We start from the raw sequence: 57671 nt of genomic DNA, 5'->3' as shown, positions 1-57671 counted from the left end.
AAACGCTCATGGTCAGTTGCTTCCTTATGGACATTCAATAGTTGAAACGTCAAATGCGTATATAGAGTGATCAATGACAAGATATCCAGCTCATTATGAGTCATAACCTTGAATATACCTTCCGGATCCTTACGTTCGATATAATCAAAATAAATCATAGGGGCTAAATATCCCGGAACATCGTCTACTCTATTAAATCCAAGGATTTTTCGCTCTACGTTTATTAACTTTACAGATTCTAACTTGTGCTTGAAGAGTCTTCTGGATCCATGATAAAGGTCAAAATGCCCAAATGCAGGCAATTTTGGAACATGATCTTTAATGAGGGTATGCCTTGTCTTTACTTGTGGCCAATCAAACGCTTTTCCGTTATATGTCACGAGTGTGTTATAATCCACATGGCTTAAAAAACTGTGATAAAGAGGTATTTCACTTCCCGGTTGAGGTAAAAAATGCTGGGTCACAATCACCTCTGTTTCTGTCACCCTCCCATGCCCTAGTAAGAAGATAGTATTTCCAACCCCCCCACCTAAACCGGTCGTTTCCGTATCAAAGAAAAACAATTGCTCATGAGTATGCCCTTTAGAAGACAAGGGATGAACACCTGAAAAGTCTTGCCAGGCATCCACCGCACTAATAAAATCTTTAAACGTGTAGTCTCCATGACGATGATCGATTGGATATCGCTTCTCTCTCACCAGACAAAAATCACCGTCAATTTTGTACACAGTGGCACCATTTTGTTTCCATAAATCAAGAAATGGCAAGTCTACCGATTCCTGATCTAAAATGGGAGGCTGACTTTTCTTCTCTTCATCGTCCTTTTCTCTAATTATATGTTTTTTCATTCTGGATAATTTATTTTTTAGTGACATATTGATTCCCTCCTTCTTTTATTGAAGGAAAAGATGAAGAAGCTTTAATGTATCCACCTTGGCTGTGTCCAGTGAATGATCCGTTCCAATACAAGATGGACAACCAGCTTTACACGGACATCTCTCTATCATTGCAGATGTCTCAAGGAGTATTTTCTCCATCTGTTCATACACCTTTTCACTTAACCCGATTCCCCCAGGGTACCGATCGTAGATAAAGATCGTAGGCTGTTCATTGTGTGCAGCTTTTATTTGTGGTACCACAAAAATATCACTGGGGTCGCACATCACAAATAAAGGAATAATCGATTTCAAGCTCTGTGCCGCTCCAATGAGTCCTTCCTCCAAACGCTCCTGACTAAATGAAGAAGCGTCCCTTAAAGAAATCCAGCTGGAGCTCGTATGCAGCTCTTCTTCAGGAAGGTGGATGGGACCTGATCCAATGTTTTCATGGGTATCAAATTTAATTTTTTTGAAAATCGTTGCCATTGCTTGAACGGTCACATCCCCATAAGCTACGTCATATCTTTCCCCTGTGCGAAACTTGTCTGTTTCGAGTACTCTTAATTGTACAGCCAGATTGGCATCGGTGAAATAATCCACATCCACTTCCCTTACATACGCTTTCTTTTCTTCCCAATCCAGTTCCTCTACTTGGAATTGAACTCCTTGATGTAAATAAATCGCTTCATCATGCAATAAGGTCATAGCTGAGAAACGATCCATCTCCCCTATCACTTTCACGGCTGAAATGTCTGTTTGATCAATGATTATGACATTCTCCTGGGAAGCTGAGCGAAGGCTGATATTATGTGCAGGAAACACATCATTCATCCAATACCATTTTTCACCGTTCTTATGAACCACACGCTCTTCCACTAAAAATTCTAAAATATCATCAATATCGTGCCTGCCAAATTGTTCCCCTTCCTTAAAGGGGAGCTCATAAGCGGCGCACTTAATATGATCAATGAGAATAATTAAATTATCAGGGTTGATTCTCGCCGTTTCAGGCGTTTGCTCGAAGAAATAATCCGGATGCTCAATAATGAACTGATCTAGTGGGCTTGAGCTTGCTACCATGATGACAAGAGATTCCCCATGTCTTCTGCCGGCTCTTCCAGCTTGCTGCCAGGCACTTGCGATCGTCCCGGGATAGCCCGTCATGATGCACACTTGTAATTGTCCGATATCCACCCCTAATTCGAGGGCATTCGTACTGACAACTCCATAGATTTCACCAGATCGCAAGCCTTTTTCAATCTCACGGCGTTGAGTCGGCAGATATCCTCCCCTGTACCCCCTGATTGATTTCATTCCTAATTGACTCTTCACTAATTCTTGTAAGTAGGTAAGGATAATTTCCACCCTTACTCTGCTTCTGGCAAATATGATCGTTTGCACCTTATTCTTCAATAACTCACCAGCAATTCTCCTTACCTCCAGAGTCGCACTCCTGCGTATGTTCAATGGTTTATTGACAATGGGGGGGTTATAGAATACGAAATGTTTTTTGGCACTTGGTGCTCCGTTATTATCTATCAGATTCATTTCATTGCCTGTTAAATGCTCTGCCAGCTCTTTTGGGTTTGCAATCGTTGCCGATGTACAGATGAAAATGGGAGAAGCTCCATAAAACTCGCAAATTCGTTTCAATCTCCTGATCACATTGCTTACATGGGAACCAAAAACTCCCCTATATATATGAAGCTCATCGATTATTACGTATTTAAGATTCTCAAAAAGAGACACCCACTTTGTATGATGAGGAAGGATGGCTGAGTGGAGCATATCAGGATTCGTTATGACGATATGCCCGGCTTTCCTTACTTTTTGCCGGATATTGGCGGAGGTATCTCCATCATATGTATAGCTATTAATAGAAGCTTCTGCTTCTGAGATGATTTCGTTCAGCTCACTTTTCTGATCTTGTGCGAGAGCTTTAGTTGGAAAAATATATAATGCCCGTGCATCGGGGTTGTCCATGATCGTTTGTAATACGGGTAGATTATAACAAAGAGTCTTGCCAGAGGCTGTAGGAGTTACCGCGGTAAAGCTCTTTCCTTTCATTGCCAGCTGAAAAGCAGAGTGTTGATGGGTATAAAGCTTTTCAATGCCCCTTTTTTGCAGCGCACTTTTTATTTTTTCATTTATCTCCAGTGGCAGATCTACCAATTGTGCGGGCTTTTCATCTATGGTATGCCAGTGAACAATCTGTTCATTAAAATCATCATCTTTTTTAAAATGTTCAATCAACTGTTGAAGATTGTTTTTCTTAAACACAGGTATCACCTCTTCTATTCATTTTACCGAATCTATGTTCGAAACTAAAGGAAAAAAACCAGGATATCTTTTCCTCAATAATCTAACTAGAATGTAAAGGAACATAAATGGGGAATACTTTGATTCTTTGCGCTTATACATGAACCGGTTTATATGGAGGAATGGGACAAATGCACATATTCAGCAAGCATTCATACACTAGTATGGATACTTTTGCGTGAAAGGAGCATACCCATGTCGAACGAGAAAAAAGGTTTTGGTGACTTGATGCATTCCATGAACGAGTTTTTTCATGAAAGACCTATGAAAGGAATGCTTCAAAGCATTGATGAATTTTTCACATCATCATCTAACCCATTTGGTTCTTTCCCGGTCGAATTAACTGAAACAGACAATCATTATATCGTGTCTGCACAACTTCCAGGTATTAAGAAAGAGCAGATTCAACTTGATGTGTTCCCTCAATACATTACGATTTCTGTAACCAATAAAGAAGAGTTTTCCGAGGAAAATGATCAAAATCAAATGATCAGAAGAAAGCAATCCATGAAAAAAAGCAGCAGGACCATTCCGTTTCCAAGGGTGGTTAATGAAAAGAATGTGAAGGCTTCCCATAAAGATGGATTGCTGACTGTCAAGGTAGATAAAGAATCCGGGAAACGAATACCTATAGAATAAATTTCCTATACAAAGGGGCTGCCGAGTCGGCAGCCCCTTTTTGTTATTCTATAGTTTTAGAAATATCCCACCCAAGCCTTTTACCAAAGAGGATACTTGATTAATTGCCCCCATCATTTGCCCTGTTGTATTCATCATTTTATTAAAATCTAAAGATCCATCCTGTGACTTGAATGAATTCATGATTGAACTTACTCCTCCAGACTGAGGTTTAGCCATGAACGAGGCCTTCGGATATGGATTAGCATAAGCCTGTTGCTCCATTGCTTTCATTTGGTAAGGATTATATTCTTTCTGCTGTAAAGGATTTTCAAAATATGGATTCATTTGCTGCTGGTTCATCTGTTGATATTGGTTCATTTGAAACCCCGGTGCAGGATATTGGGCTTCTGGTTGAGGATAATAATTGGGTTGGAAAGCTCCATATTCTGGAGGTCGCATACCCTGTCCTTGATAGTTCATCCCTGTTCCCATATACGTTGATTGCGAATGATAACTTGGATAATAGTTACGCATCTGTCTCGAATGAAGTAAAGAATTCATACTTAGCCCCCTTACTTTATAATGGTTACTATACTTTATGTGTTAACTGGATAAATGGTGAAAGAACCCATAAAGATATTTCGACAAACACAAGAAGAATGTCGGAAGTTACACTATTCTTACAACTTAAAGAAAGGGTTTTCCATGATAGGATAAATGTAGATGCAACGCAATGAAATATGAGTATTGGGAGGAATTAAGGTGAACCTGAGTGAACTGCTGAAGAGATACGAAAGTAGTAAACATTATCAAGCAACGGATCAACAAGAACTTCTTACAATGGCCAAAAAACTTTATATTTCTAATGAGATTTCACTGCATCATTATAAAGAGCTAGCGAAGCAAATCAATACAGTAGATGAAAAAGCAATTTCAACTCCATAATGTAAAGAGGCTGCCGGTCGGCAGCCTCTTATTTTTCATTCAATTCATCCAACTGGGTCTGCAGTACATATGAGACAGATTGATAATGACTGATAAACCGGTTGTAACTGGACTCCGGAAAGAAACAGTTAACCGATAGCATCTCAATATTGTCGAACGTGTTTAAAATTTGAGGGAAATGAACGTGTTTTGGCCTTTGTTCCTTGATCCAAATCAAGGACAATTCTTTCCACGAATCATTCGCCGCTTTTACTTTATCGGCAAAAGGTTTCACTTCTGTGTAAAAGTCTCCTTTTTCACTTGACTCACGTCTGCCTTTATATTCTTTCATCATCTGCTCAACAAGGATGAGCAGTTCCCCCGTAACTTGCTTTAACTCTTTCAAAAAAAGCCCTCCGTAAAAATGTAGACAAAAATAAAAAGTAGCAAAACGCTACTTTCTTATAAATTCAGTTTAAGACGTCTTATAGGATAATTCAAGTTTTTGTAAGACAAAGGACTTTTCTCTATTTTTCATTAGAACGGTTTTAGATTCCGTTTTTCTCTCCACAGAGCTCAATTTACTGTCGATTTTCTGTATCTGGTTCGTTAACGAATTCATTCCTTCTTGCTCTTCAACTGAGATCCGATCATGCAGACTTTGTTCTAATTGATTCAAACTTTCTTCAATTTCAGCTAATTTCAACATAATATCTTGTTTTGGAAGCATTGTGAATCCTCCCACCTTTTTTTTGGATTAATACTGTAATTCTCTCTTTATGACCCGTTCCCTTCCCCCATGACAAAACTAGAAGCGTTTCGCCAAAGAAAGTGTTAAAAGGACATTCCGTTAATTGTGTTTCGACACTTACTGAATAAAAGAAGTGGAAACTAGAAAATAATATAGGTGGAGGTGTTACCCTATGAAAGATCAGAAAAACAAAAAAAACAAACAGCAAACAACAAATTCAGCCCAAACCAAAGCCTCAAAAGGCAACCCTAAACTTGAAGGGGAAAACCGTCCTTCGACATAAGAAAGCGGAGGCGGCTCGTTCAGACCCGACAAGCATGATAAAGAAGAGACCAACACTACTTTAGAGTGTTGGTCTCTTCTTCTTTCTATCCCTCTTCCAGATCTTTTTTAACGTATCTTTTACATTCGCCATCTTCTCTAGCTGCCTTTGCTTATGGAAAAACCACTTTGTTAATTCGATTCCATGAGGGACTTCCTCGTCTTTGTACCAATCCTTATTAATTTTCTCTTTAATCGACCAGTCCCTATGTGACTTCCAATGATGTGGAACCTCGTCAAAAGCAGTTTGGAGCATGGGCGTATTCGTTTTGGGGACTCCCTTACAATACTGTTCGTAGTCTCTTCTGGATCCTGTATGATCTACTTGTAAAGCAAAGTTCAAAAAGGAGGAATGATAATCAGGATGAAATAAAATCGTCATTAATCGATTTCCTAAAAGAATTCTGTTTTCTATTTTTCTGAAGCCATGGACACTCGCACCGAAAAGCTCACCCACTATTGTCGGAAATAGGACAGAACTGAAATGAAGATGATCTTCAATTAAGAATAGAGATGAACCAAACACCCTCTTCTTATATACCTCATGTTCAATGACAGGTTCTTGAATGAGGTGCTGTTCATTTATTATAAGAGAATGGACTAATCTGCGATCCTCTCTCTCCACCCAATAACGACTCCACTCTTCTTCCATGAAGCTTGAAATATGAAATTCTTTAAACAAATGAAACATTTTCTTCTTATACCTCGTCGAATAATGATAGAGAAGGAGTTGAGGAAAGGCATCCTGAAAAATGCTCCAGTTCGCTCTTTCATACGTCATGAATAGATCATCACGGGTAGCCGGGTGTAAAAGGCGCGTGAAGATATCACCTTTTAGGTCGGTCATATTCCAGCCGGCATTTCTTGATACCATCGAAGCCAGGAAAGACCATTTAATTTCAGGATGAAGAAGGTAAAATTTTTGATAAGCCATCGTTCTTGATATATTATCTTGATTATGCAAATTCACTAAATGGTTGATTTCATGAATCCACTCATTTGTACGTTTAGGTTCAGGTATATAGGGTAAAAAGCGATAAGTATTGCTCATTTCATCCATCCTTATTGTCCCCCTCTTTCCTATAGCCATAGATTGAGGAGATTTGTAAACAATTATTCACACAAAATGGAGTGGTTTCTGTTATGATATAGATTAGTCTGCGAGGTGAATTACCATGAAATTCCATTATCCTAATGGGAAGAAATATGTGGAAGCGTCATTACCCTCAAAAAAAGCGAAGGCAAAACCGAAACAACTATCTTATAGCAACAGAGGTATGACCCTTGAAGAAGACATTAATGAAACGAACCAATATTATTTAACGTTTCATAAAGCAGTCATTCATAAAAAACCGACTCCCGTTCAAATAGTGGATGTCCATTATCCATCAAGAAGTGCTGCCGTCATTAAGGAAGCATACTTTAAGCAGCCCTCCACAACGGATTATAATGGTGTGTACAACGGAAGGTATATTGACTTTGAAGCGAAAGAAACAAAGAATAAAACGTCCTTTCCACTTCAAAATTTTCACGAGCATCAGATTCAGCATATGGAAAACGTCCATAATCAAGACGGCATTACCTTTGTACTAGTAAGGTTTTCTGCTTCCGAAGAAGTGTTCTTACTTCCCTACCAGGCTCTAAGGATATATTGGGACCGCATGATAAATGGGGGAAGAAAATCAATCAAACGGGAAGAGCTAGAGGAAAAAGGAGTCATCATTCCTATAGGACTGCATCCCAGGGTCGATTATTTAAAAATAGTCCATCAGTTATATTTTTAGTTTATGAAAAATGAGTTAATCTATAATTTATCTCAATATCAGTAGTATATTTTAAATCTTAGACAATACTAAAAACACTGAAGATTGAAAGTGAGGAAACAATATGGCTGGTCAATATAAGTCAAGGGAAGAAAAGCGTCTGGCCCAACAAAAGTCAAAATCCACAAAGAGCAAGAAAAAAGGCTCTATGGTTAAACGCGTCATTATATCATTATTTATCATTGGTATTATCGGGATGCTTGCAGGTGCTGGATTATTTGCTTATTACGCTTCCAGTGCACCTAAGCTTGATGAAAAATTACTCAAAGATCCGATTGCATCAGAAATTTATGACATGAACGGGGAATTGATCACGACCGTTGGTAAAGAAAAACGGGAATACGCAAACTTCGATGACATCCCTAAGATCATGCAGGACGCGGTCCTTGCCACAGAGGACAATCGATTCTATAAGCATAACGGTATCGACTTGATTCGATTAGGGGGCGCTGTCATTGCCAATGTGACAGGCGGTTTCGGTTCAGAAGGTGCCTCGACGATTACCCAGCAAGTGATCAAGGGATCTTTTTTAAGCCCTGAGAAAACATTAAAAAGAAAAGCACAAGAAGCATGGCTGGCTCTTAAGCTTGAGCAGGAATATACAAAAGAAGAAATCTTTGAAATGTATTTCAATAAAGTGTATATGTCCGCGGGGATTAACGGTATGGCTACTGCTGCAGACTATTATTACGGTAAAGACATTAAAGACATTGAGCTTCATGAAGCAGCACTGATTGCCGGACTGCCTCAAAGCCCAAACAATTACAACCCTTTTAAATACCCTGAAAAAGCGGAAAAACGACGAAATATCGTTCTTTCTTTAATGGAACAGCACGGTAAAATCACTGAAGAAAAAAAGAAGGAAGCACAGGCCATCCCGATCACTGAAGGATTGGTTTCAGCTGAAGAAGTCGAAAAGAAAAACGGAAACAAATATCCAGCGTTCGTGGATGCAGTTATTGATGAAGTACAAAAAATGGGTGACTATAATCTGTTTTCGGATGGTTTAAAGGTTTATACAACTGTTGATCCGGATGCTCAAAAACGTTTGGAAGAAATTTTAGCAGGTGAAAATACCAGCTTCAGTTATCCAGAGAATCCTGATGAGCCAATGCAGGCCGGGGTAACCCTTATGGATACGAAAACTGGAGAAATCAGGGCGATTGGTGGCGGAAGAGAACAGGATCCAAACGTTCAGCGTGGATTTAACTTTGCGATCGATACAAAACGTCAGCCTGGATCTACAATTAAGCCATTAATTGACTACGCACCTGCCATTGAGCATTTAAAATGGTCGACGTATCATATTTTAAAAGATGAGCCTTATAAATATTCAGACGGAACGGAACTCAATAACTATGACGGTCAATTCAAGGGACCCATCACGATACGCGAAGGTCTCTGGGATTCCCGAAATATTACTGCCCTAAAAGCGTTTCAGGAAGTCGGTCCGGAGAAAGCAGAGGAATTTGTGAATGGTCTCGGATTAAAGTTCGATCATTATTATGAATCTGCTTCAATCGGGGGTGTGTCTCCTGGAGTAAATTCCGTACAAATGGCAGGAGCTTATGCTGCATTTGGTAATGAAGGTATTTACAACAAGCCTCATACGGTTACAAAAGTGGTATTGCGCGATGGTGAAACAGAGATTAAGAATGATAATAAACCAAAGCCTGCCATGAAGGAATATACAGCTTATATGATTTCTGATATGCTCCAAAGCGTCATTGATCATCCAAGAGGAACAGGTCTTTATGCCAAGGTTCCTGGATTACCGATGGCCGGGAAATCAGGTACCACGAACTATACACAAGAAGAACGCGAGAAATACGGAATTGCAAAAACAGGCGCACCTGATTCATGGTTTGTAGGCTATACCACAAACTACACTGCAGCGGTTTGGACTGGATATAAGACTCGTTCCATACCACTATCCCCTACGGATAGAAGGGTGTCCCAGTACATTGTCAGTGACCTGATGAGCTATGTACATGATGGCGTTGACACATCTGATTTTAATAAACCGGACAGCGTGGTTGAATCCAAGGTTGAATTAGGAAGCAATCCGGCTAGACTGCCAAGTGAATACACTCCTGATGACAGAGTAATCACTGAATTATTCGTCCGTGGAACGGAACCTTCCAAGGTTTCAAAAGAATTCGACAAGATTGATGCACCTTCAAATCTGAAAGGTAAATTCAATAAGAAGGACCAAACCATCACTCTTGCCTGGGACTATGGTAAAGATAAGGACGTTCAGTTTGAAGTGGCGGTTTCGATAAACGGTGAAGCGAAACAAGTATTAACGACAACGGATAAAAAAGGATTAAATGTCGAAAACATTCAATCCCAAGGAACGTTCACCTTCGAGGTTGTAGCAATATCCGGAGATCAGCGCAGTAATCCCGCAACGGTCAATGTTGATGTAAAGGCTGCTGAAGGTGAAGATGAAGAGAACCAAGATGAAAATAACGATGAAAATCAAGATAACGAAGGCAATGGAAACAATAATGGAAATAACAATGGTAACGGTCAAGGAAATGGGAATGAAGATGATTCAGGTGATGATGGTGAAGACACAGGTGGCGATGATGGCACTACTCCTCCATCTGAAGGAGATGGGACTGGTGAAGGAGGTACAGATGACGGTACTGGGGATGGCACTGGAACCGGAGATGGAACTGGTGACGGCACTGGCGACGGCTCAGGAACCGGAGATGGCGCCACGAATGGTGCACCTGCTACCCAATCTGACTCCCGAAGAGAACAAGAATAAGGTAAAAAGGCAACGAGAACATGTTCTCGTTGCCTTTTTAATTTTCTCCAGCTCGTTTTAATGCCAGAGATTTAGCATATTGTTTATGTTGTTCGTTGAATAGCTGAGATAACTGTATGAATGAATGGAAAAGGGTTGGATTGTTCCTGATAAATGACATTCTCTCCACTGCATTGACTGGTTTAATGGAAAGGTTATTAATGTGAGCAATGTCAGAATTTAATATTACCGGCATTGAATTACTCCAATACAAAAGCATATAAACTTGCGCAATACTCTTTTTCATTAGGGGCAATGTATCCTTAGAACGTTTTTTAAATAACGTTTTAAGACATTCCTCCCCCTCTCTCCAGCTGTTAAGTATGAAACCTATGAAAAATTCATGATCCTCCCAGGGAAGCGAACCTGCAACCTCGTCATTATAATAGAGAATTTCATAAGCGAAAAATGGGTCATCGGGTATGATATAAGAATCATCTACACTAACTTTTGACTCAGGAAAGAAAAAAGGATCATTTAGTTGTAATGGAATACTCAAAGTCAGTTCTTTCATATGTTACCTTTTTTCTTTAGTCTCTTCTGACCTTCTCTGCATAAATCGACCAGCGGACATACATCACATTGGGGTGATTGGGCTTTACAATGGTACCTTCCAAAGAAAATCAACCGGTGATGGGTTTCAGACCATTCCTCTTTAGGGATTTTTTTCATTAACGTTTTCTCTACCTCTAGTACGTTATCTTTCCATCGGCAAATCCCTAACCTCTTGCTTACACGTTCGACATGGGTATCTACTGCAAGAGCCGGCACTCCAAATGCAACCGATACTACTACATTTGCGGTTTTCCTTCCTACGCCAGGCAGCTTCACTAATTCTTCATGACTTTCCGGAACATTCCCTCCATGCTCAGTCAGAATGATCTCACACATTTTACGAATGTTCTTTGCTTTGTTTCGGTACAACCCGATGGAGCGTATATCCTGTTGAAGTTCTTCCAATGGGACATTAAGATAATCTTCAGGTTGCTTATATTTTTCAAACAAGCCTTTAGTGACTTTATTCACTAGGACGTCAGTACATTGAGCCGATAGAAGGACGGCAATGACAAGCTCAAAAGGATTTTCATGACGCAGTTCACAGTGAGCGTCTGGAAACATTTCTCTCATTTCATCTAAGCAAATTTGTATTTGTTTTTTATTTAGCATGTATCCTAATACCTCCATCTTGTCTTAAAAATCAACAAAGATTATCTAAAATAAAAACAGACCAACCCTCAAGCATTTGAGAGTCAGCCCCTTTTATCGTCCTATTGCTCAAGCCAATTATAAAATGGTACTGATTTTCGTTTAGGAGAAGCAGCAGAATCACTTGAAGCTTTGGGGGTTTGATGAGAACGGAAGCGCTGGCTTTGGTTACGCGCATCTTCAATGGTCTTCACACCGTTTTTCTTCCATTCAAATAGAATTCGATCAATATATCTAAAATTCAGCTTGCCGGAAATGACCGCTTCTCTTAATGCTGCTTTAATAATAATAGCATTATGATCATCTTGATCCAACCACATGGCCAGGGTTTCACATTCTAACGGAGATAGCGGCCGACCAAATTCCTGTTCGAAAGTCGTGTATATGTCCGCTTCTTCTTCCATGGATTTCTCCATCTGCTTCATTTTTGAGTCCTGTATGACGAACTCAGCCATCTTTTCCCATAAAGGATTGAGTGAATACTTTTCAAACAGGATTCCATCAGGTGAAGATCCCTCTTCGATCGATAGAAATTGTTGTTGCATTAACTTTCTTAAAATAGATGAACAGTATTCAGTAGAAATACTCATAGGGTCCGAGAGCTCTTCTGGTGTCGGAAAATAATTTCCCTTTTCCAGATGACCGTAAATTTGCAATAACAGCACAAACTCTGACTCATTCAAACCCAGGGTATTGTAATTTGATAATAATAATTGCGGAATGTTAAGTGTCCCCTCTTCGATCCAGGACACCATTAAACGTTTATAATCCATATTCGGCACACCTCACTCACTAGTATATCATGGTTCAGTATATGTGGACATGGTTATGAATTAGAAGAAAGATGGAAATAAAAAAACTTCATTGGTCCTTTTTTTGAATCAATGGTAGTGGAAAAACAGGGACCGTTCCTTTCCGCCAGTTCCCCTCACCATCTAGCACTCACTGTCTGACAGAGCCCGGGCAGTGCTAATCTTAAATACAACATCTTAGAGAAGGAAAAGAAAAGAACCGGCCCGGATTGCTTTTTAAGCAAACCAGCCGGTTCCTTGTACGATGTTTGTATTATGGATATAAACGGTTTAGCAGACGTGGGAATGGGATGGTTTCCCTTACGTGTTCCACTCCGCTGATCCAAGCCACTGTTCTTTCAAGTCCAAGACCGAATCCTGAATGAGGAACAGATCCATATTCTCTTAGTTCCAAGTACCACTTGTACGCATCTGTAGCAAGTTCGTGCTCTTCGATGCGACGTTTCATAAGTTCCGCATCGTGGATACGCTCTGAGCCACCGATAATCTCTCCATACCCTTCTGGTGCGATCAGGTCTGCACATAGCACGACATCATCACGGTCTGGATCAGGTTGCATATAGAATGGTTTCAACGAAGTCGGGTAATGCGTGATAAATACCGGCTTGTCGTAACTTTCAGCTATGGCTGTTTCATGAGGAGCTCCGAAATCGTCTCCCCACTCGATATCATCGAACCCTTTTTCATGCAATAACTTAAGTGCATCATCATAAGTGATGCGTGGGAAAGGAGCTTTGATCTGCTCTAATTTAGATGTATCTCTTCCTAATCGGTCTAATTCAAGCTTGCAGTTTTCCAGAACCGATTGAACGATATAAGAAACATATTGCTCCTGCACTTCCAGATTATCTTTAAAATCATAGAATGCCATTTCAGGCTCGATCATCCAGAATTCGATTAAATGACGGCGGGTTTTCGATTTCTCCGCTCTGAAAGTCGGTCCGAAAGAGAATACTTTCCCTAACGCCATGGCTGCTGCTTCCATGTACAGCTGACCACTCTGGGAAAGATAGGCATCTTCTTCAAAATATTTAGTGGCAAATAGCTCGGTCGTTCCTTCCGGAGCACTGCCAGTCAGGATTGGGGGATCTACCTTTACAAATCCTTCTTGATTAAAGAACTCATATGTTGCACGAATGATTTCGTTACGTACTTTCATCACGGCATGCTGTTTACGGGAACGAAGCCAAAGGTGACGATGATCCATCAGGAATTCTGTGCCGTGTTCCTTCGGTGTAATTGGATAATCCACTGCTTCATGAATCACTTCTACGCTTTTCACTTGCAGTTCGTATCCAAACGGTGAACGGGAGTCTTCTGAAACGGTTCCTGTAACATATAGAGATGTTTCTTGAGTTAATGATTTTGCTTTTTGAAAGATTTCTTCTTCAACTTCACTTTTTACGACAACCCCTTGAATGAATCCAGTTCCGTCACGAAGCTGAAGAAAGGCGATTTTTCCACTTGAACGTTTGTTGGCAAGCCAAGCACCAATGGTTACTTCTTCTCCAACAAACTTACTTACTTGAGATATTGTAGTTTTCACGATTTTTTCCCTCCAAAAAAACTTAAGACGCTTATGTATCGTTATTTATTATACATTTACCGTTATCCCGCCGCAACAGATACAGCAAAACGGGATGATTTTAAGGAAAAAGCAGACCGGAACGAACACGGTCTGCAAACCTTGTATTATTTACTTTTTCTAACAACAAATTCATGCATTCTCTCAATTGCTTTTTCGAGTGCATCAAGACTTGTAGCATAAGAAAGACGGATATTATTGTCCGATCCGAAACCTGATCCAGGGATAACCGCTACCTTTGCCTCTTCCAGCAGAGCTTTTGTAAATTCGTCGACATTGTTGTAGCCTGTTTTCTTGGCCGCTTCTGACACATTCGGGAACAGATAGAAAGCACCTTGAGGCTTCAAACAATGAAACCCTGGAATACTGTTCAATTTATCAAATACAATGTTTAAGCGCTCTTCAAAAGCCTGTCTCATTTCCTCTACAGGTTGTTGGTCTCCTAAATAGGCAGCAACCGTCCCATATTGTGAAGTTGTCGTCGGGTTAGAGGTAGAATGACTGGCAAGGTTGGTCATTGCTTTAATGATTGTCTCGTTCCCTGCCGCATACCCAATTCTCCATCCCGTCATGGAATGCGACTTTGACACCCCGTTAATCACGATGGTTTGCTCTTTAAGTTCAGGAGACAATTCAGCAATAGACGTGTGGGAATTCCCGTCATATACAAGCTTTTCATAGATTTCGTCTGAAACGATGAGAATATCGTTCTCTAAGCATACTTCTCCAATCGCTTGTAACTCTTCGTGAGAGTATAGCATCCCTGTAGGGTTACTAGGTGTATTAAGAATGACTGCTTTCGTTTTGGGGGTTATCGTCTCTTTTAACTGCTGTGGAGTAACTTTATACTCGTTCTCTTCTTTCCCTTCAACGATAACGGGAGTTCCTCCGGCAAGCTTCACTTGTTCAGGATAGCTGACCCAGTATGGCGTAGGGATGATGACTTCATCACTTTCGTTTAAGAGAACTTGAAACAATGTATAAAGGGCATGCTTTGCACCACTTGTCACGATGATCTCAGATGGTTTATACGTAAGTTTCTGATCTGCTTCAAACTTATGGATGATTGCTTCTTTTAAATTGGCCATACCACCAGATGGAGTATATTTTGTGTGACCCTCAGTCATGGACGCATATGCAGCATTGATGATATGTTCAGGAGTATTAAAGTCAGGTTCACCTGCACCTAAACCGATAACATCAATACCTTGTGACTTCATTTCCTTTGCTTTTGCAGTAATCGCTAAAGTTGTTGATGGTGTTAAAGCACTTACTCTGTCAGCTAACGTAAATTTCATGGACGTATTCCCCCTAGAGTTGATTATAAATTTTCAATTTTCCTCCACCATTCGCCAGTAGAAAACAGCAGATAAAAATAATTTAAATTGTCCTGTTGATCTAAATAGGTAATTTCCCATACAGGCCCTACAGATTCATATCCTAAACGAACTGATAATAATTCTTTCGGTTGCTTTTCATCATTTAGTTTATTGATTGCCTGTTCTTTTGAAATACCATCTGCCCATTTTTTCTCAATTATTTTTCCCTTTTTATTGGGTACCCAAGCTACGAGCTTCTCGTTCTGATCATCCTTACCTGTCACCACAACATATGACTTTGAGCCGTTGTAGAAGCTTGTGTTTTCAACTTCCACGATAGCCGTTTCAGATTTCACTCTATTTAGCGCCTTCTCTGCCTGATTATCCAATGGGTTCCGGGAAACTTGATAAAGTACGACCGAAGCCGTTATCCCAAGGACGATGAACAATAGTGCGATAATCGATATCCATTTTTTCATAACAATCACTCTTTATGTACGATATATTGTTAATACTGCTTGATTCTGATCTTCCGGATCTAAGGCTAAACCAAACATATAATCATCTTTTTTTAAGGTCCTATTTAATGTATCAACCACTTTATATAAGTTATCCGTATATTCAATACGAACGGTGGAAAGAATTTCAATTCTGCTCTCCATGGTGTTCCTCCTTTTACCCGCTTACTTAAGATAATCCCCTATAAAAACATTTTTTCTACTCATGACGTCACTGCTATTTATCACACTATGAGTAAGAAACGCTACACACATTATAACAACATTAATGGCTATTATGGTAGAGCCTATCACAAAACTATATTCTAATCCACATTCGGTCAGGCTGACAACGTTGTCAGCCTGACTTAAATTTCTCTTTCGGCATTAGTGTTTTACGCCCTCTTCTTTAAACACTCCATCTTCTTGATCAAAGGTAAGCACTTCGTAATTTCGCTTATTAAATTTGATGGCAATCAATCCATGTTGTCCAGTTAAATACAGATCAATCCACGCCTCGTTGATGGCTTCGAGCATTTCACCATTAAGAAGCCTTTCCTTAGAACGGTATAGTAAAGCCGTTTGAGGATCGATATGTCTCAATAGACTATGGGACATACTTTCCGATTTAGAGTGAAGAGGTATTTTTACAATATTGACGTTCTTTAGGGCTTTTGTAAGTAAAACCTCTTCAGAATGTGCTGATTGTGAGCTCAGCCACAAAAAGCGATGATGGAAGAAGGTAATGGAAAAGTCCAATCCTTCTCCTTTCTCATTGCCTTCATGCATCACATTTAACGCCAACTCTTTGGAGAGCGAGTATGACTGATCTTCTGTAATTGTGTTAATCGTTAAGGAACCTTTTTTCTGTATTGTTTCAGCCAGGGATTTACCCGTTATTATTTCTTTTATGGAGTACTTCTTACCAAGTTCAGTAATCATATCCTCATGCACTTCTCTTTTTTCCGTGAGGATGATTCCCTTTATGTTGTCAATGTGCATTTGATTCAAATAATAATATAATTGTTTACTTCCCTGAAGGGGTCCTGTATTAATTAAATAATTTTGCCCGGAAGCTAAATGAAGAACTGCTACCTCCCCTTTTAAAACAGGAAGAAAACTAATCGCATATTCCTCATGTGATACATGTAAATCCACCTGAGGCACTTTCATTCCATAGGCATTTGAAATGACAAGGAAAAAAGTCAGCATTACAGAAAAGATCACTCTCATTTTCAATCCTCCAGTTTCACATCTACTCTTTAGGTTGTGTTAAAGAGTAGAATTTATCACTGAAGTTTAGTCTAGAGCCAATCTTCAATCCATGAAACCAAATCAAATAAATCCCCTTCTTTTACTTCCATTGAAGGAATAGACTGCAAGAAAGCCTTACCATACCTAGTCGTCATCACTCTGCGGTCATATACAATCACGATTCCCCGATCACTGCTTCTTCTAATCAACCTCCCTACCCCTTGCTTGAACCGAATAATCGCTTCGGGTAAAGAGTGAGAAGAAAACGGATTCTTCCCTTGAGATTTAAGGATATCTGATTTTGCCTGATTGACAGGCTCGTCGGGTGGAGAGAATGGGAGTCTGACCATGGCAAGACAAGACAGGTCTTCTCCGGGAATATCTACACCCTCCCAGAAACTACTCGTGCCAAATAAAATCGCCTTGTCAAATCGCTGGAAGTTCTTTGTCAGACGTGTACGACTTCCTGAGGTGATTCCTTGTGCCATCAATACATATTCCTCTAATAAACCACTTTCTTTCATCAGCTCATACGTTTTCCTTAACATATCGTAGGACGTAAACAGGATGAGCATTCGCCCTTTCGTCGCTTGAGCCACTCCTATTAAATGGGAGCTTATTGCTTCAATATATTCTTCACTTTGGACTTGCTGAATTTCAGGAACGTCTGTTGGGACGAATAATCTGGAAACTTCATTATAGTCAAAAGGAGAGGTTAGCTGTAACTGTTTTACCCCCTGACCTATGAGTCCAATCTCGTTTAAGAAGTAATTGAAAGACCCGCTGACGGTCAGGGTAGCTGAAGTAAGGACGACACTTTTCTTTCTGGCAAAGATCTCATCTTGAAGATTGCGACTGACGGTAACTGGTTGAGCTTGGATAGAAAGACTATTCGGTAATGATCTTGTATCTCCATCCAACCAGAGAACATGGTTGTTCATTTCTCTTAAAAAGACGGTTTGAAAATTCATTCTCAACTCTGCCCAATCCACTAAAAAGCTGTAGAATTCTTCAATCAAGGCTTTTTCTTTATCCTCAATCTTGATCTTCTTATCCTTGATTGTCCCCAGAATCTGCTGAAACTCCCTTTCCACAAACTTCATTCCTGAAATAACCCGTTCCATGGACATGAGTACAGGTTGAAAGTAGCTGCTCCTCTTCATTTCGTCCGTAATTCTAAGCTGTATTTTTTGAACTCCGATCCTCTTTTTGGCTTTCTTATAGAAAACGCTCGTTAACACTCCGATGGCCTCTTCTAAATCAATGTAGAACTGACTAATACAAGAATCCAATTCAAATGAGTGGGTATTCATTTGAACTGAGTGATTGGAGATAAGCTGATCGAGTCGATAGAACAACTGTTTTTGATCCAGGGTTCCTAACTGGGAAGTACCAAACTTAATCGATAGATAATCCATTACAACCCCAAGATGCTGTCTTGCTGACTTCTCCAGATGATGAGCCTCATCTATCACTAAGTAATCGTAAGGAGGGAGCATGCTGCTTTCCTTCACGATATCAGTCAGAAGCATTGAGTGATTTGTAATGATGATATCTGCTTCTTGAGCACTCTTTCTTGCGAAAAGATAGAAGTCTTTCCCGACCCAGGGATCTTTCGTATGAGGCAAGTGCCAGCCGTCATGTTTTAGACGATTCCAGAACAACTGCCCCCCGGATGTAAGGTTAAGTTCATCCATATCACCGGACTCTGTTCGGGTAAGCCATACCAGAATTTGCATCTTTGTCAGAACTACGTCATATTGAGACTCATCTTCCCTGAGGGACTGTTCAAACTTAAACAGGTTTATGTAATGATTTTTCCCTTTTAGCAGTACGGTTCTGAATGGTGTAGGGCTTATTTTTTCCAATAGTTTTATTTCTTTATGAAGTAATTGCTCTTGCAATTGGATGGTGTATGTACTGATGACCACCTTTTCATGCGATCCCTTGGCAAACATGACTGCAGGCCATAAGTAGCCCAGTGACTTTCCAACACCCGTTCCCGCTTCTATGACCACATGGCGGGACTCATGGAAAGCATGTTGAATCTCATCCATCATCTCCATTTGCTGCACTCTCTTCTCATAGAAGGGAACATATTGTGCCAGGTATTCTTCTATATCAGGTTCATCAGCATGGAGCTCTTCAATAGGTGGATCTTCTCTCTTTGAAGCATCTTTCTTCCGAAGAGCCAGTCCTCGATACACCTCTAACTGTGGTGAAAGATCCTCTACGTGTTTTTGTTTCTCACCCACAATACTGTCAAACAATAAGGAAAGATCACTTTTCAAATGATGTGAAAGCTTGTGAAGATTTTCGAGTGTGACTAGAGGCAGCTTTGACAATTCTTCAATAAAATAAAGAAGAATTTCGGCTGTCACATAGGCATCACTGTCTGCCTGGTGAGGCCTTACGTGGCTTAATTCCAAAGAATTGGATAATTCCGTCAGTTTAAAACTATCTGCTGATGGTAAGGCCACTTTAGCTAATTCTACTGTATCGAAGGCAGGACCCGTAAATGGATTATAGCCTGCATTTTCCAGTTCTGCTTGAAGGAATGATAGATCGAATTGGACGTTATGTGCAACAAAAACGCCATGATCCAGAAGCTCAAGTATTTTCGGTGCAATTTCATGAAAAGCTGGAGCGTCCTTGACCATTTCATCATTGATCCCCGTCAATTCCTCAATAAACGCAGGAATCGGTTTTCCAGGTGACACAAATGAAGTGTATTGGTCAATGATCTTTCCGTTTTCTATAATAACCGCTGATAGTTGGATGATTTTTTCTCCCTTTTTAGGAGAATTTCCTGTTGTTTCAAGATCGATAACAACGAGTTTAAATGGGTACATGTTCTTCACTGCCTTTATATAGATCCTACTTCATACTCTTATGATTTCTAAATAAGTGTACCATAAACAAAAAAGCAAGTCTCCTATTCACAAATTAGGAGACTTGCTGATTTCTTTTATAGTATTGTCGCTTCAGGTTCTGTTCCGATCATGTCAATGATACGGTTGTTTTCTCCCATGATAGCTACTTTCGGGATATGATCATGGACCATTTCTTCAGCTACCAGTTTATACGAAATGATGATGACAATATCATTTTTTTGCACAAGTCTTGCAGCAGCTCCGTTCAAACATATGACACCGCTTCCTCTTTCACCAGGTATAATATAAGTCTCCAGGCGGGCTCCATTGTTGTTGTTTACAATCTGAACCTTTTCATTCGCCATCATCCCGACTGCATCTAAAATATCCTGATCGATGGTAATGCTTCCTACATAATCCAAGTTCGCTTCTGTTACAGTCGCTCTGTGGATTTTACCACTCATCATCGTTCTAAACATTTAAATCCTCCTCTGGTTCTACACTGATGATTATATTATCAATTAATCTGGCCTGTTGAAATTGAACTGCCAGAGCGACAATGATCTCACCCTGTAATCTGGACAGTTCCTTAAGCTCAGGATAGGAGTACACTTCCACATAATCGATTTTTCCCGAGGTATTTTCTTGAAGGTTCATTGAAATCATGGAAATAATCGAATCGGGGTCTCTCTCCCCGGCATCAATACGATTTTTTGCTTTTATCAGACTTTGGTACAGTGAAGGAGCTTCCCTTCTTTCTTCTTTTGATAGATAGACATTTCTTGAGCTTTTAGCTAATCCATCCTCTTCCCTGACGGTAGGCACCCTAACGATTTCCACCGGAAAGAAATAATCGCTAACTAACCCTTCCACTACTGCAATCTGCTGGGCATCCTTCAGCCCAAAATACGCTCTGGTCGGCTGAATAAGGTGAAACAATTTAGTCAATACGGTTACAACTCCGTCAAAATGACCTTCACGTTTTCGTCCGCACAGTACTTCTACCCGCTCTATCACACTCAAGGTTACAGACTGTTTCCCATCATACATTTCTATTACTTCAGGAATAAAGAGTATATCAACCCCAATATTCTTTGCTAACACTGTATCTCTTTCAACATCACGAGGATAGCGATCGAAGTCTTCATTCGGACCGAACTGCAGGGGGTTTACAAAGATGCTCATCACGACAGCATCGTTGTTTTTCCTCGCTTCCTCCGCTAAAGTCATGTGCCCCTCATGAAGGTACCCCATTGTAGGGACAAACCCGATAGTGGCCCCTGAATTCTTAACTTGTTGTATCGAAGCTTGAAGATCTTGAATATTCGTTATCACTTTCATTTTTTCATTCCACCATAGAGAGCATCCAATTCTTCATCCCGCATCGTAAAGGAATGGTCATCTGATGGGAAGCTCCCCTCTTTAACTTCATCTATATAGTTTTTTATGCTGCTATGAATGGCTTCTGATACGTTGCTGTATTGTTTAACAAACTTAGGCACACGATTCACCCCATATGTTACAAGGTCGTGGAACACTAGCACCTGGCCATCTGCCTCACTGCCTGCACCAATTCCAATCGTCGGAATCGTTAATGCTGCTGAAATTTCTTTGGCTATTTGTTTTGGCACACACTCTAACACAAGTGCAAAGGCACCTGCCTGTTCACATTTTATGGCATCATCGATCAACTTTTTGGCTGAGTCGGCTGTTTTCCCTTGTACTTTATATCCTCCAAGGACACCGACGGATTGAGGGGTTAAACCTAAATGAGCCATAACGGGTATGCCGGAACTTGTAAGGGAATGGATACCATCAATCACATGATCTCCCCCCTCTACCTTTACAGCGTGTGCGCCTCCCTGTTGAAGGATCTGAGCTGCTGTTTTAAGAGTCTCATCCCTTGACAAATGGTAAGACATAAACGGCATATCAGTGACGATAAAGGTATCTTTCGCCCCTCTTTTTACGGCTTTCGTATGATGGATCATATCTTCAACTGTAACAGGTACCGTTGAGTCATAGCCCAATACAACCATTCCAAGGCTGTCACCTACAAGGATCACATCGATTCCCGCTTCTTCCGCTATCTTTGCACTTGGAAAATCATACGCTGTAAGCATGGAAATCTTTTCTCTCTTATTTTTCATCTTAAGAAAATCCGTTGTTTGTTTCATAGTGTCCTCCTTCTTTTCAGTCAGAGGTGACGAAACGAAATGAAAGCACTTTCATTATAGACATAAAAAAACCTCCTGAATAAATGACAGAAGGATCATAAGTGTTTAATATCATTGTTTCGACCCTCTGTCCCAGTCCACAATGGATCAAGGCAGAAATTGTATTAAAGTTGTTAAAGCTGAACGTACTGGGGTGCAGTTCCAAGGATACTGCCCAATGAGATTATACCATAAAAAAACCGGTATGGAAGCATTCGAATTGCCTCCATCCCGGTTTCTCTTAAAAATTCACTTCAATATCTGCAGAATAAATCTGATGAATGGTCCCTGCTGAGTCTTCGATCTTCAGAACGCCTTCATCGGTTATACCCAGTGCCCTTCCTTCAATCGTACCATTGATCGTGCGGGCACGGATTTTCTTACCGATACTGATTGCATAACTCTCCCATAACAGCTTGACCGGAGTAAAGCCTTCCTTCATATAAATAGAATATAGGGCTTCGATCCGTTCTAACACCTTTTGAACAATTTCTGACCTAGATAAAGGTTCTCCTTGTTCAATGGCCAGTGAGGTTGCAATCTTCTGAAGTTCATCAGGAAAGTGTTCCTTCGTATGATTTACATTCATGCCGATCCCGATAATAATGGAATTTATCTTATCAGATTCAGCTTGCAGCTCCGTCAAAATTCCCGTCACTTTCTTTCCGTCAATAAGAATATCATTCGGCCATTTGATCTGTGGATGAAGGTCTGTTACTTCCTCGATCGCTTGAACGACGGCAACTGCAGTAATGAGGGTAAACTGCGGTGCCTTTTGGGGTGGAAGAAGGGGCTTTAAGATCAGACTCATCCAAATTCCCGTTCCCTTTGATGAGTGCCACTCTCTCATTAACCTGCCTCTTCCGGCGGTTTGTTCGTCAGCAATGACCAGCGTACCTTCTACTGCTCCGTCTCCTGCTAGTACATGAGCGATGCGCTGTGTACTTTGTACCGACTCCTCATAGTGGATCACTCTGCCCAATGTTTTCGTGTGTAATCCTAATCGAATCTTACTTTCTGTCACACTATCAGGGGTTTCAATAATTCGATATCCCTTTTTTCTTACGGCTTCTAACACAAAACCTTCTTTACGAAGTTCTTCGATATGCTTCCAAATAGCCGTTCTAGAACAGCCAGCTATATCAGCCAGTGCTTGTCCGGATAAAAATTCCTGATCCGATTCAGATAAAGCGTGAAGCAGTTTCTTCTTTATAGTCGATTGCATGTCTGCAGCCACCTCCTTATCGTTTCTTTATCGTTTTTGATTGTATTGGTTACGATTGCGGATTCAATTTCTGCCAAGAGTTCCTTCATCCATGGACCACCCTTTTTGTCCGTCCATGTCATTAAGTCGTTTCCTGTTACATCCAGTTGTTGTCTCGATGTAATCGCTAAAGAATGATATTCTTCCTTCACGGTTTCTACAGAAGAAACCGGCTTGGATTCTATGCATTCATGGACTTTCTCAACGTTGAGAGCTGCTTCCAAACCCGCTCGATAAAGTAAAGTCTTAGACCAGCCGGACTTCCTTCTTATTTGGAGAACTTCAAGCTCTTTCGAACGCTCCCGTACTGTTTTCGTCGGGAGTCTCCAACCTTTAAGAAATTCCTGAGGATCAGTATCTCCAATGTATGTTAAAAGAAGTAACCATGCTTGGTCCTTATTTATGACTTCTAATTGAGGAAGATCCGCAACTTGTTGAAGAGCTTCTTTATGTTGAGTTAAAAGAGGGAGTTCAGTATATAGGTTAGTACGAACAAGAAGGGTGAGTGCTTCGCGTTTCCATTTACCTCCCATGATCTTCTCGAACTCCATCGTCTTTCTTTCTACGGCTATATGCCTTAGAAGGCTTGAGTGTTCTTTTAATGCATTCAATGTATCAGGATCCACCTTGAACCCTAATTGACTGACGAAGCGCACTCCCCTCATCATACGAAGAGCGTCCTCATTAAACCGTAAATCCGGTGATCCCACGGTCCGGATCACTCTACCATGTATGTCTTCCAGGCCCATAAAGGGATCATATACTTTCCCATCAGCATCCATAGCCATACTATTCATCGTAAAATCACGACGCTCCAGATCTCCTTCTAATGAGCGGATGAATTCTACTTTATCCGGCCTTCTAAAGTCCGCATATGCAGATTCAGTTCTAAATGTCGTAATTTCATATTCTCTGCCCTCCTCAATGACCAGAATGGTTCCGTGTTCTATGCCGATATCAATTGTTTTCGGAAATATCTCCTTTAACTCCTGTGGATAGGCAGACGTTGCAATATCTACGTCATTAATCGGACGACCCAGGAAGTGATCCCTGACAGATCCACCAACAAAATAGGCATCGAATCCCGCCCTTTCAATCTTCTTTAAAACGGGCACTGCTTGTTGGAATATACTCGGTAACATTTTTAACACCTGCTTTACTAGGATCTTTACCTTCCGACTGTATCATGATAGAAGCTCTTTGTAGATCCGTTCATACTCTTCGACAATTTTGCTGGAGTGAAACTTTGTTCGGGCCGTTTGTAGTGCATGCTCCGAGAGTTCCTTGTGTAGGGTTTCATCTTTCAGCAATAGCATAGACTTTTCTGCAACTTGTGCAACGTTTCCTACTTCACATATAAAGCCGTTGTATCCATCCTCAATAACTTCAGGAATGCCTCCTACATTTGTACCGATGCTCGGCACGCCGCAAGCCATAGCCTCGAGGGCGACTAAACCGAAACTTTCTTTTTCTGAAAGCAGCAGCTTGATATCACTAAGTGAATAAAGCTCCTCCAAGTTATCCTGTTTTCCAAGGAACAGTACTTTACCTTCTAATCCGAGTTCTCCCACCTGCCTGCAAATAACCGTCATTTCAGGTCCGTCCCCGACAAGAAGGAGCTTTGCCGGTATCTCGTTTTGTATAAGGTTGAATGCAGCTACAACATCCGTTACTCTTTTCACCCCACGAAAGTTGGAAACATGAATAATGACCTTTTCATTATCCTTAACCCCATATTCATTTCTAAGATGCTGAGAATCTACTGCTTTGTATACTCTTTCGTCTATGAAATTATAGACAGTATGAATGTCCTTATCCGGCTGTATCAAGTCATTGGTTTGTTTCACTAAAGCGGAAGAAACCGCGGTCACCACGTCTGACTTTTCGATCCCGAATCGAATCGCTCCTGTTAAAGAAGGATCATAACCTAGTACGGTAATATCCGTGCCGTGCAGGGTGGTGACAATCTTTACATCTTTACCAGACATTTGTTTACCCAGAATGGCACAGACTGCATGCGGGATTGCATAATGTACATGAAGGATATCCAGGTTCTCACGCTCAGTAATTTCTGCCATCTTATTCGCCAGTGCTATATCGTAAGGCGGATATTGAAACACTGAATACTGACTCACTTCCACTTGATGAAAATAGATGTTGTGATACATTTTATTTAACCGAAATGGAATACTCGAGGTGATAAAGTGAATTTCATGGCCTCTCTCTGCTAATAATTTCCCAAGCTCAGTCGCTACTACGCCAGAGCCTCCAACAGTCGGGTAGCAGGTAATACCTATTTTCATTTTCATACCATTAATCTCCTAACAAATCTTGATGCAATATTATGGTGTTATAGGAAAAGAATCCTTCTGCATAACGTAAGCCCGCTTCTTTCCCCATCATTCGCTCCCTCGCTTCAACCGCTTCTATGTATCCATCAGTTAAAGGCGTCGACACTCCTTCAGACCCTTGCGTAAATTGGCTCGTATATGCCTCTAAGCTGCGAACCTTCTTATGCATAAATGCCTCAATATTCACTACAAATTGAGGTTTATGAAAGCCGTTGATCATATAAAAATACAGATTATCCGCTTTATGTGCTGGAGTTGTGGAATGAAATTTCCGAATTCCAGCTGAAAAAAAAGCTTCTTTGATCAATCGTGAGGCATTCCCATGATCAGGATGACGATCCTGATCGTAGGGAGCAAATATCACTTTCGGTTTATACATTCTGATCACGTTAACCACTTTCTGTATGTTTTCATCTGTTATGTAAATTCCCCTATCAGGAATATCCAAAGTCTCCCTCTTGCAGGCACCTAATATATGTGCAGCTGACAGTGCTTCTTCTTTACGCAAAGAAACGGTTCCATTTGAAGAAAGCCCGGCTTCTGTGAGATCACAAATCACAATCTTCTTTCCTTCAGCAGCATATTTTGCAAGTGTGCCGCCCATGCCGATCTCCACGTCATCCGCATGAGCTCCAAATGCGAGGATGTCTATTTGTTGATCCACTTTACTCCTCCTTATCCTTTACCACACTCCGCCACTCGATATCTCCTCTTTCAAGCCCTTTTACCAACACTTCTGCTGTTCCCATATTGGTTGCTAATGGAACTGAATACACGTCACATAGTCTGATTAGTGCAGATACATCCGGTTCATGGGGCTGAGCTGTCAAAGGGTCTCTAAAAAACAGGACAAGATCCATATTATTATTAGCTATATAAGAACCTATCTCCTGGTCTCCCCCCAGTGGACCAGAACGGAAACGATGGACAGATAAACCCGTTTCTTCTTCGATCCTCTTTCCCGTCGTTCCAGTCGCAAAAAGAGCGTGTTTCTCAATGATTGACTTATACGCCAATACGAAACGAATCAAATCATCTTTTTTCTTATCATGAGCTATTAATGCGATATTCATAACACTCACCCTTTAATCCAGAATATTTTCAAGGCCGTACACAAGTGTATCCAGCTTCATGACCGTATCAACGGAAACTTTCACTCCTGACATGAAGCTTCCCCGGTTAAAAGAGTCATGACGAATTGTTAATGTCTGTCCTTCCGCTCCTAACATCACCTGTTGATGAGCAATTAATCCCGGCAGGCGGACACTATGGATATGCATGCCATCAACATTCGCCCCCCTTGCGCCAGGATGCGTTTCCTTTTCATCGGGATGCCCCTGCTGCTTCGATTCTCTCACTTCCCTGATCATTTCGGCTGTCTTAACGGCAGTCCCCGAAGGTGCATCCAGTTTTCGATCGTGATGTAATTCAATGATCTCGACATCATTAAAATACTTAGCTGCCATCTGGGAAAATTTCATCATGAGCACTGCACCAATCGCAAAATTGGGAGCAATGATACATCCCAATGACTTTGATTCTGCAAGGGTCTTGAGTTCCTTTAATTCATCCGTAGAGAAACCTGTCGTTCCCACAACCGGTCTAACACCGTATTCAAGGGCGGTTTTCGTATGGTGATAACCCACTTCCGGAGTTGTTAAATCGATAAGCACATCCGGGGTTCGATCTTGAAAGCATGATGCAATATCCGCGTACACCGGTACATCTATATCTATTTCCTTCTTATAATCAATCACACTAATAAGCGTAAAATGTTCAGTATCCTTAACTAACTGAACCGCTTCTTTCCCCATTCTTCCTCTTGGTCCAGCAATAGTGACGTTAATTTGCTCCATCTTCATCCCTACTTTCAATTCTTGTCCAGCGATCTTTATCTCTTGTATTAAATTTATGCATCACACGATCGTGGGCCTCTTCCAGGCTGATATCCAGGGAGTTTGCCAAACAGATGACCACAAACAATAAATCACCGAGCTCCTCCTCAATCGTCTTTTCTTCCTCTGAATTCTTCTTTGGTTTTTCTCCATGATAATGATTCACTTCTCTGGCCAGTTCGCCAAGCTCCTCCGTGAGCCTCGCTACCATTGCCAATGGACTGAAATATCCTTCTTTAAATTGACTTATGTATTGGTCTACTTCTTTTTGTAATTGATCCATCGTTTTTTTATTATCCATAAGAAGCCACACTCCTTCAGTATCTCCTATCATGTTAGCTAAATCCTTCCCGTTTGACAAATATTACGTTTGATTTAATAACTCTTCATTGCCAGTTTGTTTCTCTTCTTATATAATGTCTCTGTCAACGAGATAATACGAATAGAAGGAGGGAAACACACATGTTGGGATTACGCTATAAAAATATATTATTCATCCTGTTGGGGTCAGCTATCTTCGCATTTGGTCTTGTCCATTTTAATATCCAAAATAAACTGGCTGAAGGCGGATTTACCGGAATAACACTTATCCTTTATTTTTTATTTGACATTGATCCGTCTTACTCCAACCTGGCCTTAAATATACCCCTATTTTTCTTAGGGTGGAAGCTTCTCGGAAAGAAAGCTTTTTACTATACTGTACTCGGAACCGTCAGCCTCTCTGTATTTCTATGGATTTTCCAAAGATATCAAATGACGATCAACCTGGAAGGCGATCTGTTTCTTGCAGCATTATTTGCAGGGGTTTTTATCGGCGTTGGACTGGGGATTATTTTCAGATATGGCGGTACGACAGGTGGCGTTGATATCATCGCACGACTCGCCCATAAGTATATAGGATGGAGCATGGGGAAAACCATGTTTATGTTTGACGCCGTCGTTATTGGAGCTTCTCTCGTCACGTACCTCGAATACAGGGAAGCCATGTACACACTGGTAGCTGTATTCGTTGCGGCAAGAGTCATTGACTTTATGCAGGAAGGGGCATACTCAGCCAGAGGAGCTATGATCATTTCCGACAGCCATGAAGAAATAGCGAGTGTCATCAATGAAAAAATGGACCGGGGAGTAACTGTGTTAAGGGGACATGGCTCGTTCACGAAACAAAACAGGGAAGTGCTCTACTGTGTAGTCGGGAAAAATGAAATCGTCCGGCTGAAAAACATTATCACAAGCGTCGATCCACATGCATTCGTCTCTGTCACCGTCGTACATGACGTACTTGGGGAAGGATTTACGTTAGACGCAGACAAGAATCCTTTACATGACTAAAGGTTTTACGCCATTTACATGGATTTTCATTATATAAAAAGAAGCTGGCCCCGTAACTAGAGTCCAGCTTCTTCTTTATTTAGAATTAATCGTCACCATTCATCCCAGTAAAGATTAATACAAGTCTAAGTAATTCAATAACCGCAACGGCAGCAGCAGCTACATATGTCATTGCAGCGGCGTTCAACACTTTCCGTGCATGTCGTTCTTCTTCATTCCGGATCAGACCAAGTGAAACGATCTGGTTCATCGCCCGGGAAGAAGCGTTGAATTCTACAGGAAGGGTGATCAATTGGAACACTACCCCCGCTGCCATCAAAATGATTCCAAGCAAGAACATTCCAGTCATTTGAGTGAACATTCCGATCAGTAAGAAGATCCAGGACATATTAGAGCCTATGTTCGCAACTGGGACCAACGCATGGCGGAATCGTAGAAATGCATAGCTTTCAGCATCTTGAATCGCATGTCCGACTTCATGGGCCGCCACAGCTGCTCCCGCTACAGAATGTCCGTGATAGTTTTCAGGTGACAATGCAACCGTTTTGGTAATCGGATTGTAGTGGTCACTTAAAAACCCTCTGCCTTCCACGACCTTCACGTTGTGTAATCCATTGTCGTCGAGAATCCTCCTAGCCATCTCCCTGCCGGTCATACCTGAGGTGGTGGCCACTCTTGAATATTTCTTAAACGTACTCTTTACACGCATTTGAGCTCCGATTGGAATGAGAGCAATGAGTAAAAAGTAAATTAAAAATCCTGCCATTATCGCAATAACCTCCAGATGTTTAGATACCTAAATTTTATAGTGCTATAAAGATCCTGTCAATTTTTTTGACGCTCTGACTTTTTTGATTCCCCTTGTCCTTTATATTTTCTCCAACCTACATAAGATAATGTAGAGACAATTATACTGCCGGTTGATATGATCACCCACCAAAGGGAAGGATCTGCTTCATCCTCTTGTTTATTTTCAAACAGCTTCTCAAGGTCAGTTTCCAAGGATGTTAATTCGGTCATGGTTTCCGTACTTTCCAACACGTCTTGCCGGTAATGATCCAAGTAAGAAATTCTCGCGTCCAGCGCTTGAGCCCGTTCTACAGGAATATCTAATTTGATACTTGGTTGAATAATATTATATTTCGATAAAAACATATTCAATGTGGTATGGTATTCATCTACATTTCCATTTTCCGCTGCCGACTTCACTCCATTAAATGCTTCCATTATCGGGTCTTCCATTTCGACCCACAAAGGCTGATATTGACTGCTTAAAGCATCCATCACAAGGCGGAACTTTGTAACGGCGTTCACCTTCTGCTCCATGTCAGCAGAGGTTTGATTGATACTCTCCACTGCCAGATTATGTGAGATGGTGAGAATTCTAAGCTCATCCATTGAAAAAGACCGTTGGGCACTCAAAGATGCAAATTCATCAGAGAAATAAACCAATAGATGTTTCGCTTCTTCGTATCTTCCAGCCTTTGTCATTTGCAAGGCCTGGTCTGCAACTTCATCAAGCTCGTTCATCGGAGACGTCGACTCTACTGCATTTAATGGGTGAGGTATTAAAATGAGAAAAAAGAAAAGCGCGATAAAGAATTGGATAAATTTCATACTTGTCCCCCCTAAAACTACTAGTAAAGTTTATGAAAGGGTGGACAAGAGTAGACCAAAAAAAGACTATGGCATAAGTTGAATATCTAAGCGTTTCGTTTTTTGTGTGAAGAAATAAGCGATAACGATTGAGACAATACTTAACCAGAAAGTGAAGTATCCAATATGTTGTATGTACATATACAAACTTGAGTAAACGGGATACTGCATATATACGTAATCAATGATGTCATTATGTACAGTCCATACGGCACCGACTATAATGTGCCAAATCCTCACTCGGTAAAAGGAAGAATACAATATCCCTTGTAAAGCCATTGCTCCATGTGACGCCATGAGCATATAGCCCTCCCATGGTAAATCACCGGAAACCCACAGTGTCAAAACGTTCATTACCACAGCCCATATCCCGTATTTAAATAGCGTGATAATGGCTAACACTTCAAATAATGGCCAATTGCGATTCAGTAAAAATGCTATGAGAACAAAACAAAAAAACAGACTGGCTGTCGGGCTGTCGGGAACAAACACTAAAAATTGCGAGGGAGTATTTCGTAGTTGATGGATATACCATATATAACCGTATATAGTGCCAAACAAATTCACAATGAGAAGCAACCATATAAACGTTTTATTCTTCAAGATGGACATGATCCAGAGCATATATTTAATCCTCTCTTTCAAGTAGAAAAAAAGAGCCAACGTAAGCCGGCCCTTTTTCATTGTTTATTCTTTTAAACCAGAGATGAATTCAGCCAGTTTGTCCAGCTCTTCGTCTGATCCTTTAAATAACCCTGCAGGCATGCCTGGTGGTTTACCGTTTTTAGCTATATCCGCTACTTCTTCAGGTGAGAGGCCGGTTGCAACTAGAGAAGGTCCTGCTCCACCTTGCAGATTTTCACCATGACAGTTAATACAACCATTTTTCTGGTCTGCATAGATTTTATATCCTTCAGATTCTTTATCGATATCCACTTCAGCCTGGATCTTACCTTGTTCTTTCGCTGCTTCCCAGTCATGAGTCACAACTGATTCCCAAGTCAAGAAATATGTTGCTGCAAGTGCCAATAACATGAATCCTACTGCAAATGGGCGTTTAGTTGGGCGACGTTCAGGTCCTACGTCGATAAATGGAGCAAGTAAAAGCGCTCCAAATGCGATTCCAGGAATAACGAATGCTCCAATAACATTATAAGGTCCAGATGCATATGTGTATTTAAGTAATTGGTATAAGAATAAGAAATACCAGTCAGGTAATGGAATATATCCAGTATCTGTTGGATCGGCAACACGCTCTAACGGTGATGGATGAGCAACCGTTAAACATAGATAACCGATTAGGAAAACAGCTCCAACTAACCATTCTTTTAGTAAGAAGTTTGGCCAGAAAGCCTCTGTTTTTCCAGGGAACTCCGAATAATCTTTAGGAATATTCGGCTTTCTGTCTGCAGGTACACGTGAGTCCCCTACAAACTTCATCCCTTTTCCTCGATGCATAGCGTCCCCCTCCTTCTAATTTAAGGTTTATTAATTTATGTTCGTATCTTATAGTGGTCCTGAAATACCTTGCTTACGGATCATCAGGAAGTGAGCTCCCATTAGTCCAAGCAATGCTGCAGGCAGGAAGAATACATGAATAGCGAAGAATCTCGTTAGTGTTTGTGCACCAATGATAGAAGAATCCCCAGCGAGTAAGATCTTCACTTGCTCACCGATAAACGGTGTAGCAGCTGCGATTTCAATACCAACCTTCGTAGCGAATAGCGCTTTCATATCCCACGGTAATAAGTAACCAGTGAAACCAAGTCCTAACATTACGAAGAAAATAAGTACTCCAACAACCCAGTTCAATTCACGAGGTTTTTTGTATGCACCTTGGAAGAAGACACGTAGTGTATGTAAGAACATCATTACGATAACCAAACTAGCTCCCCAGTGATGCATTCCACGGACAATTTGTCCAAATGCAACTTCATTTTGCAGGTAATACACAGATTCCCAAGCGTTTTTAATATCTGGAACATAGTACATTGTCAGGAACATTCCAGATAAAATTTGAATTACGGTAACGAAGAATGTTAATCCACCAAAGCAGTAAACAAACGCTGAAAAGTGATGCGCCGGGTTTACATGTTCAGGTACTTCGTGATCCGCAATATCGCGCCACAAAGGCGTAATGTCCAAACGCTCGTCAACCCAATCATAGATTTTGTTCAGCACAGATTACGCCCCCTTACTTAACATATTTATTTGGTTCAGGTTGTCCAAGGTATAAAATACCGTCTTTTTCTTTTGTTGGATATACATCCAACGGTGCTGTCGGTGGTGTACCAGGAACATTTTTCCCGTTTTTCTCATAGAGACCACCATGACAAGGGCAATAGAACTTGTTTGGGTTACTCTTGTCGCCCGCCCAGTTAACAGTACATCCAAGATGCTTACATACTGGTGAAAGAGCAACAACATTCCCCTCTTTGTTCTTATAAACCCATGCAGTTTGTGTTACTTCTGATGTGTACCACGCATCTTTTTGTTCATAAGAGAAATCGACACGTACTGGTTCATTTGTTAACTCTGAAACTTTTTGCTTTGTCGCTTTAAATTCTCCAGCAGCTGAAGTTTTTAATACTGGATCTACAGCAAATCGAACCATCGGCATTAACATTCCTGCCGCCATGAAACCGCCTACACCCGTAAGTGTATAGTTAAGGAATTGACGTCTAGATACACGATGTTTGCTCATCCTTTTCCCCCCTCTATCGTAAGGTAAGTCCATCGGACATATTTCGCACAAATATAAAACTAGGACATAACTATGATATATTAAACTCTATACAAGGTCAATAACTCTCTAATCTAAATGATGGACACAATGTGAAGTTTTTATGAATTTTTTTGCCATTTTTGTACAATCACATTTAAGAGCTGTTTCACTTGATCTTCCATGATGGAATGTTTGTACTGTTCATCTAAATGCTCAAGCGGTATAGAGGGCACCCAAATCAATCGGTCATGCAACTTCCCCTCTACCGTTTTCCATTCGCTGTCCGATGTAAGAAAGAACGTATGCTTCACTCCGCTGGCACTTAATTCTTCGGCCCACTGGGTTAATCTTGAAACCTCATTTTCTCTGGAAGCAGACATAGTATACGTAAATGGAGGTGTCATGATCATCCTGCCTTTAAATTGTCTTTCAAGGTGAAAGGTAAGCAGCGTGATGAATTCGTATTGTGCTGCGGACGTCTTGATATCCTTTAGGAAATCAACAGGAACAATCGGAATGACGGCAGTATCTATGTATTCTTTTTCAGATTCAAAGACTTCAATATCTTTAACGTTCCAATTCATTGTAAAACCCTCGTTTCTTCTTTCATTTTCACTTCCCATCATATCACTTTATAACACTCGTTTAAAAGCGATTTCACTTTTTTAATAGTATGCCCCATAAACCTTCTTCCTATTTATCTGAACCTGCAAAAAAAGCTCGAATGAAGAGATGTACCTTTCTCTTCATTCGAGCTTTTAGCTTAAGCTATTCAATTCTTTGGTTAATTTCTTGAAGGATTTTTCATCACCGGTATCAAGAGCCTGATCTATGGCCTTTAGCAATCGATCACGTTGAAAGGTTTGCAAACTGTCTTTGAGGAATTGTTCGGCAACAATCCTGTCTTTTTCATTAATCAAAAGATACTTCGGCATAAATGGGTTTTCTTCAAGTACTGCTGCAAATTGATAACTTGAATTTGCCTTACTGAAGTTCAATTGAATATAAATATCTTCGTCCTTATTTAAACGAATATCGTGAAATGACTTCTCCGCATCAGTTGTCATGATGTTCTCTTTATAGAATCGGAATGGCACATCCTCAACACAATGTGTGGACATCACAAGACCTCTTGGACAGTACTGAGATTCTTCAACAAAATGGACTTTTTTCATTAATTGATCATGACTCATGAGGTAATTCAGTATCCACACACATTCTCTTCTTTTTAATTGATATCGGTTTAAAAACCAGCGAATAAATTCTTTCTTCTCGTTGACAGAAACAGGGGTGGTCATGGTTTTCCCTCCTCTGCAGAATCTTTTTTAGTTTAGGTCCGTTTTCCTTTTGACATACAGTTTAAAAACGTTAGCAACTCTAAGGTGATCTCATGTTTACACACCAGCCAAATCCCTTTGTACCACCGACGTCGTTTCGTTTAGTCTTGTAATCTTTCAATCAGGTCCTGCCACTCGTCATTTGAAGGATCCATTTCAATCAGGTGTTTATATACTTCTACCGCTTCACCTCTGAGTCCTTCTTCTACTAGAAATTGTCCGTACTCTAGTAAAAACTCTTGATGATTCTTAAAGTAAGTATATGCAATACGGTATTGTTTTAATGCATGATTAAATTGTTCAAGCCCCTCATAGGCCTTTGCAAGATCCCAGTTGATTTGAGGCTCTTCTTCCCCTTCAACCTTAAGCATCTGGGCGATCTCCAATACATCCTCAAATCGATCTTGCGTAAAGAACAATTTATTTATGACTAAAGCTGCTTCGACATAACCTGGATCTAAGGCTAAAGCTTCCCTGAAAAATGTCTCTGCCTCTTTTTCCAGCCCAAGCTTTAAGGAAATTTTCCCACCAAACAAATTCAGCTCCTTGTTGTATTCATCCTGACTTACGCCCTCTTGAATGGTTTCCAGGCTTTCCTGCAGCTTTTCTTCATGTTCATAGGACCTCGCTAATAATAAATACACCGAATGATATTCCGGATCCAGCTCTTTAACCGAAATAAGCTTTTCAATGGCTTTTTCATAGAATCCAGCCTGATATGCAGTAACGGCATATCCGAATAGTGTATTGATTTCCAGGTGATCTTCAAGAGCCTTTTCGTAATGTGTCAATGCTTCTTCAAAGGCTCCCCCTACACTATAAGCTTCGGCTAACCTTTGATGAACATTGGTTCCACCCAGCTCAGTCGTGCCTCTCTGAATGAGGGCATGATAATGCCTTATAGCCTCCAGGAACCTGCCTGTTTCAGAATATAACTCCCCCAGACCGAAATCAATGACAGGCTCATCGGGTAACAATTTCTTGGCTTGTAAAAGCTTCTGCTCACTTACTTCAAATAAACCTTGCATTTGATACAAATCTGCCAAAAGAAGCAAAGCTCTTGGATAAGTCGGATCTTCTTCATCCAATTCTGCGAGTTTGTCTATCGCTTCTTCTTCATTATCCATTTCCACCAGCACTTCTGCGAGCTCGATTAGGAGTTCTCCCTCACCCGGGTAATACTCCAGGAGATTTTCATACAACTCTTTTGCTTCCTCCAGAAAACCTAAATGGTGTAATTCTTCAGCCAGGCTGAATTTTTCTTCATGACTTCCAAACTTCAATGCTTGCTTATACTGTTTCTTTGCTTCGTCCAATTTCCCTTCTTCTAATGAAGATAACATTCGTTCAGCGTATGACATGGTCAATCCCTTTCTATAAAAAAGCTAAATAATCTTTAAATAAAGTACCCCGGTGTTTGAATGACTAGTTCTTCACCAGCACCAGGATAGTAATAGCCTTTATTATTCAAGTAATAACACTTTCCTTTATTCATTGTACATTTTAGCACATGTTGGTCAGTTTTAAATGCAGAGGGCTCAGCATCCGTCTCAACTTCGAAATTCATATAGAGGTTATAACTTATTTCTCCACCCACCAAAAAATTTCCTCTAAGGGGATATATTCCAATTTTCTTCAGTTCTTTTAGTCTCATTGGTTCTTTTTGCGGGATTTCATTTGAAAGATGAGGAATTTTCTCGTTTTCCATCGTATTTTGCCATATTTTAAGATGCTTTATTTTTGTTTTTTTGTCTATGTTTGTCGTAAAAAAAGGGACAAAAGTAATAGGGTAATCATATAAATACCCTTTGATCCATCCCCAGCGAATTTCCTCGAACAGATCTATTTCATCAATGTCAATCCATATAACAGGAACCTTATGTCTTTTACACGACCGAATGACTGAAGGAGTAATAAGATTTGCAGATGTTTTTAACCCTATCGTGTAATCAAGAGGACTATTTAACAAGGAGGTTTTGCGTACATTCAATTTAGCTAAGAATTCGTATTCGTACCCTAAAGTAAATGCCGTCAGTACAGTGGTACAACCTTTGTGGATAAATTCATCCAGGTAATAATTCTTTATCGAAAGAAAATCAATTCCTTCAGGCACCTCTAAATCACACATTACGTTTCCGGGAGTCATCATGAAAGAAGAAACATCCATCCTCATGTACCGATAATAAGAAAACCTGTCTCTTATGGCCGATATTTTATCGTCTTTAACGAGTAAAGAAGTTTGAGTGACTTTGGAATCTTTAATCCAATTCGCATTTTCAATAATATACGTACTCAAATCACCATCACCTTCCTTTATAGACAAGCTATGAAAGAAGGGATGAAATCATGCTATGCATTCATATAAAAGGAGAGGTGTAGGGACTAAACCATAGTCCCTACACCTCCCAAAAACGATTCTCGTACATTATTTCTGTAAAAGTTTGTTTATATGCTCAAAGAAAGTTGGATACGAAATGTTCACTGCACCCGCATCTTCAAGATAGACGTCAGAATCTGTTATTAAAGAAGCTACAGCCAGTGTCATTCCAATCCGATGATCTCCCCAGGAATGAACTTCACCACCGTGTAATGGCGTTTTTCCTTCAATGATCATACCGTCCTCAGTTCCTTGAATATCAGCACCAAGATTTCCAAGCTCTTGTACGATGGCATCGATTCGATTTGTTTCCTTAACCTTTAACTCTTGTGCATCCTTAATTATGGTCTTTCCCTTTGCCTGGGAAGCCAACAGGGCAATAACAGGAATTTCATCAATTAACGACGGGATCAAGTCCCCGCCAATTTCTATTCCCGTAAGGTCTGAAGATTCCACCAGTATGTCCCCTATCGGCTCTCCACTTTTTGAACTCTCCATTATTTCAATGGATGCCCCCATCTTCTTCATCACTTCAACAATCCCTACACGGGTTTCATTAAGACCGACATTTTTCAGGAGCACTCTACTATCCGGCACAATCGCAGCGGCTACCATAAAGAAAGCTGCTGAAGAAATATCCCCGGGGACATAGACTTCAGTTCCTTTTAACACCTGACTGCCCTTTACCTTAATCGTATCTCCATGTCTTTCAATATGGCCACCAAATTCGATAATCATTTTTTCAGTATGGTTTCTTGTCTTTTCAGGTTCTTGAATCTCAGTTGTACCTTCTGCCTGAAGTCCTGCCAACAAGAGAGCAGACTTCACCTGTGCACTCGCTACAGGCAAGGTGTATGTAATTCCTTTGAGGTCACCCCCGCGGATTGATAAAGGAGTATAGTTGCCTTCTGAACGACCGTCTATTTTAGTCCCGAACTTTTTTAATGGTTCTGTCACTCTTTTCATTGGGCGTTTAGCAATCGAGTCATCTCCAATTAGGATTGAATGAAAAGGTCTCCCTGCCAATATCCCCATAATAAGACGCGTAGTGGTACCCGAATTACCAACATCGAGTATTTCCTTTGGTTCTTTTAAGTGATTCCAGCCTTCCCCTGAAACAATCACTTCCCCATCACTTACTTGGATATCAACACCTAACTTACGGAAGCATTCGATTGTGCTTAAACAATCTTCTCCCATAAGAAAATTATGTATAACGGTTTTCCCTTCCGCAACCGAACCAAACATAACAGCCCGGTGAGAGATCGATTTATCCCCGGGAACATGCAGTTCTCCATTAAGACCTTTTTGGGGGTTTATTAATTTCTTTTTTCCTTCCATCCTTATCACCCTTTACCCTAAGAATAATTCATAATCCGTATTTTCTTTTAAGCAGTTCAAAGCTCTTTCCCGATCTTCGAGTGTTTGAAAGCTGATGACTAATACTCCGTAAATATCTTCTCTCGTTTCCAGGATCCTTATGTTTGTTAAACTTATGTTTTCCCCGGCAAGGTAAGCAGTAACTTCAGAAATCACCCCTGGATAATCAGGAACATCAACAAATAAGTCATAGAACGAAGGAATGGCCCCTTTTTCCAGGATTGGAAGATCATCGCGAAAAGTTTTCGCTTCTGTGAAGTAATCAAAGATTCCCTGTGAGTCCTTCTCTTCAATTATGGTGATGACTTCATCCATTTCTGATTTCCACTGTCTGAGAAGTGAAAGCAAAACAGCTCTGTTCTGAAGCGTGATATCCTTCCACATCGTCGGGTTGGAAGAGGCAATCCGTGTGATATCACGGAACCCTCCAGCAGCGAGCCTCCGCAAATAAGGATGCTGTACAGATGATTCTTTCGCTTGATGAACAAGAGATGCCGCTACAATATGTGGAAAATGACTGATCGTACCCGTTAATTCATCGTGCTCCCTGGGTTCGACGATCAGAAATTTGGCATGCGTTCCTTTCAGCCATCCCTGAAGTTCTTCTACTTTTTGACCAGTAGCACCAGAACCTGGAGTCAGCATATAGAAAGCATTTTCAAATAAGATTTTTTTAGCTGCTGCTACACCGCTTTTGTGAGAACCTGCCATCGGGTGACCACCAATGAACTGAATCCCTTTAGCAGTCAGTTCCTCGGAACACTTCATAATTTGTTCTTTTGTGCTCCCCGTATCGGTGATTATCACTGTTTCTTTTAAAGCGAATGATTGAAACTGCGTAATAATCTTTTCTGTTTGAAAGACTGGTGTGGAAATGATGATGAGATCCGCTCTTTCAGCAGCAGATTGTAAAGAAAGTGACATTTCATCGATAATTCCGAGTGATCTCGCCAATCTTAACTCTTTATGGTTGATATCATGTCCAATGATTGTAGCATCGGGGTGTTCGTTCTTTATACAGAGTGCCAATGAACCTCCGATTAATCCCATCCCGATGACCAATACTGTTCCTTTCATGATTGCCCCCCTCAGTTGATTTGAAAAAAGTCGGAATGGGCTCACATTCCAGAGCCGTTCCGACCATCCATTCCTTTTCACACTTGTTTTTGAAGGACTAGAAATTCCTTCATTTTCTCAATAACCTCTTCATTTTGTTCATAAGAGCCTACCGTTACCCGAACAGAATGAGGATATCCCAGAGCCTCTCCGGATCGTACAATGAATCCCTTACTCATCAAGAATTGAAACACATCATCACCGCTGACACCGAAATCGATTAACACGAAGTTTGCTTGTGATGGTATATAATGCAGGCCGTGTTCCTTGCAGAATTGGTAATACTGCTCCAGTCCTTTACGATTATGCTCCCTGCATTCTCTTATAAACTTCTGGTCTTCGACGGCTGCCGATGCGGCTCCCTGCCCTAAAGCATTATTATTGAACGGTTCCCGGATTGGTTCTAATTTTCTTATCACATCTTCATTTGCAATTCCAAACCCTACTCTAAAGCCCGCTAATCCGTATGCCTTGGAAAAAGTGCGTGTGATCAATAATTGAGGGTATGATTTTAATAATTCCAATGAATTATAGTAGTCTCCTGCCACCACATATTCATAATAAGCTTCATCCAATACGACTAATACATGCGCAGGAACAGCATCCAGGAAGGAGATGAGTTCCTCACTGCGAATATATTCCCCAGTTGGGTTATTCGGTGAGCAAAGCCAAACGACAGAGGTCGTTTCATCAATTTCAGCAAGCATCTTGGTTAATTGATGTCTACCAGCTGAGTCAAGGGGAACTTCTCTTATTTCTGCTCCTTCAACAATGGCATTATGTTTATACTGAGGGAAAGTCGGCGTAGCCATAACCGTGCTCTTATCACGATCTAGTAATGCTCTTGAAATCATCTGAATCACTTCATCTGATCCATTCCCGAAAAGTAACTGCCCAGGATCAACAGATAGCTGCTCTGCCACCTTCATTCGCAGTTCCTTTGCATAACCGTCGGGATAAATCGCATGTGAAACCGCGTTGGTCTTGAAAAAGATTTCAACGTTCTTTGAACAGCCGAATGGATTTTCATTCGAAGCAAGCTTCACTACCTTGTCGAGATTGAATAGTTCTTTCACATCATCCATCGTTTTCCCCGGCTGGTATGCTTTAAGATTTTGAATCTGAGATCTCCACTTCATGCTTACCTTCCTTTCAATCGTTTTCATTCGAAATAGACGCGGTATCCTTCAAGTCAGGACGTAGGCTGACTGCATTTTTCATATAGATATGTTGGATGTCTTTCTGAGGTGTAGTTGTATTTAAATGAATCATCACTCTAATACAATTCGGCAATGCACCAGGGAGATCCAACTCCTGCATGCACATGACAGGAACATATTTCCACTCTTCAATCCTTCTTAAAGCTTTTGCCGGAAATACACTCCTGATGTCACTGGTGGCAGAAATAAATACAGATGCAACATCCTCTGCCATAATATCATTATGTAAAATCATTTCCCTTAAGAGACTTTCAGTTGAAAGGAGAACTTCCTTTTCATTGTCATAATCCGTTGTAGTGGCGCCTCGAACTCCCCTGATCATTCTTCCACTCTCCCTTTACTCCGGCTAATGAGCTCTATTTTTACTTACGTGATTCATTAAGACCAGATTTCTAATTTAACTCTCGAATAAATTGATCTGCCCGTCTTAAGTCCTCAACAGATACTTTCTTCATCAATGGTTTCCCAATATCCTTCAATAACACAAAAACAGGATTTCCATGTTGGGATTTCTTATCAAGTTTCATTCCTTCATATAAATTGTCAAAAGTGATATGAGATGGAATGTTCAGATTGTACCCAAGTGAAGCGACCCAATCAATAAATCCTTGTAAATCAAATGCAAGTTCGCAGTATTGTTCACTAAGATAGAGAGCAAAAATCATCCCGATCATCACCGATTCACCATGAGTTCGATTTCCGTATCCACTGGCACTTTCAACGGCGTGGCCATACGTATGGCCAAAATTTAAAAACGCTCGGATATGCGATTCTCTCTCGTCCTTAGCAACTATATTTCCTTTAACACGGATCCCTTTCATCAGACAATCCGTTAGAAATACAGGATCCAACTGTTCCGGGGAATGAAAATTTTCCATCAACTCCTGTAAAAAAGCTCGATTGGATAGAAAGGCGTGCTTGATCACTTCTGAGAATCCGGATAGAACTTCCGTTTTCGGTAAAGTCGTCATATAATCCAAATCAAAAAACACACCTTCAGGCTGATAAAATTGGCCTACCATGTTTTTGCCGAGGGGGTGGTTAATCGCTACCTTTCCCCCAACGGCACTATCATGTGCGAGTATCGTTGTAGGGACACCTATGAAGGGGATCCCCCGCATATAGGTGGAAGCGACGAAACCTGCAAGATCTCCGATGGCTCCGCCTCCGAAGGCTATCACCAGGGCTCTGCGATCGACATGGTTTGCAAGACCTTGGGTGATGGCATCTTCATAAATAGCGAAACTTTTTGCCTGTTCTCCTTTAGGGGCCAGATAAGTCGTTACGTCATATGAGCGACTTAAAATCTCTGAAAAAGCTGTTCCATGAAGGTTGAAGACCTCTTTGTCCGCGATGATCCACAATTTAGATACTTGCGGAAAGGTCTTTTTTATAAACGAAACAATTTCATTCGTCATTTCCACTCCAATTTTCACATCATACGTTTTGGAAGCAGTTTGAATGGTTATCGTTTTCATTCATTAATACTCCCTGGACTCTTGACGTTGTCTATTGATATCTTCATGGAGCTTATCGAATTGATCACTATGAAATTGTTCCACGATAGCAGAAGCAAGCTCCCACGCAACTACGGCCTCTGCCACTACGCTCGCAGCTGGTACGGCACAGCTATCGGATCTCTCAATACTTGCTTTGAACGGTTCCTTTGTTTCGATATCCACACTTTGTAATGGTTTATATAGGGTGGGGATAGGCTTCATGACCCCTTTAACCCGAATGGGCATTCCTGTCGTCATACCGCCTTCAAAGCCGCCTAAACGATTTGTTTTACGGTAATAACCCTGTTCTTCACTCCAGGCAATTTCATCGTGAACTTCACTGCCCGGTTTTCGCGCCATTTCAAATCCTAAGCCGAATTCGACCCCTTTGAATGCATTAATACTCATGACAGCCATGGCAATCTTCGCATCAAGCTTACGGTCATAATGAACATAGCTACCGACTCCTGAAGGCATCCCTTCAACGATGACTTCAACCACACCACCAATGGAATCTCCATTTTTCTTAGCTTCATCTATTAAGTCCATCATTTTCTGTGCAGCTTCTTTATCCAGGCAACGGACCGGAGAATCTTCTGTTATATCTCTAAGTTCATTTATAGAATCATAGTGTAGGTGCTCTGCTTTAATTCCACCAATTTCAAGAACATGACCTACAACCTCGATACCTAACAACTTTAGTAACTTCTTCGCAACGGCACCTGCAGCCACTCTTACAGTGGTTTCTCTTGCTGATGACCTTTCCAATACATTCCTCAGATCCCTGTGTCCATATTTCATACCACCTACAAGGTCAGCATGTCCTGGTCTTGGCCTAGAAATCTTTCTCTTTACCTCTTCTTCTTCTCCAGGCTCCAGAGGTTCGATGCCCATCACTTTCGTCCAGTGAGTCCAGTCTCTATTCTCCACAACCAGTCCTAAAGGAGATCCCAGAGTATATCCATGTCTCACTCCTCCAACGATCGATGCCTGATCTTTCTCGATTTGCATCCTCCGGCCACGCCCATATCCTTTTTGCCTTCTTGCCAGGTTATCATTGATGTCCATAGCTTCTAAAGGCATTCCTGCAGGCAGCCCTTCAATGATGGTCGTTAATTGTGGTCCATGTGATTCTCCAGATGTTAAGTACCTCATTTACTTTCCCCCTTCAACTCGTTAAAGAATTATGTACCAATATAACATAGAATTCAGATCATTTCCTAGCCCTTAAGTTTAAAAAATTTTCTAAAAACCTCTCTTACATAGAAAAAAACGATGTAACCCAACATATTTGACTTTTAAACTGTAACGTTACAAAAAAGCAAGCGTACAGCCGTCCAGTAAATGTAGGATCGACATCGTAAATTTTAAATTTTTTTATAGAAGAATGTGTCTTCTGTCTCGAACCCGTATTGGGATGGGTTGAAGATTTGTTCGGTACTCCCGACAAAAAGCACTCCGCCGGGCCTCAGTGAAGCATTGAATTTTTTATACAATAGGTTTTTCGCTTCTTCCGTGAAATAAATTAACACATTTCTGCAAACAATCAAGTCGTAATTCCCCTCAAAAGGGTCCGACAGCAGGTTCTGCTGCTTGAAAGTCACGTTCCTCCTGATCTCTTCATTCAATTTGAACAAGGCGCCTTCCTGTGTGAAATAACGGGATTTCATTACAGAGGGGACCTCATTCAGCGATCGTTCAGGGTAGAGACCATTCCTTGCACGTTGAATGGCATTTTTATCGATATCAGTCGCGGTGATGGTCCGACCTGAAAGAGTCATGTGTTCCGACAGCATCATGGCTATCGTATACGGCTCTTCCCCCGTAGAACAAGCTGCACTCCAAACTTTAAATGATTTGTTTTCCTGTAGAAGTCTGGGAAGAATTTTAGTCTCTAGAACTTCCCACCGTTTGTAGTTTCGATAAAATTCTGAAACATTGATCGTCATTCGATCAAGAAACTCTTCCATTTCTTCCGTGTCTCGGTTCAGCTTACTGAAAAACTCCTGAAAACTCCCGCAGCCTTTTTTTTCATACAGGGCCGTTAATCTCCTTTTCATTTGAGCTTCTTTGTAAAGGGAAAGATCGATACCCGTTTTTCTTTTTATCCCTTGGATAAATTCAAGATAATCAATTGACATAAGGACCCACTCACTTTGCTACATTAAAGGTATAAGACTATATGTATTATATCGAACGTCATTCAGAAAAGTTAAACCCTACTCCATAAAAAAGGGCAAGTCGCCTTAACACGACTTGCCCTCAAAAAATTTATTATTTATCAGTTATTAATAAACCCACTCGTTCATTAATTTAGAATACTCTACCAGTTCTTCCTCTTTGAAGAATAAGCCGATTTCTCTAACAGCGCTTTCAGCAGAGTCAGATCCGTGGATGATATTCTTTCCGACTGTCAAGCCGAAATCACCGCGGATTGTTCCAAGGGCAGCATCCTTAGGGTTTGTTGCTCCCATCATTCCACGAGCTGTCGTGATGACGTTTTCACCTTGCCAAACCATTGCAAATACAGGTCCAGAAGTGATAAAGTCAACAAGTTCTCCAAAGAATGGTCTTTCCTTGTGCTCTCCGTAATGCTCTTCAGCTAACTCATTTGAAATGCTCATTAGCTTTGCCCCTACTAATTGAAAGCCCTTTTTTTCAAAACGTGATACGATATCACCGATTAACCCTCTTTGTACGCCGTCCGGCTTTACCATTAAAAATGTCTTTTCCATTTTCCCCACTCCTAAATATGTATGTATAGAAGTCCTAAGGACATCCCACGAAAATAGTAACACTGATTGGGGTTTTTGGCAACGTTTCCATTTTAAATTTTCTTAATATTTTCTCTTACCAATAAAGTTTGCGATATTCTTCAATGTTTTCTTCACGCGGTTGTATGGGAGATGCTCCAGATCTTCCAACGCTCTGTCTAAGTACATTCTGCTAAGCTGATGGGATCGATCTATGGCATCGGTAGCTAAGATGGACGAAATGATATCTTTCATCTCTTCAGAAGAAGTATATTCAGACACTCTTTCTATCTTCGTTTTAAGTTCAGGGTTTTCCATTGCATATAAAATCGGAAGGGTGATATTACCTTGCCACAAGTCACTGCCTGCTGGCTTACCCAGTTCTTCCTCACTTGCTGTCAGGTCTAATATATCATCTGTAATTTGGAAGCTCATCCCCACATTATAGCCAAACCGGTATAAGCGTCGATGTATTTCTTCAGGAGCCCCGGAAGAAATGGCACCGATCTGGCAGCTTACAGCAATCAGCAGGGCTGTTTTCCGCTTGATTCTAAGAAGATAATCCCTCAGATTTTGGTCAAATCGATATTTATCTTTTATTTGAGCGATCTCACCCTTACATACTTCAACAATGGTGTGAGAAAGTATTTGATGTGCTTCAGGCGCTTTAATATTCGTCATATACTCGAGAGCTCTTGCAAAGATGTAATCTCCAGTGTACATGGCAATACGATTGTCCCATTGAGCTTTAATTGTTGGCTTACCTCTTCTTAACTCTGCATCATCAATCACGTCATCGTGAACAAGGGATGCCATATGAATCAACTCCAAAGCCACTGCTACATTTTTCACAATGTTAATATCGTATTGTCCGAATTTTGCAGAGAGCAAGACAAAAACAGGTCGGATTCTTTTACCACCTGCTTGAAGTAGGTGAAGGGACGCCTCTTGTAAAAGTTGTGATTCTGATTCAATCGCAACTTCCAGTTCCTTTTCAATTTCATCAATATCCGTTTTTAAAAACGAATACATCCTGTTTAGCTTCATAATTTTTCCACCTAATTTACGAATTTCTTACTTTCTGCCTGAATGCATGGCAGCCACTCCGCCACTGTATGGTTTAACATGTATATTTTTAAAGCCGGCTTCTTCAAACATCTTCGCAAGCTCCTTCATCCCTGGGAAATCCCTAGCTGATTCCTGGAGCCATGAATATTCATTAAAACTCTTGGCAAAAACCTTTCCGAACAGAGGCATCACGAAACGAAAATATGCGTAATACATCTGTTTGAATCCGAGCATGGTTGGCTGGGAGGTTTCAAGGCAAACCGCCATGCCTCCTGGTTTCACCACACGATTCATTTCTTTTAAGACGTGGAGGTAGTCAGGAACATTCCGTAACCCGAAGCCTATTGTGACATAATCAAAGGTATTATCGTCAAAAGGCAGCTCCATTGCATTTCCATGGATCAGCTCAATGTTGTTCAAAGGGGATTTTTTTACTTTCTCTTCACCAATAGACAGCATATTCTGGCTGAAATCCAGCCCCACTACACTGCCTGTTTCTCCGACTCTTTCTCCTATCGCTAACGTCCAATCCGCAGTTCCACAGCAAACGTCCAGCGCCTTTGAGCCTGGCTTCACGTCCATATGCTTCATGGTATCTTTTCTCCACTTTTTATGCTGTTGGAAACTGATTACCGAATTCATCTTATCATAATTCGAGTATATTTTTTCAAATACTCCGTGGACTTTTTGTTCTTTGGACTGCTGCATTTCGATTTACCCTTCTTCCGCATATAGTTTGGTCATAGGTTCAGGCTCAGCATAAGGTAATAGCTCTACAATCAGCTTTTTAAAATACGGTGTTACCGGCTCTATGTTCTCTAACTGAGTTTGAATGGTTTTCTTCGTTGAGGAAATTAATTTATCCACCCTTGAAAGCAAGTGTCCAGACTCTTCTTTCGTTAGCTTTAAAGATGGTGTTTCACTGGCTGATTGGAACGTTAAAGTAGACAGCGCTTTAATAAAGCTCGTATTCTGTGAGTGCTCTATACAAATTCTCTCTTGAACGAGCTTCTTGTATAAAAGGGCTTGCTCAACAATCCGGATCCATTTGTCATCTTCAAAAAAACGAAAGAATTTTGAAACGATCGCTGATTCTCTTGTCTTCAAGCTTGACATTAGCCCATCAAGGTTTTGATGTTCCTCTTTATAAATGGAAATTTTGCTTTCGTTGATTTCTTTAATCGCCTTGGCTAATACGGCGATAAGGTCCACATCATCTGTGTCGGCAAGGATTTTATAGTAAAGGCTGCTGAAGTATACTCCTGCAAGTACCGTAAGCTGCCTCTCTTTCAATGGATCAAGCTCAGAGATTGTAACCTTTTCATGGGTATCAAGGGCTATCTGCAATAACATGGCAGTCGAAATCCACTGTACAACTTCTTTATTCAAGGTCCGTCCCTCATTGACAAAAGGAAGGAGCAGGAAATGAATCCGATCCCGATCAATGTAAGGCTGATCGATATATTCCTTTAAGTAAGAGTGATGCAACTGCTCTTCTATGTATTGATGAATGATATTCGCTTGATGGTTACAATCAATGAATTTCATACCCTTTAATCCCCATTTCTACTATGTATCGGTCTAAAAATTTCAGCATTAGATATTATACCATAAAATCCTCAACAATAGGGAATCAGTCTTGTCCCCATATTTAGCTGTGGTATAACAAAGGGGACGACTACGAAGTTCAACTACTCATAGTCAGTCCCACCAGTATCTTCTCTGGAACGTAAATGCTCAGAGTATTATTTCTTGTTATCACTTTCGACTTCACCGTAGCTTGTAACGATTGTTGCTTTTCCTCTGACCTTAATCGCAGAGGTATGGTCTGTAAACTGAGCAATCATGACTTCACCTTTATCAAGCTTTTCTGAATGATGAAATCGGGTATCCGTCCCTCTTGTCAGCCCGATCACGTTCACACCATCTTCAATCGCCTTAATCACAATATAATCATTTGAATTCATCCTTGGCTCACTCCTAATTCTTGATAAAAGAAAGAACTTCGCTTCGTGCTTGAGAGTCTTCTTTAAACGAGCCCCTTACTGCAGTTGTCACTGTACTTGAACCAGGCTTCTTTACACCTCTCATTGTCATGCACATATGCTCTGCTTCAACCACTACCATTGCACCATAAGGCTCAAGGGTTTCCATGATTGTATCAGCCACTGTCGAAGTGATTCTCTCTTGTAACTGAGGCCGTTTAGCAACAGATTCAACAGCCCTTGCCAGTTTACTAAGTCCAGCCACTCTTCCGTTTCTAGGAATATACGCTACATGAGCTTTTCCGTAGAAAGGTACCAAGTGGTGTTCACACATCGAATAAAAAGGAATATCCTTCACAAGCACCAATTCTTCATGCTCTTCACTGAATATTGTTTCAAAGTATTCTTTCGGATCGTGACCGATTCCCGAAAATACTTCTGCATACATCTTTGCTACACGTTTTGGTGTATCTAATAATCCTTCTCTATTAGGATTCTCTCCAATAGCTTCTAATATTAATCGAACTGCTTCTTCTATTTGGCCATGATTGACTTGTGCCATTATGTTGTCCTCCTATAATAACTTAAAGAAATAGTAACATTGTTAATATTAGCACAAGCCTATAATGTCATCAAAGACTAGTGCTTTAGAAGTTTTATAATAATATAAAACTCCTTTTAAAGGAATAAAACTTCGTACATATTTTAAGGAGAAATAACCATACTATAATCTAACAGCAAAAAAGGCCGCATAAATATGCGACCTTTTCTTTACGCTCAAAGTATGTAATTATTTTACAGCTTCTTTAAGCGCTTTACCTGGTTTGAAAGCAGGTACTTTGCTAGCTGAGATTTCGATCTCTTCACCTGTTTGTGGGTTGCGACCTTTACGGGCTGCACGCTCACGTACTTCGAAGTTACCGAATCCGATTAATTGTACTTTATCACCGTTTGCAAGTGAGTTTTGAATTGTATCGAAAACAGCGTCAACCGCTTTTGTAGCGTCCTTCTTAGATAGCTCAGCAGCTTCTGCAACAGCATTGATTAGTTCTGTCTTGTTCATGCCATTCACCTCCTCCCAAGGAAATGTCTCAGTCATGATTCATTTACTTTAATATCATTAGTAAACAAGTTTAGCGAATTCTATACATAAAGTTTAGAAAAAACGCTTGAAAACGTTGCTGAATCAATATTCAACAACAATTCTGTTAAAAGATTATCACAATAGATTAACCTTAGCAAGAACAAATCAAGAAATAATGGGAATCTTTTCTTATTTGAAACACAAATGTAATAGAATCCCCCTAAAGCCCTTTATTCCTGCACTCTATTCAACCTATCACTTCTTTTCGATGACTGCAACTTATACCTTCATCATCAGGTACTCTATCTTACTTCCCAACCTTGGAATTCCTTAAACATCTACACCCCTATTTTCATCTGGGGTGAATATCCATAATGATGTATCCCACATATGGTTTTAATGTATAAACCTATATATATCAAGGTTTCAGTGCCCCCTCAGTGTTTTCGCAATCTATTCGACCCAGCTATAAATTTATAAATATACAATAATGAAATCCGTAAAATAAAGTAGATATTTGTTAAGAAAAATTCAAATCTGTAAGTTAGAAATAAAAGGTTTTAAATAAGACAAATAAAAAAAGACCCTCCTAAGAAGGTCCAAAACATTTATAATATGATGGCGATCAACCCACCTGATCCCTCGTTGATGATTCTTTCCAACGTATCTTTTAGTTTATATCTTGCATTCTCAGGCATTAAAGAAAGTTTCGCTTGGATTCCCTCTCTTACAATGGAACTTAAGCTTCTGCCGAATATATCGGAATTCCAGATGGAAAGCGGGTCATCTTCGAAATCCTGCATTAAGTAGCGCACTAGTTCTTCGCTCTGTTTTTCTGTACCGATAATTGGTTCGAACTTGGACTGTACATCCACTTTAATCATGTGGATGGATGGTGCAACTGCTTTCAAGCTGACCCCGAATCTGGAACCCTGTCTGATGATCTCCGGTTCATCCAGACTCATATCATTTAACGAAGGCGCCGCGATGCCATATCCCGTCTGTTTCACCATTCTTAACGCATCTGAAATCTGGTCGTATTCCGCTTTTGCATGAGCGAAGTCCTGCATTAATTCCAGGAGATGATCTTTCCCGCGAATTTCCACCCCGACAATCTCCTTCAGTACTTCATCATACAGTTCGTCAGGGGCGTACAGGTCAATTTCTGCAATCCCTTGCCCCATATCAATTCCGGCAAGTCCTGCCCTTTCGATATGGTCAAACTCACTGAAATAATGAACAACACGATCCACATCCCGCAGTCGTTTAATATCTTTAACAGTTTCTTTCACTGCTTCCTGATAGTTCTGTCTTAGCCAGTGCTCTTCTTTCAGAACCATTACCCAGCTTGGAAGATTCACATTCACTTCAAGTACCGGGAATTCGAATAGAGCTTCTCTCAAGACGTTGAGGACGTCTGAGTCTCTCATGCTTTCTACACTCATGGCGAGAACTGGAATGTCATACTTATCTTGAAGTTTCACTCTCAGGTCTTCTGTCTCAGGGGCATGTGGCCTCGCTGAGTTGATGACCATGATAAATGGTTTACCTACTTCTTTCAGTTCCTCAATGACTCTCTCTTCCGCTTGGATATAATCGCCTCTGCCAATTTCACCGATGGAACCGTCGGTTGTCACCACAACACCGATCGTAGAGTGTTCCTGGATGACTTTACGCGTACCGATCTCTGCCGCTTCATGGAAAGGAATAGGCTCTTCATACCATGGGGTATTGATCATTCTAGGCCCATTTTCATCCTCGTATCCTTTAGCACCCGGTACCGTATATCCCACACAATCTACCAATCTAATATTCACTTCGAGGCCTTCATCGACATGAACAGAGATGGCTTGATTCGGAACAAACTTCGGTTCTGTCGTCATGATGGTCCTGCCTGCCGCACTTTGAGGTAACTCATCCTGCGCTCTTGCTCGTTCTGATTCACTTGCGATGTTAGGAAGGACGACAAGTTCCATGAACTTCTTGATGAATGTTGATTTTCCTGTTCTAACTGCTCCTACCACACCTAAATAGATATCTCCGCCTGTTCTTTCGGCAATGTCCTTAAATAGATCGACTCTTTCCAAGAGATTCCCTCCCATCTTATATTCCAGGGATGTTTCATCCGTGTATTCTGTCTCACATTCTATATTTATGATGTTGTCCCAATGACTTATGACTATTAATATGCTTTTTTTCCCCCCTTATGATTAAAAGTATAAAAATTTATTATGTCTGAGCATTTATGATCATTAGTTTTGATGAAATTTCCCTATAAAGGATGACATAAAAATAATAACCCTTCCCTTACAATATATTTTGCAAGAAAAGGGTTATGCCTATTTTGTCATAAAGACAGGATCGTTATTTTCATCTACCGTATAAGGTAAAGAATAAGCTGGAACAAAAAAAGTGTCCTCGACAAGTAAATTCCGGATATCCACTCCAGGCTCCAGTTCTTTATCAGTCGATTTGATCTGCTCAAATAAGTCCATTGAGTAATCTACAAATATGTCACCGTCACCATTAATGACAAGGGGAAGGTTCTTGTTTGAATAGGGGCTATTTACGTACACATCACCATCATACCCCAGTTCATTATAGTTTAATGTATATACATTATTGGCTACTTCCTCTTTAAATGGCGGGTAACCTTGAGCTTCTATCCTGATTTTCAATTCCCTTATTTGTTCTGCCAGCCGAAGATCAAAAATCTTGACTTGAGGATCTTCCTCCACGTCAGTCAACACATATTGAAAGATCCCACCGTTTTCAAAAGCGTTCCCTGGAATCTCTGCTAAGTACTGAGGTGAAAGCTTCCTGAAATCAATCGGATACTTCTGATAAATGGGTGTATCCTGGTCCCGGGTTTTAATTGGAAGCAACCCATTATTGTCCTTCTGATAGGTTACGACCGCATCTTGAACAGCTTTCACCTGAGTTTCATAAGGGATCTGATTCTGACTGAGCTTTTCCTCAGGGTACATACATCCAGAAAGAATACTCATAGTTAAAATAAGAAGAAATGCAATTAAACCTAAGCGTTTCAATCTAAAAACGTCCTTTCAATCGGACAGCAACCTAATTGGTCGGTCCACTAAATACAATATAGATCATCATAAGTCCACCGGCAATCATCATTATATATGCTATGAATGCTGTAATAAAACGCAAGAATTTCTGCTTGATCTTATACCTGCTAAAATAGATCGTTAATATGGCAAAAAACATGAATCCCATCGATGCAAACGAAATCCACATCTTCATCATTGAATCCAACATACATCCCTCCTGTTATCGAATGTATTATATCATAAGATTTTTACAAAAGAATAGAAAAGAATGGTTGTTCAATAATCTGTTACAAACCTCAAGATGGACCTATACGGACTTCCCCGGGGAGAGACTATCAAAAAAAAGAGCTTCCCAAGTATTTCAGCATCATTTAACTGATGTCAAAATACTTGAGCTGCTCTAAACAAAGCGAGACCTACCCATCCATAGGCAAAGCTGTATATATTCATGACAGTGTATGCAACAGGGGCGCACTTCGCATCCTCGAATGCCTATTATTCCAAGATTAATTCATTGTTTCGAAAGAATGATCTACTCCTCAATAAATCTTCATTAGGGAAGGTTGACATGCATTCCATCGTAAAAGAATCAACTTAATTTAATCGTTCTCCGAGAATGTTCACGAGGTCTTCCATCTCGTTGGTCTTTACACGTCCCATTAAGTGGTCTACCGCTTCTTTCGCTTCTATTTTATTGAATAGCACATCATACAAAGCGTTGGTAATGGGCATATTCACTTCATACTTGTCTGCTAACTGATGAGCAGCTTTTGTTGTGCGTACACCCTCAACAACCATCCCCATGTTGTCCAGGACCTCATCAAGGTTATGACCCTTACCAAGCATATTTCCCGCTCTCCAGTTTCTTGAATGTACACTTGTACATGTAACGATCAAATCACCGATACCAGTTAAACCTGAAAATGTTAATGGGTTTGCTCCCATCTTGGTTCCCAAACGGGCTATTTCTGCAAGTCCCCTCGTTATAAGAGCGGCTTTTGCATTATCTCCATATCCCAATCCGTCTGTAATTCCGGCTGCAAGGGCTATGATATTCTTTAAGGCTCCACCGATTTCAACCCCCAGCATATCGGGATTCGTATATACACGGAAATTCATATTCATGAATAAGTCCTGAATCTCTTCAGCAGCCTTCATATCCTTAGAGGAAACGGTCACTGTCGTTGGATGCCTTAAACTCACTTCTTCAGCGTGACTTGGCCCAGACAATACCACCACTGTATGTAAGTTATCAGGGGTCATTTCATCTTCAATCATTTCTGAGATTCTTAGAAGTGAATCAGGTTCAATCCCTTTACTCACATGAACAACGGTTAATGGTGCACTTTGAACCTCCTGAATTTGACCCAATACTCCGCGGATCGCTTTCGTCGGTACAGCCAGAATGATCGTATCAACGCCATCTAAAGACTCACTAAGGTCATGATAACCCTGGATGGATTCCGGAAGCTTGACCTCTTTCAGGTACTTTTCGTTGGTATGTCGAGTATTAATTTCATCAATCTGTTCTTTTTTGTGTCCCCATAATCTTACTTCCAGTCCATTATCAGCCAGGACCATCGCAAGTGCCGTCCCCCAGCTCCCTGCGCCAACAACCGTTATTTTCTTTGAATTTTTCATTTTTACACCCACCTTATTATTTTCTTGCGCGAGCAATAATACGAATAGGAGTTCCTTCAAATCCAAATGCATCACGTATTCTATTTTCCAAGAATCGTTCGTATGAGAAGTGCATTAATTCCGGATCATTCACAAATACCACGAATGTTGGCGGCTTCACAGCCACTTGAGTCGCGTAGTAGATTCTGAGTCGCTTACCATTATCTGTAGGAGTTGGATTCATTGCCACTGCATCCATGACCACTTCATTCAACACGCTTGATTGTACTCGCAGGGCATGATTTTCACTTGCCATATTAATGATAGGCAGTAATGTATGAATGCGCTTCTTTGTTTTGGCAGATAGAAAAACGATCGGAGCATAATCAAGGAATTGAAAATGTTCGCGGATATTCTTTTCCCATTTATTCATGGTTTTCTCGTCTTTATCAACAGCGTCCCATTTATTCACGACGATTACCACTGCTCGACCTGCATCATGAGCATACCCGGCAATTTTTTTATCTTGCTCGATAATTCCTTCTTCTCCATCAATGACAGATAAGACGACATCGGAACGTTCAATCGCTCTAAGAGCTCTTAACACACTGTATTTTTCAGTGGTTTCATACACTTTACCTTTTTTCCTCATTCCTGCAGTATCAATGATGACATAATCCTGTCCATCATACGTGTAGGAGGAATCAATGGCATCCCGCGTCGTTCCTGCAACATTACTCACAATCACACGCTCTTCTCCTAATAAAGCGTTAACCAGGGAAGATTTCCCGACATTCGGTCGACCAATTAATGAAAATTTGATCACATCTTCTGCATAGTCCTCTTCTTCTTCTTGTTTAAAGTTTTTCACAACATCGTCAAGAAGATCCCCTAACCCAAGACCATGAGAACCTGAAATTGGATACGGCTCTCCAAATCCAAGGGAGTAAAAATCATAAATCATTTCCCTCATTTCGGGGTTATCAATTTTATTTATCCCCAGTACGACCGGTTTCTTAGAGCGATAAAGGATTTTGGCCACAATTTCATCTGCAGCTGTCACACCTTCACGGCCATTCGTCAAAAAGACAATCACATCCGCTTCATCAATGGCAATTTCAGCCTGCTGCCTGATTTGATCAAGGAATGGCTCATTCCCCAGTTCAATCCCACCTGTATCTATAATGTTAAATTCATGAGTCAGCCACTCAGCAGAACTATATATACGGTCTCTTGTTACACCAGGCACATCTTCAACAATGGAAATTCTTTCACCAACAATTCTATTAAAGATCGTGGACTTCCCAACGTTTGGACGCCCTACGATTGCTACTACTGGTTTTGTCACGTTATTCACCCTTTCTGTAAGAAGGTTTGTCCTATTCTTACATTTCCTCTTTTTATACCTTTTCAATCATCAATCGGAGTTATGCATAAGAAGGACTGGCCCTTAAGGTATTGTTTCCTTATGGGACAGTCCCCCCTAACTTAACTATTTTATCAATAAAAGAATAAACTAGCAATCAATGTTTTACAATGATAAATAGTCCTTCATCCAGTTCATGGGCAATGCCATCGAGAATCGCCTCTAAATTTGCACAGACCTTTTGCAATTCTTCATCTGTTTTACAATAAAAGACGCTTGTTCCACTTGGAACTTTTTCAGGTGATGTCGTAACCGTCGCAAGAATAAACTTTTGGATCGTTGTACTCATTCTAATTTACCACCCTCCTGATTCGCTTTCGATTCTGACGGCATTCTTATCGCATTTTCCAATGTTGGCACCTGCCCAAGAATGGCAATGGCTTTCTCTACATCCTTTCGCTGCGGGAGGACGAATACACCTATTCGACCATCGTCTAAATCCCTCTTGGCCAGTGGCGTTAAAGCCGGAGTTCCTGAATCTTTAAATATCCCCAACGAAGTAGACATGTCATGAAGAATGGCCTGCCTTTGACCGAGGTTCGCTACCGTTGATCTGGCATCGAATGATTTTGGGGAGAGTACAAACCCCATTCCATACTTTAAAATTTCTTCTTGTCTTACCTTTAATCCAATATTCATAATATATATATTATCAACGTAAAGTCCTGCCCCCTTAAAATGAGGCTTCACATATTCAATAGTTACGATATCCTTCAATCTGCCTCCAGCCATTAGTTTATGGGCAGCGACCATACATATCGCACTGATCAAAAGAGCTACATAGAAGTTAAAGACAATATAAGCTAAAGTAGCTAAGAGAGAAGTGAAAATAACCAAATAATTGCGGCTTTCAAAGGCTACGGCAATTCCCTCGATGTATGTTGCCCCTCTAGGAACAAGTTCATATGCATCTAACTCCGTCAATGTGTTCCTCTCCATATTTCGTACATCCCGAAATTGAGACGCAGCAACGGTTAAGAAAGTAATTGCCGTGAAGTTCTCCTCTAGTAAAGCAGGAATCGCGATGGTACCTAAGCCGGAAGCAATAAATCCAAGAGCAATATGTATAATCTTCCCATGCAAATAAGTGGGATATTGGCGATAGTCTGTACGCAGCATATAGATTCTGGTTAATGTCCCAACTACTACTCCGAAGATGACCGGATACACATACTCATTCATAGATTCTTCATTTCCCCTTTGTTTGTTTGTACTTTGATGTTGAATGACTGATTAATTTCTTCAAACAACTTAACCGCTAAGAGAATTCCAGTGGAAATAGCCAGGACATCGAGGTAAACAGGTCCACCTATGGGAAATAAAAACCCTACATTCTTTAATGGGATGCTCATAAAGACTTCACCCACTATACTGCTCGCGGCAATAGCGATCATCCGGAACATATAGGAAGACGAGCTATAGAAGAGAATACTCAGGAAAGCAAGCGATGAAGCCATAATAAGGTTTCGATCAATGAACATGAGAACGGGATCATAAATAGCCACTAACCCAATGCCGGCATAAAGCATCCCCATCGCCAGAATGACTACAAGCATATATAATTTTTCTTTCAGACTAAAAATTCTTATGTAATGGATACAAATAAGTCCTAAAACAAAAACCGGTATTGCAACCTCCACTGAACCTACTTTCAAACCATACGGAAACACGCATAATAACACTAAACAAATGAAGGAATAATGGAAACGATATGGGTGTGCCTTATCCATCATAAACGTCGTAAAAATCCAAATTCCCCAAATCAGCCATAAATACAGAATCCCATCCACAATCACTCACTCCCTCCTATTATCTACATTATGGAAAATCTTTATGTATCTCATTCATGTATGAATCATTTTTTCAAAGAAAAAATAAGAAAGGGAGGTGTTTATCATGGGTAAAGATCGTCAAGAAAAGAAACTAAAACAAAGCAAACGAGTCGAATCAGACAGAGACCAGGGCCTGCACTACAACGGAGCAACAAGCCTGCAAGGACCGGAAGAAGCTAAAAAGGAACAGAGATAACAAGAAAAGCGGAGGCGGCTTGGGCAGAGGCGACAAGCATAAGGCGAACATGACAGAAAGGCGCTTTTTGCCTTTTTGGCATGTTTGACTTATGACCTCGAGCCTCTAGCCGCCGGAGCTGGACATCAAGAAAAGCGGAGGCGGCTTGGGCAGAGGCGACAAGCATAAGGTGAACATGACAGAAAGGCGCTTTTTGCCTTTTTGGCATGTTTGACTTATGACCTCGAGCCTCTAGCCGCCGGAGCTGGACATCAAGAAAAGCGGAGG

The 57671-nt window shown here is 40.7% G+C and carries 63 protein-coding genes (1 of these 63 running past the window's edge); 6 read left to right on the top strand and 57 right to left on the bottom strand.

Translation table 11 applies throughout. The annotated features are described in order from the left end of the window. A protein-coding gene (locus tag ACQKFO_RS02635; protein WP_427596730.1) for a ribonuclease H-like domain-containing protein crosses the window boundary here: on the bottom strand, positions 1–875 show its 5' portion. The gene continues 409 nt to the left of window position 1, outside the view; only the first 875 of its 1284 coding nucleotides appear in the window; the start codon lies at positions 873–875; its stop codon lies off the left edge, out of view. A gap of 18 nt (positions 876–893) precedes the next feature. Then, complete coding sequence (locus ACQKFO_RS02630; RefSeq protein ID WP_427597779.1) at positions 894–3131, bottom strand: DEAD/DEAH box helicase; 2238 nt, start codon at positions 3129–3131, stop codon at positions 894–896. A 261-nt stretch (positions 3132–3392) separates the two neighbouring features. On the opposite strand from ACQKFO_RS02630, the gene ACQKFO_RS02625 reads away from it, so the two are divergent. Continuing rightward, positions 3393–3836 (top strand): Hsp20/alpha crystallin family protein, encoded by a 444-nt coding sequence (locus tag ACQKFO_RS02625; protein ID WP_427596729.1) that lies wholly within the window; start codon positions 3393–3395, stop codon positions 3834–3836. A 48-nt stretch (positions 3837–3884) separates the two neighbouring features. On the opposite strand, the gene ACQKFO_RS02620 is transcribed toward ACQKFO_RS02625, so the two are convergent. After that, positions 3885–4379: a YppG family protein gene (locus ACQKFO_RS02620; RefSeq protein ID WP_427596728.1), complete on the bottom strand. Its 495-nt coding sequence runs from the start codon at positions 4377–4379 to the stop codon at positions 3885–3887. A 201-nt stretch (positions 4380–4580) separates the two neighbouring features. On the opposite strand from ACQKFO_RS02620, the gene yppF reads away from it, so the two are divergent. Beyond that, entirely contained in the window at positions 4581–4763 is a 183-nt protein-coding gene (yppF, locus tag ACQKFO_RS02615) for a YppF family protein (RefSeq protein ID WP_427596727.1), read from the top strand. 28 nt (positions 4764–4791) lie between these two features. Here the strand turns inward: yppF and ACQKFO_RS02610 are convergent, their stop codons facing one another. The 3 genes from ACQKFO_RS02610 to ACQKFO_RS02600 form a co-directional block, all read right to left on the bottom strand. Further along, complete coding sequence (locus ACQKFO_RS02610) at positions 4792–5148, bottom strand: YppE family protein (protein WP_427596726.1); 357 nt, start codon at positions 5146–5148, stop codon at positions 4792–4794. Between the two features lie 69 nt (positions 5149–5217). After that, positions 5218–5472, bottom strand: a complete 255-nt coding sequence (locus ACQKFO_RS02605; protein WP_427596725.1) for a hypothetical protein — start codon at positions 5470–5472, stop codon at positions 5218–5220. A 364-nt stretch (positions 5473–5836) separates the two neighbouring features. Continuing rightward, positions 5837–6874, bottom strand: a complete 1038-nt coding sequence (locus ACQKFO_RS02600) for a DUF2515 family protein (protein ID WP_427596724.1) — start codon at positions 6872–6874, stop codon at positions 5837–5839. Positions 6875–6989: 115 nt separating this feature from the next. Here ACQKFO_RS02600 and recU point away from each other — a divergent pair, with 115 nt between their 5' ends. Both recU and ACQKFO_RS02590 read left to right on the top strand, forming a co-directional pair. Beyond that, a complete protein-coding gene (gene recU / locus ACQKFO_RS02595) occupies positions 6990–7598 on the top strand; it encodes a Holliday junction resolvase RecU (protein WP_427596723.1) in 609 nt (202 codons plus the stop codon). Between the two features lie 103 nt (positions 7599–7701). Continuing rightward, positions 7702–10413: a transglycosylase domain-containing protein gene (locus tag ACQKFO_RS02590; protein WP_427596722.1), complete on the top strand. Its 2712-nt coding sequence runs from the start codon at positions 7702–7704 to the stop codon at positions 10411–10413. A 37-nt stretch (positions 10414–10450) separates the two neighbouring features. Here ACQKFO_RS02590 and ACQKFO_RS02585 read toward each other — a convergent pair whose 3' ends face one another. The 19 genes from ACQKFO_RS02585 to ACQKFO_RS02495 form a co-directional block, all read right to left on the bottom strand. Further along, on the bottom strand, positions 10451–10966 hold the full coding sequence (locus ACQKFO_RS02585) for a YpoC family protein (protein ID WP_427596721.1): 516 nt from the start codon (positions 10964–10966) through the stop codon (positions 10451–10453). Continuing rightward, positions 10963–11619 (bottom strand): endonuclease III, encoded by a 657-nt coding sequence (nth, locus tag ACQKFO_RS02580; protein WP_427596719.1) that lies wholly within the window; start codon positions 11617–11619, stop codon positions 10963–10965. Before nth ends, ACQKFO_RS02585 begins: the two co-directional genes overlap by 4 nt. A gap of 101 nt (positions 11620–11720) precedes the next feature. Further along, positions 11721–12431: a DnaD domain-containing protein gene (locus ACQKFO_RS02575; protein ID WP_427596718.1), complete on the bottom strand. Its 711-nt coding sequence runs from the start codon at positions 12429–12431 to the stop codon at positions 11721–11723. A gap of 292 nt (positions 12432–12723) precedes the next feature. Beyond that, positions 12724–14016 (bottom strand): asparagine--tRNA ligase, encoded by a 1293-nt coding sequence (gene asnS / locus ACQKFO_RS02570; RefSeq protein WP_142675601.1) that lies wholly within the window; start codon positions 14014–14016, stop codon positions 12724–12726. A gap of 146 nt (positions 14017–14162) precedes the next feature. Beyond that, positions 14163–15353 carry a pyridoxal phosphate-dependent aminotransferase gene (locus ACQKFO_RS02565; RefSeq protein ID WP_427596717.1) on the bottom strand — a complete coding sequence of 397 codons (1191 nt, stop codon included), beginning with the start codon at positions 15351–15353 and terminating at the stop codon, positions 14163–14165. A gap of 23 nt (positions 15354–15376) precedes the next feature. Continuing rightward, positions 15377–15853, bottom strand: a complete 477-nt coding sequence (locus ACQKFO_RS02560; protein WP_427596716.1) for a DUF5590 domain-containing protein — start codon at positions 15851–15853, stop codon at positions 15377–15379. A 12-nt stretch (positions 15854–15865) separates the two neighbouring features. Continuing rightward, positions 15866–16036, bottom strand: a complete 171-nt coding sequence (locus ACQKFO_RS02555) for a YpmA family protein (RefSeq protein WP_082051082.1) — start codon at positions 16034–16036, stop codon at positions 15866–15868. Positions 16037–16258: 222 nt separating this feature from the next. Beyond that, positions 16259–17104 (bottom strand): hypothetical protein, encoded by an 846-nt coding sequence (locus tag ACQKFO_RS02550; protein WP_427596715.1) that lies wholly within the window; start codon positions 17102–17104, stop codon positions 16259–16261. Between the two features lie 71 nt (positions 17105–17175). Next, complete coding sequence (gene dinG / locus ACQKFO_RS02545) at positions 17176–19977, bottom strand: ATP-dependent DNA helicase DinG (RefSeq protein ID WP_427596714.1); 2802 nt, start codon at positions 19975–19977, stop codon at positions 17176–17178. Between the two features lie 116 nt (positions 19978–20093). Beyond that, positions 20094–20477: an aspartate 1-decarboxylase gene (gene panD / locus ACQKFO_RS02540; protein ID WP_427596713.1), complete on the bottom strand. Its 384-nt coding sequence runs from the start codon at positions 20475–20477 to the stop codon at positions 20094–20096. After that, positions 20470–21339 carry a pantoate--beta-alanine ligase gene (gene panC, locus ACQKFO_RS02535; protein ID WP_427596712.1) on the bottom strand — a complete coding sequence of 290 codons (870 nt, stop codon included), beginning with the start codon at positions 21337–21339 and terminating at the stop codon, positions 20470–20472. Before panC ends, panD begins: the two co-directional genes overlap by 8 nt. Further along, the gene (gene panB / locus ACQKFO_RS02530) at positions 21336–22175 is read right to left on the bottom strand and encodes a 3-methyl-2-oxobutanoate hydroxymethyltransferase (protein ID WP_427596711.1); all 840 of its coding nucleotides are present in this window, start codon (positions 22173–22175) and stop codon (positions 21336–21338) included. Before panB ends, panC begins: the two co-directional genes overlap by 4 nt. 280 nt (positions 22176–22455) lie before the next feature. Continuing rightward, on the bottom strand, positions 22456–23439 hold the full coding sequence (locus ACQKFO_RS02525) for a biotin--[acetyl-CoA-carboxylase] ligase (protein ID WP_427596710.1): 984 nt from the start codon (positions 23437–23439) through the stop codon (positions 22456–22458). After that, positions 23424–24620 (bottom strand): CCA tRNA nucleotidyltransferase, encoded by a 1197-nt coding sequence (locus ACQKFO_RS02520; protein ID WP_427596709.1) that lies wholly within the window; start codon positions 24618–24620, stop codon positions 23424–23426. Before ACQKFO_RS02520 ends, ACQKFO_RS02525 begins: the two co-directional genes overlap by 16 nt. A gap of 42 nt (positions 24621–24662) precedes the next feature. Then, complete coding sequence (gene bshA / locus ACQKFO_RS02515; protein ID WP_427596708.1) at positions 24663–25787, bottom strand: N-acetyl-alpha-D-glucosaminyl L-malate synthase BshA; 1125 nt, start codon at positions 25785–25787, stop codon at positions 24663–24665. Positions 25788–25791: 4 nt separating this feature from the next. After that, entirely contained in the window at positions 25792–26493 is a 702-nt protein-coding gene (gene bshB1, locus ACQKFO_RS02510; RefSeq protein ID WP_427596707.1) for a bacillithiol biosynthesis deacetylase BshB1, read from the bottom strand. A 1-nt stretch (position 26494) separates the two neighbouring features. Beyond that, positions 26495–26902 (bottom strand): methylglyoxal synthase, encoded by a 408-nt coding sequence (mgsA, locus tag ACQKFO_RS02505; RefSeq protein WP_427596706.1) that lies wholly within the window; start codon positions 26900–26902, stop codon positions 26495–26497. 12 nt (positions 26903–26914) lie between these two features. Further along, positions 26915–27685, bottom strand: coding sequence for a 4-hydroxy-tetrahydrodipicolinate reductase (dapB, locus tag ACQKFO_RS02500; RefSeq protein WP_427596705.1), 771 nt, complete (start codon positions 27683–27685; stop codon positions 26915–26917). Continuing rightward, the gene (locus tag ACQKFO_RS02495; protein ID WP_427596704.1) at positions 27672–28085 is read right to left on the bottom strand and encodes a nucleotide pyrophosphohydrolase; all 414 of its coding nucleotides are present in this window, start codon (positions 28083–28085) and stop codon (positions 27672–27674) included. Before ACQKFO_RS02495 ends, dapB begins: the two co-directional genes overlap by 14 nt. 101 nt (positions 28086–28186) lie before the next feature. On the opposite strand from ACQKFO_RS02495, the gene ACQKFO_RS02490 reads away from it, so the two are divergent. After that, complete coding sequence (locus tag ACQKFO_RS02490; protein ID WP_427596703.1) at positions 28187–29056, top strand: YitT family protein; 870 nt, start codon at positions 28187–28189, stop codon at positions 29054–29056. An 85-nt stretch (positions 29057–29141) separates the two neighbouring features. On the opposite strand, the gene ACQKFO_RS02485 is transcribed toward ACQKFO_RS02490, so the two are convergent. The 32 genes from ACQKFO_RS02485 to ACQKFO_RS02330 form a co-directional block, all read right to left on the bottom strand. Beyond that, positions 29142–29822, bottom strand: a complete 681-nt coding sequence (locus ACQKFO_RS02485; RefSeq protein ID WP_427596702.1) for a zinc metallopeptidase — start codon at positions 29820–29822, stop codon at positions 29142–29144. A 59-nt stretch (positions 29823–29881) separates the two neighbouring features. Beyond that, on the bottom strand, positions 29882–30673 hold the full coding sequence (gene ypjB, locus ACQKFO_RS02480) for a sporulation protein YpjB (RefSeq protein WP_427596701.1): 792 nt from the start codon (positions 30671–30673) through the stop codon (positions 29882–29884). Positions 30674–30739: 66 nt separating this feature from the next. Continuing rightward, entirely contained in the window at positions 30740–31336 is a 597-nt protein-coding gene (locus tag ACQKFO_RS02475) for a DUF1405 domain-containing protein (protein ID WP_427596700.1), read from the bottom strand. A 63-nt stretch (positions 31337–31399) separates the two neighbouring features. Beyond that, positions 31400–32170, bottom strand: coding sequence for a menaquinol-cytochrome c reductase cytochrome b/c subunit (locus ACQKFO_RS02470; protein WP_113970697.1), 771 nt, complete (start codon positions 32168–32170; stop codon positions 31400–31402). A gap of 48 nt (positions 32171–32218) precedes the next feature. Further along, the gene (qcrB, locus tag ACQKFO_RS02465; RefSeq protein WP_044336350.1) at positions 32219–32893 is read right to left on the bottom strand and encodes a menaquinol-cytochrome c reductase cytochrome b subunit; all 675 of its coding nucleotides are present in this window, start codon (positions 32891–32893) and stop codon (positions 32219–32221) included. Between the two features lie 13 nt (positions 32894–32906). Continuing rightward, positions 32907–33416 (bottom strand): ubiquinol-cytochrome c reductase iron-sulfur subunit, encoded by a 510-nt coding sequence (locus ACQKFO_RS02460; RefSeq protein ID WP_044336348.1) that lies wholly within the window; start codon positions 33414–33416, stop codon positions 32907–32909. Positions 33417–33556: 140 nt separating this feature from the next. Continuing rightward, positions 33557–34021 carry a YpiF family protein gene (locus ACQKFO_RS02455; protein WP_427596699.1) on the bottom strand — a complete coding sequence of 155 codons (465 nt, stop codon included), beginning with the start codon at positions 34019–34021 and terminating at the stop codon, positions 33557–33559. A 174-nt stretch (positions 34022–34195) separates the two neighbouring features. Further along, complete coding sequence (locus tag ACQKFO_RS02450; RefSeq protein WP_044336344.1) at positions 34196–34735, bottom strand: ReoY family proteolytic degradation factor; 540 nt, start codon at positions 34733–34735, stop codon at positions 34196–34198. A gap of 140 nt (positions 34736–34875) precedes the next feature. Then, on the bottom strand, positions 34876–36135 hold the full coding sequence (locus ACQKFO_RS02445) for a tetratricopeptide repeat protein (RefSeq protein WP_427596698.1): 1260 nt from the start codon (positions 36133–36135) through the stop codon (positions 34876–34878). 35 nt (positions 36136–36170) lie between these two features. Next, positions 36171–37070 (bottom strand): hypothetical protein, encoded by a 900-nt coding sequence (locus tag ACQKFO_RS02440; RefSeq protein WP_427596697.1) that lies wholly within the window; start codon positions 37068–37070, stop codon positions 36171–36173. A gap of 129 nt (positions 37071–37199) precedes the next feature. Beyond that, positions 37200–38492 carry a 3-phosphoshikimate 1-carboxyvinyltransferase gene (gene aroA / locus ACQKFO_RS02435; protein WP_427596696.1) on the bottom strand — a complete coding sequence of 431 codons (1293 nt, stop codon included), beginning with the start codon at positions 38490–38492 and terminating at the stop codon, positions 37200–37202. A gap of 12 nt (positions 38493–38504) precedes the next feature. Beyond that, the gene (locus ACQKFO_RS02430; RefSeq protein ID WP_427596694.1) at positions 38505–39608 is read right to left on the bottom strand and encodes a prephenate dehydrogenase; all 1104 of its coding nucleotides are present in this window, start codon (positions 39606–39608) and stop codon (positions 38505–38507) included. 77 nt (positions 39609–39685) lie between these two features. Next, complete coding sequence (hisC, locus tag ACQKFO_RS02425) at positions 39686–40786, bottom strand: histidinol-phosphate transaminase (protein ID WP_427596693.1); 1101 nt, start codon at positions 40784–40786, stop codon at positions 39686–39688. 13 nt (positions 40787–40799) lie between these two features. Continuing rightward, positions 40800–41189: a chorismate mutase gene (gene aroH / locus ACQKFO_RS02420; protein ID WP_427596692.1), complete on the bottom strand. Its 390-nt coding sequence runs from the start codon at positions 41187–41189 to the stop codon at positions 40800–40802. Between the two features lie 70 nt (positions 41190–41259). Next, positions 41260–42345 carry a 3-dehydroquinate synthase gene (aroB, locus tag ACQKFO_RS02415; RefSeq protein WP_427596690.1) on the bottom strand — a complete coding sequence of 362 codons (1086 nt, stop codon included), beginning with the start codon at positions 42343–42345 and terminating at the stop codon, positions 41260–41262. Between the two features lie 3 nt (positions 42346–42348). Continuing rightward, positions 42349–43521: a chorismate synthase gene (aroC, locus tag ACQKFO_RS02410; protein ID WP_427596688.1), complete on the bottom strand. Its 1173-nt coding sequence runs from the start codon at positions 43519–43521 to the stop codon at positions 42349–42351. Between the two features lie 212 nt (positions 43522–43733). Next, a complete protein-coding gene (locus tag ACQKFO_RS02405; RefSeq protein WP_427596687.1) occupies positions 43734–44507 on the bottom strand; it encodes a CheR family methyltransferase in 774 nt (257 codons plus the stop codon). Positions 44508–44654: 147 nt separating this feature from the next. Then, positions 44655–45101, bottom strand: coding sequence for a nucleoside-diphosphate kinase (ndk, locus tag ACQKFO_RS02400; RefSeq protein WP_034758349.1), 447 nt, complete (start codon positions 45099–45101; stop codon positions 44655–44657). 102 nt (positions 45102–45203) lie between these two features. After that, the gene (hepT, locus tag ACQKFO_RS02395) at positions 45204–46166 is read right to left on the bottom strand and encodes a heptaprenyl diphosphate synthase component II (RefSeq protein WP_427596686.1); all 963 of its coding nucleotides are present in this window, start codon (positions 46164–46166) and stop codon (positions 45204–45206) included. A 27-nt stretch (positions 46167–46193) separates the two neighbouring features. Next, a complete protein-coding gene (locus tag ACQKFO_RS02390; RefSeq protein ID WP_427596685.1) occupies positions 46194–46895 on the bottom strand; it encodes a demethylmenaquinone methyltransferase in 702 nt (233 codons plus the stop codon). Between the two features lie 6 nt (positions 46896–46901). Beyond that, positions 46902–47735 (bottom strand): heptaprenyl diphosphate synthase component 1, encoded by an 834-nt coding sequence (locus ACQKFO_RS02385; RefSeq protein ID WP_427596684.1) that lies wholly within the window; start codon positions 47733–47735, stop codon positions 46902–46904. Positions 47736–47932: 197 nt separating this feature from the next. Then, positions 47933–48154, bottom strand: a complete 222-nt coding sequence (gene mtrB / locus ACQKFO_RS02380) for a trp RNA-binding attenuation protein MtrB (RefSeq protein ID WP_034758340.1) — start codon at positions 48152–48154, stop codon at positions 47933–47935. A gap of 13 nt (positions 48155–48167) precedes the next feature. Further along, on the bottom strand, positions 48168–48734 hold the full coding sequence (gene folE / locus ACQKFO_RS02375; protein WP_148969469.1) for a GTP cyclohydrolase I FolE: 567 nt from the start codon (positions 48732–48734) through the stop codon (positions 48168–48170). Between the two features lie 228 nt (positions 48735–48962). Next, complete coding sequence (locus tag ACQKFO_RS02370; RefSeq protein WP_034758336.1) at positions 48963–49235, bottom strand: HU family DNA-binding protein; 273 nt, start codon at positions 49233–49235, stop codon at positions 48963–48965. A 629-nt stretch (positions 49236–49864) separates the two neighbouring features. Beyond that, the gene (gene spoIVA, locus ACQKFO_RS02365; protein WP_148969470.1) at positions 49865–51343 is read right to left on the bottom strand and encodes a stage IV sporulation protein A; all 1479 of its coding nucleotides are present in this window, start codon (positions 51341–51343) and stop codon (positions 49865–49867) included. A 252-nt stretch (positions 51344–51595) separates the two neighbouring features. Next, positions 51596–52306: a hypothetical protein gene (locus tag ACQKFO_RS02360; protein WP_427596683.1), complete on the bottom strand. Its 711-nt coding sequence runs from the start codon at positions 52304–52306 to the stop codon at positions 51596–51598. Between the two features lie 31 nt (positions 52307–52337). Further along, the gene (locus tag ACQKFO_RS02355) at positions 52338–52538 is read right to left on the bottom strand and encodes a DUF2768 domain-containing protein (RefSeq protein ID WP_427596682.1); all 201 of its coding nucleotides are present in this window, start codon (positions 52536–52538) and stop codon (positions 52338–52340) included. A gap of 386 nt (positions 52539–52924) precedes the next feature. Further along, positions 52925–53971, bottom strand: coding sequence for an NAD(P)H-dependent glycerol-3-phosphate dehydrogenase (locus ACQKFO_RS02350; protein WP_427596681.1), 1047 nt, complete (start codon positions 53969–53971; stop codon positions 52925–52927). 16 nt (positions 53972–53987) lie between these two features. After that, entirely contained in the window at positions 53988–55298 is a 1311-nt protein-coding gene (gene der / locus ACQKFO_RS02345) for a ribosome biogenesis GTPase Der (RefSeq protein WP_427596680.1), read from the bottom strand. Between the two features lie 175 nt (positions 55299–55473). Next, positions 55474–55665 carry a capping complex subunit for YIEGIA gene (locus tag ACQKFO_RS02340; RefSeq protein ID WP_427596679.1) on the bottom strand — a complete coding sequence of 64 codons (192 nt, stop codon included), beginning with the start codon at positions 55663–55665 and terminating at the stop codon, positions 55474–55476. Continuing rightward, on the bottom strand, positions 55662–56558 hold the full coding sequence (locus ACQKFO_RS02335; protein WP_427596677.1) for a YIEGIA family protein: 897 nt from the start codon (positions 56556–56558) through the stop codon (positions 55662–55664). The genes ACQKFO_RS02340 and ACQKFO_RS02335 overlap by 4 nt, the downstream gene beginning before the upstream one ends. Then, positions 56555–57172, bottom strand: coding sequence for a YphA family membrane protein (locus tag ACQKFO_RS02330; RefSeq protein WP_427596676.1), 618 nt, complete (start codon positions 57170–57172; stop codon positions 56555–56557). The genes ACQKFO_RS02335 and ACQKFO_RS02330 overlap by 4 nt, the downstream gene beginning before the upstream one ends. A gap of 100 nt (positions 57173–57272) precedes the next feature. Between ACQKFO_RS02330 and ACQKFO_RS02325 the strand changes: the two genes are divergently transcribed. Then, a complete protein-coding gene (locus ACQKFO_RS02325; RefSeq protein WP_427596675.1) occupies positions 57273–57404 on the top strand; it encodes a YpzI family protein in 132 nt (43 codons plus the stop codon). Positions 57405–57671: the final 267 nt, after the last annotated feature.

This window comes from Rossellomorea sp. NPDC071047 (assembly GCF_050270195.1).
Classification (GTDB): domain Bacteria; phylum Bacillota; class Bacilli; order Bacillales; family Bacillaceae_B; genus Rossellomorea.
Note: the sequence above shows the minus strand (reverse complement) of the source record. Positions and strands in the feature narration are given on the sequence as shown.

Bases quoted from the DNA above. Each gene is read 5' to 3' on its own strand.
- ACQKFO_RS02625 (WP_427596729.1), top strand. From the start codon at position 3,393: ATGTCGAACGAGAAAAAAGGTTTTGGTGACTTGATGCATTCCATGAAC.
- ACQKFO_RS02620 (WP_427596728.1), bottom strand. From the start codon at position 4,379: ATGAATTCTTTACTTCATTCGAGACAGATGCGTAACTATTATCCAAGT.
- ACQKFO_RS02605 (WP_427596725.1), bottom strand. From the start codon at position 5,472: ATGCTTCCAAAACAAGATATTATGTTGAAATTAGCTGAAATTGAAGAA.
- ACQKFO_RS02600 (WP_427596724.1), bottom strand. From the start codon at position 6,874: ATGGATGAAATGAGCAATACTTATCGCTTTTTACCCTATATACCTGAA.
- recU (WP_427596723.1), top strand. From the start codon at position 6,990: ATGAAATTCCATTATCCTAATGGGAAGAAATATGTGGAAGCGTCATTA.
- ACQKFO_RS02590 (WP_427596722.1), top strand. From the start codon at position 7,702: ATGGCTGGTCAATATAAGTCAAGGGAAGAAAAGCGTCTGGCCCAACAA.
- ACQKFO_RS02585 (WP_427596721.1), bottom strand. From the start codon at position 10,966: ATGAAAGAACTGACTTTGAGTATTCCATTACAACTAAATGATCCTTTT.
- nth (WP_427596719.1), bottom strand. From the start codon at position 11,619: ATGCTAAATAAAAAACAAATACAAATTTGCTTAGATGAAATGAGAGAA.
- ACQKFO_RS02575 (WP_427596718.1), bottom strand. From the start codon at position 12,431: ATGGATTATAAACGTTTAATGGTGTCCTGGATCGAAGAGGGGACACTT.
- ACQKFO_RS02565 (WP_427596717.1), bottom strand. From the start codon at position 15,353: ATGAAATTTACGTTAGCTGACAGAGTAAGTGCTTTAACACCATCAACA.
- ACQKFO_RS02560 (WP_427596716.1), bottom strand. From the start codon at position 15,853: ATGAAAAAATGGATATCGATTATCGCACTATTGTTCATCGTCCTTGGG.
- ACQKFO_RS02555 (WP_082051082.1), bottom strand. From the start codon at position 16,036: ATGGAGAGCAGAATTGAAATTCTTTCCACCGTTCGTATTGAATATACG.
- ACQKFO_RS02550 (WP_427596715.1), bottom strand. From the start codon at position 17,104: ATGAGAGTGATCTTTTCTGTAATGCTGACTTTTTTCCTTGTCATTTCA.
- dinG (WP_427596714.1), bottom strand. From the start codon at position 19,977: ATGTACCCATTTAAACTCGTTGTTATCGATCTTGAAACAACAGGAAAT.
- panD (WP_427596713.1), bottom strand. From the start codon at position 20,477: ATGTTTAGAACGATGATGAGTGGTAAAATCCACAGAGCGACTGTAACA.
- panC (WP_427596712.1), bottom strand. From the start codon at position 21,339: ATGAAAGTGATAACGAATATTCAAGATCTTCAAGCTTCGATACAACAA.
- panB (WP_427596711.1), bottom strand. From the start codon at position 22,175: ATGAAACAAACAACGGATTTTCTTAAGATGAAAAATAAGAGAGAAAAG.
- ACQKFO_RS02525 (WP_427596710.1), bottom strand. From the start codon at position 23,439: ATGCAATCGACTATAAAGAAGAAACTGCTTCACGCTTTATCTGAATCG.
- ACQKFO_RS02520 (WP_427596709.1), bottom strand. From the start codon at position 24,620: ATGTTACCGAGTATATTCCAACAAGCAGTGCCCGTTTTAAAGAAGATT.
- bshA (WP_427596708.1), bottom strand. From the start codon at position 25,787: ATGAAAATGAAAATAGGTATTACCTGCTACCCGACTGTTGGAGGCTCT.
- mgsA (WP_427596706.1), bottom strand. From the start codon at position 26,902: ATGAATATCGCATTAATAGCTCATGATAAGAAAAAAGATGATTTGATT.
- dapB (WP_427596705.1), bottom strand. From the start codon at position 27,685: ATGGAGCAAATTAACGTCACTATTGCTGGACCAAGAGGAAGAATGGGG.
- ACQKFO_RS02490 (WP_427596703.1), top strand. From the start codon at position 28,187: ATGTTGGGATTACGCTATAAAAATATATTATTCATCCTGTTGGGGTCA.
- ACQKFO_RS02485 (WP_427596702.1), bottom strand. From the start codon at position 29,822: ATGGCAGGATTTTTAATTTACTTTTTACTCATTGCTCTCATTCCAATC.
- ypjB (WP_427596701.1), bottom strand. From the start codon at position 30,673: ATGAAATTTATCCAATTCTTTATCGCGCTTTTCTTTTTTCTCATTTTA.
- ACQKFO_RS02475 (WP_427596700.1), bottom strand. From the start codon at position 31,336: ATGCTCTGGATCATGTCCATCTTGAAGAATAAAACGTTTATATGGTTG.
- ACQKFO_RS02470 (WP_113970697.1), bottom strand. From the start codon at position 32,170: ATGCATCGAGGAAAAGGGATGAAGTTTGTAGGGGACTCACGTGTACCT.
- ACQKFO_RS02460 (WP_044336348.1), bottom strand. From the start codon at position 33,416: ATGAGCAAACATCGTGTATCTAGACGTCAATTCCTTAACTATACACTT.
- ACQKFO_RS02455 (WP_427596699.1), bottom strand. From the start codon at position 34,021: ATGAATTGGAACGTTAAAGATATTGAAGTCTTTGAATCTGAAAAAGAA.
- ACQKFO_RS02450 (WP_044336344.1), bottom strand. From the start codon at position 34,735: ATGACCACCCCTGTTTCTGTCAACGAGAAGAAAGAATTTATTCGCTGG.
- ACQKFO_RS02445 (WP_427596698.1), bottom strand. From the start codon at position 36,135: ATGTCATACGCTGAACGAATGTTATCTTCATTAGAAGAAGGGAAATTG.
- aroA (WP_427596696.1), bottom strand. From the start codon at position 38,492: ATGGAAGGAAAAAAGAAATTAATAAACCCCCAAAAAGGTCTTAATGGA.
- ACQKFO_RS02430 (WP_427596694.1), bottom strand. From the start codon at position 39,608: ATGAAAGGAACAGTATTGGTCATCGGGATGGGATTAATCGGAGGTTCA.
- hisC (WP_427596693.1), bottom strand. From the start codon at position 40,786: ATGAAGTGGAGATCTCAGATTCAAAATCTTAAAGCATACCAGCCGGGG.
- aroH (WP_427596692.1), bottom strand. From the start codon at position 41,189: ATGATCAGGGGAGTTCGAGGCGCCACTACAACGGATTATGACAATGAA.
- aroB (WP_427596690.1), bottom strand. From the start codon at position 42,345: ATGAAAACGATAACCATTCAAACTGCTTCCAAAACGTATGATGTGAAA.
- aroC (WP_427596688.1), bottom strand. From the start codon at position 43,521: ATGAGGTACTTAACATCTGGAGAATCACATGGACCACAATTAACGACC.
- ACQKFO_RS02405 (WP_427596687.1), bottom strand. From the start codon at position 44,507: ATGTCAATTGATTATCTTGAATTTATCCAAGGGATAAAAAGAAAAACG.
- ndk (WP_034758349.1), bottom strand. From the start codon at position 45,101: ATGGAAAAGACATTTTTAATGGTAAAGCCGGACGGCGTACAAAGAGGG.
- hepT (WP_427596686.1), bottom strand. From the start codon at position 46,166: ATGAAGCTAAACAGGATGTATTCGTTTTTAAAAACGGATATTGATGAA.
- ACQKFO_RS02390 (WP_427596685.1), bottom strand. From the start codon at position 46,895: ATGCAGCAGTCCAAAGAACAAAAAGTCCACGGAGTATTTGAAAAAATA.
- ACQKFO_RS02385 (WP_427596684.1), bottom strand. From the start codon at position 47,735: ATGAAATTCATTGATTGTAACCATCAAGCGAATATCATTCATCAATAC.
- mtrB (WP_034758340.1), bottom strand. From the start codon at position 48,154: ATGAATTCAAATGATTATATTGTGATTAAGGCGATTGAAGATGGTGTG.
- folE (WP_148969469.1), bottom strand. From the start codon at position 48,734: ATGGCACAAGTCAATCATGGCCAAATAGAAGAAGCAGTTCGATTAATA.
- ACQKFO_RS02370 (WP_034758336.1), bottom strand. From the start codon at position 49,235: ATGAACAAGACAGAACTAATCAATGCTGTTGCAGAAGCTGCTGAGCTA.
- ACQKFO_RS02355 (WP_427596682.1), bottom strand. From the start codon at position 52,538: ATGTTGGATTCAATGATGAAGATGTGGATTTCGTTTGCATCGATGGGA.
- ACQKFO_RS02350 (WP_427596681.1), bottom strand. From the start codon at position 53,971: ATGAAAAATTCAAAGAAAATAACGGTTGTTGGCGCAGGGAGCTGGGGG.
- ACQKFO_RS02340 (WP_427596679.1), bottom strand. From the start codon at position 55,665: ATGAGTACAACGATCCAAAAGTTTATTCTTGCGACGGTTACGACATCA.
- ACQKFO_RS02335 (WP_427596677.1), bottom strand. From the start codon at position 56,558: ATGAATGAGTATGTGTATCCGGTCATCTTCGGAGTAGTAGTTGGGACA.
- ACQKFO_RS02325 (WP_427596675.1), top strand. From the start codon at position 57,273: ATGGGTAAAGATCGTCAAGAAAAGAAACTAAAACAAAGCAAACGAGTC.